The sequence below is a fragment of the Cryobacterium sp. TMT1-3 genome (assembly GCF_004402315.1).
Taxonomy (GTDB): domain Bacteria; phylum Actinomycetota; class Actinomycetes; order Actinomycetales; family Microbacteriaceae; genus Cryobacterium; species Cryobacterium luteum.
On record NZ_SOFW01000006.1, the window covers coordinates 455,526 to 500,115 of the forward strand.

The window sequence follows — 44,590 nt, forward strand, 5'->3', positions numbered from 1 at the left end:
GTACAAGCATCCAGAGACTGGGGACATCGCGATCCCGAGAGTGATGTTCGCGTTGAGTGAGCCCCTGCGTTTGTCGATGGTGCAGCTGCTCTCGGAGCGGGGTGAAGTTGACAGTATCGAGCTTGGGCCGGACCTTCCGAGGTCAACGCTCACACACCATACAAGCCTGCTGCGCGAATCCGGTGTCGTGTTCGTCCGCGCAGAGGGTCGTAAATGCATGATCCAGCTGCGTCGCGACGACCTCGAAACTCGCTTCCCAGGACTTCTCGACACCGTGCTTTACGGTTACCAGGAATCAAATCCAGGGATGGCCGAGGCATGATTCGCAAGGTATGGCCATTGGTGGCCGCCGCCATTGCTCTGGGGATTGATGCCTATGTGCTTGCCGGGGTGCTGCCTTCGATCGCAGACTCGCTGACCACGACGGTGGCCGCTGTCGGGCTCGGGGTGACCGCATTCACCGGCGCATATGCGCTGGCTGGCCCCATGATGTCGGGGAGACTCAGCCGCGGACACACCGCACGTGCACTGCTCATTGCGCTGGGCGTTTTCAACCTCGGTAACCTCATCACTGTGGTCGCGCCTGGAATCGAGGTCTTCCTCGCTTCCAGGCTGATTGCGGGTGCCGGCGCGGGCGTACTCACTGCGGTGGCGATGGTAACCGCGGCCGCGATGGTCACCAAGCCCGAGCGGGGCCGGGCCACGGCGATGGTGACGTTCGGTCTGTCTGCCGGGACTGTTATCGGCGTGCCGGTCGGGATGCTCATCGGCGATCTTTTGAATTGGCGATGGACGATGGGGCTGGTCGTCGTCGTTGGTGTGCTCGGTATGCTCGCACTCGCTGCCCGCGCTCGAACGTTGCCCTCGTTGCCGAAATCGATAGGCCCGGCAATTGGAGTGTTCCGGTCCGCGAGAACTTGCGTTGGGGTGTTGATCGCATTCCTACTCGGCGTTGCCAGCCTGGGCTTGTACACGTATGTGCTGCCGATGGCAGAAACCCAGGGCCTCGAAGGGTGGGGCTTCGCACTCGTGTGGGCCTGGGGCATTGGAGGCGTCACTGGCTCTGCACTGATTGGCAGACCACTGGACACTTATGGGCCACGAGTCCTGTTGATCGTGCTGCCGGGAGTCCTCCTGACCAGTTTCGTTGCGATGTGGGTGTCCGATTCCCCCGCAGTCTGGCTAATCGCAGCAGCATTGTGGGGCGCGGCAGGCTGGGCAAGCGTGCCTACCGTGCAGCAAGCCCTCGTCGGGGATCGACCCGAGCAGGCGATGCCAATCATCGCGTTCCAGATGGCGGCAATGTATCTCGGTTCCGCCGTCGGCGCTGCTGCTGGAAGTAGCCTGTTACTCACAGGGACCAGAGCCACCGAACTCATTGTTTGGGCCTTGATCCCTGCAGGACTGGCGGTCGTCCTCGCAGCCTGGTTCAGTATCAGCGCGCTCCGCCGGCAACCTGAACCTCGTGCCACCGTGGCGGCGTGACACGCCAACCAATCCGTTGCCAACCTCGGCGGTAAAACGTCCTCCGCTAGCATCCATCCTGCCGCCAGGAGTGAAGCTGGGCAAGCGCCCGCCGTTCCTGGATCCCACGGTCTCGAGCTGATAAAAATGTGTCCCGGTCAAGGTTCCCAAGTGACACAGCATCGGCACGCGTGGTCGCCCGGTGAATCGGCCCCGATTCTGTCCTGGCCGTCCCACTTGCGGGCAGCGATGCCACCATTCTGCGGCGAAAGTACACCTCCACTCTCCAGCCACATCTATAGGGGTGGCTTTTGGTGCCGTTTTGGGAGGCGTTCTGTGTTCGCTAAACGGCGCATCAGTGGGACGCGACCTTGGTCAGCACGATCCGAGCGGCCCTGTTAGGCGGAGGCGTCGGCGCCAGCCGCAATCTTCCTCAGCGCCCGGATGTGGTCGTCGAAGACACCCCTGCCAACGTCCGTGAGTCGAAGCCATGTCAGTCGTCGCGCGTCGGCCCGTGCCTCCGAGGCGATCTTTTTCGAAGTCACGAAACCCGCCGTCGCAAGTACCTTGAGGTGCTTCGACAGAGCGGCATCGCTGATGCCAAGGGTGTCTCTGAGTACGGCGAAGTCGAGTTCATCGACGGCGCGCAGCAGACCGCAGATGCGCAGTCGTATCGGTTCATGAACGAGTTCGTTGAAAGAGCCTTCAGGCGACATCGCGTACACGCTCCCGCATAGCCGAGGCACCGAGTAAGGCTAGACCTGTCGCGGCCAGGAACCCGGCGATCGCGGAGGCGACGATCCACAAGGGGAGCCCGCTGGCGGCAAGTCCGAGCGAGACGCTGAAAAAGAACAGTGTGGTCAATATGGCGATTCCGAATAGCACACCTTCGAGTACCCGGAAGCGGAGGAGCTTGATGCCTGTCACCCACTGGTAGCCGAGAACCAGCAGGACGCCAGTCATAACGATAGATGTAAGTACAAACCCACGGTTGAACGTCTCTGGCAGCACCGGTGTCGAGATGAAGACCGCTGCTAACGCGCCGAATGCAGGGGCGAACCACTTCGGCTCCTTGAGGCGCTCGATAAGGCCCGCGCGGTCAGACTCAAGGTCACCCAAGAGAACCGCGGCGTCACTTTGCTGATTAGATCGGCCGTATGACAAGTTGTTTTCCATGAGGGCAAGTCTCTTGGTTGCTTTCTTCACGAGCAAGTCAAATGTTCCCGCTCAGGGTTCCCCACTAGGAGCCTCTGGCGGGGGTGCTCCCAGGTCACCGCGAGCGGAACACGATTCGCGGAAATCAAGCTCTCGACAGCCCCCGTCCTCCGGCGTCGGTTTCACCGGGCTTCGCACCGCCCGCACCGCAGCAATCGGCGCAGGGCTTTATTTGGTTTGGCCGTCGTGCGCTCGGCCACCGCACCACCGCCGTCTAGAAGTCAGTCACTTTCTTGGCAGGCCACGCGCACCTTGCGGGAATACGATCTCTCTATCGGGCTTCCCGTCACGTCGGCAGCCCGCGACGCACCGCCTCACAGCAGCGTCGAAGCATCGCTGCACCACAGATTGACACCGCTGCGATGCGGCGGCTAATCGTTAAATTGTGACCCCGACGACACCGTTTCTCATCCAGCTAAAGCACACAGGGAGCATCAATGGGCACTGACGACCAGACCAACACATGCAGTTTCCACATGAGCGGTGCGCTGCCAGCAGGTGGCGACCACCTCGGTGGCACCTTCGGTCAGTCGCCGACCCTGGACAGTTGGTACCCGCAGCGTCTCCGGGTTGAGCTTCTCCACCGGAACGGCGTAGACGCCGACCCGCTCGGCGCGGACTTCGACTACGCGGCGGCTTTCGCCACGATCGACCTCATGACGCTCAAGTCGGACATCAAGCGACTGCTCACCACATCGGTCGACTGGTGGCCGGCGGATTACGGCAACTACGGTCCACAGATGATCCGAATGGCGTGGCATGCCGCCGGCACGTACCGAATTGCCGACGGCCGTGGCGGAGCGGGCACCGCGATGCAGCGGTTCGCACCAATCGGAAGCTGGTGGGACAACGGCAACACCGACAAATCACGACGACTCCTACAACCGATCAAGCACCAGTACGGCAACGCTCTGTCGTGGGCCGACCTGATGGTCTTGACCGGCAACTGCTCCCTCGAGTTGATGGGCCTTCCGACGTACGGCTTCGGTGGTGGACGACTCGATGCGTGGGAACCGGACGACGGCACCTGGTGGGGCCCGGAGGTCTGGAACCCGCACGCGGTCGCGAGCCCTGACGAGATGGTGAGCCGCGACGAACGCTGGCATGGTCAGAACGGCGACGCCGGCTACGACTTGCAGAGCCCCCTGGCCGCGTCGCACCAGGCGCTCATCTACGTCAACCCTGAGGGGCCCTATTCGAACGGCGACCCGCTGGGCTCAGCACGCGACATTCGCATCACGTTCACGCGGATGGCGATGAACGACGAGGAAACGGTGGCATTGATCGCCGGTGGCCACGCGTTCGGTAAGAGCCACGGCCAGGTACCCGCATCCGACATCGGACCATCACCCGAGAAAGCCCCGATCGAGTCGATGGGGCTCGGTTGGCACAACCCGGTGGGTACCGGCAGTGCTGAGCACACTTCGACCAACGGCATCGAGGGCAGCTGGACTCCGAACCCGACACAGTGGGACAACACCTACCTCGAGAACCTGTTCGCGTACGACTACGAGCAGACGAAAAGCCCGGCCGGTGCGCTGCAGTGGACACCGACTGACTCGGAGGCGCCGAAGACTCCGGACGCCCACGTACCCGGTCAGATGAACCCGCTCATGATGATGACCTCGGACATCGCACTCAAGGTCGACCCGGAGTATCGGGCCATATGCGAGCGTTTCTTGGCCGACTTTGATCTGTTCACCCTCGCGTTCTCGAAGGCCTGGTACAAGCTCACGCACCGCGACATGGGGCCGAAGCACCGGTACCTCGGCCCGGAGGTCACCATCGCCGACGACCTGCTCTGGCAGGACCCGCTCCCGGACGCAGCAGGATACTCACTCGACGAGGCCGACGTGGCAGCGCTCAAGGAAGCCGTCCTCGCGACCGGGCTGTCCGTGTCCGACCTCGTTTACACGGCGTTCTCCGCCGCCTCGACCTACCGCGACAGCGACAAGCGCGGAGGGGCGAACGGTGCCCGCCTGGCCTTGTCGCCGCAGAAAGACTGGGCGGTCAACCGGCGCACCGTCCCAGTCATCGACGCGCTGCGGAACGTGCAGGCGGCTTTCACGGCGACGTCGGGCGGACGGGAGGTGTCTCTCGCCGACCTCATCGTCCTCGCCGGCAGCGCTGCCGTGGAGCAGGCGGCACGGGCGGCAGGATCTGACGCCAGCGTGCCGTTTACGCCAGGCCGTGTCGACACGACGCAGGAGTTGACCGACATCGAGATGTTCGAGTGGCTGCGACCCATTGCGGACGGGTTCCGCAACTTCGTGTCCGAGCGCTTCGAAGAGTTTGCTCCGGGCGTCGCGCCCGAGGCGGCATTCCTCGACAAGGCGAACCTGTTCACTCTCACCGCACCGGAGTGGACCGTCCTGCACGCCGGGCTCCGCGTGCTCGGCAGCAACTGGGACGGGTCCGACGTGGGTGTGCTCACGGATCACGTCGGAGCCCTGACGACCGACTTCCTCGTGAATCTGACCGACACCGACCTCATCTGGACGAAGGACGACGAGACCGCGATGACCTTCACTGGTCGGGTTCAGGCGACCGGCGAGGCTCGCTGGAGGGCCTCCCGGAATGACCTGGTATTCGGCTCGAACGCGCAGCTGCGGTCGATCGCCGATGCCTACGCGGGCAGCGACGGGCAAGAGCGGTTCGTCCGCGCATTCATCCGCGTCTGGTCGAAGGTCATGATGCTCGATCGCTACGACGTCAATGGCCACAAGCGTTACGGGGCGATGGCCGCCTGACCCCGGAGGGCGCGTCCGGGCGAGCTGACGGCGTGGAGGCACGGCGCGGTCACGCGCTGAGCCTCCAAGCCGTCGGGGCCTTGACCGAACGACGCTGGAGGCCGCGAGCCGAACGTTGCACGGATTGATCAGGCTGGGGACGGCCAAGGAACATCCTCGGGCAGCACGTGGTCGACCACACTCGCACCTCGACGGCCTGCGAGGGTGGACGGGCCGCTATGCCCTGGAAGCCGTTGCCCCCACTCGTAGAGACGCCGGCCGGATTTGCTTTGGCCTCGGGTCGCGAGAGGGTGCCGCTGATGTTCTCTGTGGCGGCTCGTAAGGCCTGAGCCTTCCGGGGTCATGTCCCGCTGAGGAATGCGCGTGACCGGTAGAGGTCCGATTTGCGGGACTGCGTGGACGTGTCAGCGACGGTTGAAATCTAGTCCAGAATCGACGGTTTAAAACTGGGTCACCCAAGCACGATAGATGGGTGATCACAGTGGAAGATTGGGCTTTGGTTCGTCGCCTTCACTTGAGCGAGGGCGTATCGCAACGTGAGATAGCGCGGCAGCTCGGCATCGCGCGCGACACGGTCGCCCGAGCGATCGCGTCAGATAGACCTCCGAAATACGAGCGGCCCGGCCGGCCGTCGGGGATGCGAGATCTGGAGCCGCGATTGCGGCAACTGCTCGCCGAGTATCCCAAGATGCCCGCGACAGTGGTAGCCGAACGGGTGAAATGGACGGGGTCTATTACCTGGCTGCGCGAGACGGTTGCCCGACTGCGGCCAGAGTATGCGCCCGCCGATCCCGCCGACCGGCTGCACTACCGCGCCGGGGACCAAACGCAATGTGATCTGTGGTTCCCGCCGGTGAAGATTCCCCTCGGTGCTGACCAGGTCGGTTCCCCGCCGGTGCTGGTGATGGTGGCCGGGTTCTCCCGCACCATCTGTGCCGTGATGTTGCCGTCTCGGACAACACCAGATCTGTTAGCGGGAATGTGGCATCTGCTTCGCACCCAACTCCTCGCGGTCCCGCGACGGCTGATTTGGGACAACGAAGCGGGCATCGGCCGCGGTAACCATTTCGTTGCTGGAGTCAGCGCCTTCGTGGGAATGCTGGCCACCAAGATCGTGCAGCTGAAACCCTTCGATCCCGAATCGAAAGGCATCGTGGAACGAGCCAATCAGTATCTGGAAACATCCTTCCTGCCCGGACGCACCTTTTCCTCCCCGGAGGACTTCAACGGGCAACTGGCTCACTGGTTGTCGTCGAAGGCCAACCACCGGACCGTTCGCAGCCTCGGGTGCAAACCCGTGGATCTGATCGACCAGGATCGCGCCGCGATGCTCCCGCTTCCGCCGGTGGCTCCGGTGGTGGGATTCTCCTCGAGGGTGCGGCTGCCGCGAGATTATTACGTCCGCGTCGCCGGCAACGACTACTCCGTCGATCCGACCGGCATCGGCCGGATGGTCGACGTGTCCGCCGACCTCGCCCAGGTCATCGTGAAGCTCGACGACAAGATCGTGGCCTGTCACCAGCGGGTTTGGTCCACCGCGCAAACCATCACCGACCCCACTCACGTCACCCAAGCAACACGCCTGCGGCACGCATTCCAACACCCCGCAGCTGCCACCACGACCGAGTCGGACCTGCACCGGGATTTAGCGGACTACGACACCGCGTTCGGTGTCGACTTCGACACCACGAACGTGAGCGACGAGGAGGTCGCGTGATGGGGAACCAGACCGGCAGTGAGATCGAATACTTGGCCCGCGCGTTGAAAGCACCGCGCATTCGCGACTCGGCGACCCGGTTGGCCGATCAAGCCAGAGAAGCGTCGTGGTCCCATGAAGAATATCTCGCCGCGGTTCTCTCCCGGGAGGTCTCAGCGCGGGAAGCGTCGGGGGCAGAGATCCGCATCCGCGCAGCCGGGTTCCCGGCCCGCAAGTCGATCGAAGATTTCAGCTTCGATCACCAACCGTCACTGCGCCGTGACACGATTGCGCACTTGGCCACCGGAGCGTTTTTAGCCGAAGCTAAGAACGTGGTGTTGCTCGGGCCGCCCGGCACAGGGAAAACGCATCTCGCGATCGGATTAGGCATCAAGGCCGCCCACGCCGGCCACCGGGTGCTATTCGCGACTGCCGTCGATTGGGTGGCTCGGCTGCAAACAGCTCACCAGCAGGGCCGGCTCGCCCTAGAACTCGTCAAGCTCCGCCGTTACGGGCTCATCGTCGTCGACGAGGTCGGCTACATTCCTTTCGAACAAGACGCCGCGAACTTGTTCTTCCAACTCGTCTCCAGTCGCTACGAACACGCATCACTGATCCTGACCAGCAATCTCGCGTTCGCTCGCTGGGGCGACGTCTTCGGAGACCAAATCGTGGCCGCAGCCATGATCGACCGAATCGTCCACCACGCCGACGTCCTCACCCTGAAAGGCGCCAGCTATCGACTCCAGTACACCGGAATCGAATCCCTACCTTCAGTCCGAGCCCAGAACGCGGCACAATAAACAAGACAACAGTGGCAGGGTTTTCCACCGTCGTATTTGGCCTACTTCTTCACCGTCGCTGACAGGACGTTCTTGGCACCGCAGTGCAACGGCAGTCGGCTGATGGGCGGCAGCGGCCCGGTCGGTGACCCGATACCTTCGGAATATGTATTCATACAATTTTTATGGTGTCGCAGTCATGGGTGGGACGATTGTGGCATTGATCCTGGGTCTGGTGCTCCTGGTTTTGCTCTGCCGACTAATCCTCGTTGCAACACAAGCGCTCCGGACGTACAAGCGCACACAAGAGCTTCACCTCGACCTGCTTCTAGCCGACCGCGACGACGAATCCAAAGAGGAGTAGCCGAGCATCGCGGCGGTCAACTGCTCGGGCTTCTCTCGACGAGGCCTGACCCGGAACGTGCCCGATGAGCGTTCGGCTTGCGGGCACACGTAAGGGGCGACGACGCTAGCGCTTGCCGTCCCGACCTGCGGTTCTGCACAAGTTCGCGGCATCGTCTCATCGAAGTGGTCGTGACTCGTGGTGAGCTCTTATGGACTCGATAGGCTAATCCGTAAGGGGCCTCAAAATGGGAACAGAAACTGTCGGCGATCGTCGCCTCGCAAGTCGGCCCGGCGGCAAGCGACGCCTTCTCGTTGCTCAGCCATGCGGCCGCTCCGCTCGTCGACACCGAATGCTTCACGACTGGGACCCGATCGGTGTGTACGGGGGCGACGATCCGAACCCTTCACCCGACGAGTACGACGATTTGGTGTCGCCAATCTTGACCGCCCTTCGTGCTAATCCCGATCCGACATCGCTTGCAAGGCAACTGCGCGAGGTTCTTTCATCTGATCGGCGCCGACTGATGGGCCTGCGCCTCCTCTGGACAAGTCACTCCGACTGCAGCCCGGATTATTACTTGGAACCACGACGTCGCCTTTGAAGGCTCCATTCCGCGCGACGGGCTGGCCTCAGCCGATCTGTTCGGCCAGCGCGACAATGATGCCCGCGGGGCCACGGAGGTAAAAGACCCGGAAGCTGGTCTCGTACTGCGCCACTTCGCTCGGAGCACCACCCGGGAACGAACGAGCCATACTCGAGGCCGCTATGCGTTGAGCCTCCTCGTGCGATCCACCCTGGGTAACCAAACCGGCGTATTCGATGCAGCTGCGGTCCAACCACGACGGAAACTCGCTAGTGAGGATTCGCCGAAGGGTGACAGTCATCTCTCAATTCTTCCAAACAAGAATCGGCATCAGCGCCAGCCGAAGATTGCCCGAATAGCGTTCCCCCCTACAAGCGCCCCGCGCCACGGCGGCCGAAGGGAGAGAGGTGCCCGATAGCGTGGTGCGGCCTCGCGCTAAAGTGCAGGAATGGGGAATCGTATTTCAATGTGGGTGGGGCCGGTCATCGTGGGTGTGTATGCGTCGGTGATGGTATTGACGATTGCCGTGTGGGATCCAGAAGCCGCTGTCCCGGGGCTCCGGTATCAGCAGATCGTTGCGGGACTTGGTGACGCGGGAGTGGACGTCGTTGGTTCCGTGATTGGCTTGATTGTGTGGGGTTCCGTTGGCCTCGTGCTGGCCCTGGTCCTGAGCATCCTCGGACTTACTGGGCGCGTCGGACGCGTTCCCGTAATTCTGGGGCATCTTTTGCTGATTGCCGGCGGGGCCCCGGCCTACTTCTTGGGCTCGTTTTCGCTTGGTATAGACGTCGCGGACACGTTCGCCGTGTCGGGTGGCGTCCATGTACCCACAGGCGCCACCCTTTACACCGTGAGCGGGGTCGCTTTACTCATCCTCGCCGTTGTCGGTATCCGCAGGGCAGCGAATCGCCAGCCGGCGCTGGTGTGAGTCGGGTCTGCACGGAGCTGGCAGCATCCCGAAGCTGCACTAGTGTTCTGCCGTCTCGTCCGCACTGGCAGAAGGGCAACGGAACACGTTCTCCGCAAATGTCGGGCTCGACGCGGTGAGAACGTGAAGCCCCGCGACCAGAGGATGAAGCCTGTCAACTCGATCGACAGCGTGATCCAAGGGCCTCACGGCCCCATACCCGTTCGGCGCTATTCGCCGCCTCTCGGCATGAGTCCACTCGGATCCGCGCCAATCGTGTGGATTCATGGAGGTGGATTCTTCAAGGGCAACCTCGACCAGCCCGAGTCTCATGACGTCGCTCGATCGCTGGCCGCGGCGGGATTCCAGGTCGTTACCGTTGACTACCGGCTCGCGACTCTCGCAAGGCTTCGACGGTCTTCGAGTGGTTTTGGCAGGAGCCCGGCGGTCCACTATCCGGTCCCGGTCGACGATGTCGTTGCAGTGGTGCGGGCGGTTCAGCGCGAGGCTCCCAACGGGGTGATTCTGGGCGGTGCAAGCGCCGGAGCGTGTCTATCGGCCGGCGCAGTGCTTCGCATGGCGGACGACGGGGCGGCACCTCTCGCAGGCGTCTTCTTCGCCTACGGACTGTTCCACGCCGCCCTCCCGAAACGGGCGCGCACTCTGCGCCGTCGCCTTCGTGGCAAACGACGTTTTGTCCACACGCCGACCCTTCTCAACCTGACGAATCTCCACTACGCGGGCACACGGAGCGCAATGTTGGAAGCGCACGCATTTCCCGGGGGCCACCCCCTGCACGACTACCCTCCGACGCTCATGATCGACGCGGACCGCGACTCGATGCGCGCATCGGGCGGTCAGTTCGCCCGAGAGCTTTCAGCTGCCGGGATCGCATCGAGCTACCACGTACTTCCCGAGACCTTCCACGCTTTCCTCAACCGTCCGAACGAGCCCGTCTTCGCGGACGGGTTACAACTCATAATCGACTGGGCCCGCGACATTCAGTCGAAACAGACGTGAGGCGCAGCAACCGGATTCAAGCGGCCCTCGTCCCGTAGGGGGTTCCCCTTACGAAACGGAGCAACTGTCGGGGATCGACTGTTGGCCTTTTTGGGTGTCCCGGTCGGCGTCCGGCTTACGGGACGCCGACGGCGTATCGCGCGACAAGACAGGGCTAGGACACAACCAGGTTCGACGGTGCGATTATTTCTTGCGCGTGCGACAGTCTGAGGCAGACGACTCCTTCGTTACGACCCGTGGGGCATATCGGATGCTGAGGGCTTTGGGTGTGCGTTTGCTCATAGCCATGATCTTGGGCGTCAAGTCGGCAGCCCTGATCCATCTATGGTGGAGAAGCATCAGGAGATCATTTCTCGCGAGCTCGGAGCAACTAACCCCTCGCCGTGCAACTGCGCGATCATCGTTGGCGGGGCGGCTGTAGGCAACGTTGATCTTGAACGCATCAAATATGGGCATGAGACCTTGGATAGTGTCTCGATTTCCTACGCATCGTTCGCGCTGAAAAGGACCCTTTTGACTGAAGACCGTGTGGTCTCCTTGCTGGCTACCGCTCGAGCGCACTTCGCGGTGCCCGAAGCAACGACAGTCGCGCAAGTGGCTGGAGTGCTTCAGGGCTTCGGTGCGACAGGGCTGTCCGTGGCGCGTTTCATCGACGATGTTGCGGATGAATTCGTCGACCGCTCCTTGGTCGTAGCGGTGTTCACGCTGGCAGATGCGTCGCTGCTGCTATCGAGGGCCACCAGCGAAGAGCTCGAGATATTCGTCGACGATCCAGAAGAGACGTTCGACCCGTTCGAGTACGGCAGCGACCAGGTGGAGTGGACCACCTTCTCCCACGAGATGAGCACGCTTCGACGGGCTATCATCCTGCTGGAGTGTATGCGCGAGGACCCGGACCGAGTCGGCAACTTCCGCGTTTACGGCGGCGCGCAGTGGCTTCGTGAAAGCCCCTGGGCTGCCACGGGTATTGTGCCGCGCGATCCTGGATCTCCCGACGCGCAGTGCACTCTCTTCGGCGAAGCATTCATTCTCAATCCGCCGTTCCTGTTGCGGGATCACTTATCGGGATTCGTATATCTCGCGTCGATGTCCAAGGCGGAGGACGAGCACGATCAACAGGTCATCGTGAATCTCGTAAATGATGCGGTAGTCCCCCGTTCGCACCCGCCATTCGCCAGAGCCTCCGACGAGTTGGATCGCCTTGGGAGGCCGCGGATCGTCTGCCAAGAGGTCGATCGCTGCTTGAACTCTCCGTCGAACCTGCGGATCGAACTTTCGCAGTTGCCGTTCAGCGGCCGGTGCGATCTTCACCGAGTAAGTCATGCGAGGCCGAGGTCCGCTTTCACCTGTTCCCAAGGAGTCGGTTCGTTTTTCGTGCGACGCATCTCTTCACGGGATTCCTCAGCGGCACGAATATCGGCCATGTCATCGGCCAATTCAATGAGACGCTCCAAATCGTCGACGTCGATAACAGCCGCAACTCGCCGCCCGCGGCGAGACAAGAAGACCGGCTCGTGCTCGGTGCGAGCCCGGTCGATGATCGATGCGAGCTGGTCGCGTGCATCAGAGACGCTGACGGGGACCGTGGTTGACATGTTTCAAGCGTACATTCCACTCACCAGATGTACAAGGGATCCTCAAATGTACAAATGGTCGCTCGCGCAGGGTTCCCGTTGCCGGACCAGCCAGTCCGTCACGAGACAACGGTTGAGGGCCCTGCTGCGAAGAACTCGGGCAAGATCCCGGGCATGACCATGATCAACGAGAGACCGGCGAAGGTTGAGAGCAGCGCCGTCCCGGGGCATTGCGAAGGGGATCTGATCTTGGGGTCACACTGCCGGTCGGCGATCGCTACTTTGGTGGAGCACCAGACACGGTTCACGATGCTGGTCCACCTCCCCGGTGACCACGGCGCAATCACGGTTCGCGATGGACTGTTGGCCGCCATCAAGACTCTCCCCGAGCACTTGATTAAGACTCTGACGTGGGATCAGGGAACCGAGCTGGCCCAGCACCGGCAGATCACGATGGCCACGACTATGGCTATCTACTTCTGTGATCCGCATTCGCCGTGGCAGCGGGGCACCAACGAGAACGCCAACGGGCTGCTGCGCCAATATTTCCTCAAAAGCACCGACTTATCCGTACGTTCGCCTGAGCAGCTGCTCGAAGTCGCTACCGAACTCAACAATCGACCCCGCAAAACACTCGGCGGGATCACACCCGCTCAAGCCATGCAACGACTACTGTCAGAGCCAGAAAAGCCCCTCGTTGCGACGACCAGTTGAATCCGCCGTTCCGCTCGCGGACGCTTTTATGCGTGCTCCTGGACGTCAACGAGCCAGCCCTCCAGTGAGCGTCGGCGCTGCTCGGGCGGTGGAACAGCGAACTCTCCGACGGTAGGGAGCGGTTCGGCGTCTTCATCGATGCGCAGCCGAACTCCCTGAGCCGCGGCCAACCTCGCTGTATCCGCAACTGGCTCGATCGCGATCATGTATCGAGAGGGCGAAGTTCCGAGGAACGCACCATTGGCGAAATTACGGTCGGCCATCGGCCACTTGTCGCCGTCCGCCGTCATGATCGATTCGGAGGGCGCGCCATGGCCGGGCCGACGTAGCGACCGACGCTCGATGACGTCCTGCGTGACCGCGTGTACCGCGATGACCCTGCCGCACACACGATCGGTGAACTCCTCCTCATGGTGCGACTCCATCGCGGCCACCGTCGCGATAAGTTCCGGTCCGAGCATGTCAGCGAGAGCCGCATTCGGTGTTCGCGTCTCGATACCGAAGTCGACCTCATCGCCGATGGCAAAAGCATCGCCGCAGCAGGCCCATTCCCATTTCGTCAGCCACACGCGCGTCATAATGCCCACGCTACCAACTCACACGCTGCCTCTCAGCCGCAGCCTTAGGTATCCGCTACCGGAACGCTGTAGCCCGCTCAAGGATCCCCATACGGGCAATTTGCTCAGCGAATCGATTTGAGGAATCCCGCTTCAACGCGCCCGGTGGACGTCCCTCTTATGGAACGTGGGATGGATCTCTTGAGACGGATCGCGGGAGCCACGTTGAACTTTTCACAATTGGCTTGGGTCGCATCCTGCCCTGTGGCTCACCACGCCCGGGGTGATTTAGTTCTCGGGACGCTGGATCACGGTCTCGGATGTCCTGAGACCTGTAAACTACTCGTGTCCTCATCACCCATACTGGCGGTGATTTCTCGCAAGGCTTCTATGTGCGCCCGGTAGGCCTCCCGACCTTTCGTGGTGAGGGCGAGAGATGTCCGCATGTGGGAATCGATAACGGTCTTTGTGATGTTGACATAGCCCGCTTCACCCAGCGGCTTCACGTGTTTGCTGAGTACGGAATCGCTGACACCGAGCAAATCACGGATGATGGAAAAGTCCGCGCTCTCGACGGCCGACAGCGCGGCCGTTATGCGCAGCCTGTTGGGTGCATGGATCACGTCATCGAATACCGCGCGCATCGTTAGGTTCCTACTGCTGTGCGATGAATATCTCGCTCCCACCACCAGGGAACCGCAATCATCACCAGTGGCACTGCGATCGCCAACCCCACGACGGCCCAGAAGAAGTCTGTGTACGTTCCGATAAGGATTCCTGCGATCGGGACCAGCACCATCACGCCGACAAGGATCAGTCGCCCGGCAAGATGCTGACCTGGCTGGGCAAGAAGGCGGCGAACCCCAGCACGCTCGAAGAGCCAGGCCGAAACGACTATGGCAGTGAACGCGACGACTGCAACGACGAACGCCATCTCTTGGGGCAGCAAAACGGCGGCAGTAACCGCGCCACTGGTCAGTCCGACGATCGCGATGGATGGCCTGACCGAGCGGGCGCGCCGCCGCATGGCATCTTCTGCTGCTTGAACGGAGACCAATGCATCGCCTGCGGAGATGGGGACTTGTTCTTGGTTTTGCATCGTGACTCCACTTTCCACTTCGGACTTTCCTTTATGGAATTCTTATCACGTTCCGCAAAGGAAAGCGCATTACGGGAGCAGATTCTCGATAGTCTCACGTACCTTGCAGCCGGCCTCGGTGAGCCGCTTCAGGGCGCCCGAACATGGATTATCAAACGGACGTGCACGCATCGCTCCGCACTGCAACCGAGACTAGACCCCAGCGCTCTGACCCTGACCCCGTTAGCGGGGGCCACGACGACCCGACCGCGCGGCGCAGCGGGGCAGGCCCTAATTCGCGGGTGACGGGTAGACAGTCTGACTAACTAGTGACACTATATAGTCATGCGTGCAGCGTTTGGAGGAAAAAGTCATGGGCGCGAAACAGTGGTCAAGTGATTGGATGCGGGCGGCCCTCGGCTTGTGCGTGCTGCGCACGCTCGCCGCCGGCCCGACCTACGGGTACGCCATCGCGGCGGAGTTGGAGGAGAGGGGATTCGGCACGATCAAGGGCGGCACGCTCTATCCGTTGCTGACCCGCTACGACGCGGCCGGCTGGATCTCTGTCGAGTGGCGGGTCGGCGCCGGCGGTCCCGAGCGCAAATACCTGTCGCTGACAAATACCGGACTCGACGAGTTGGCAACCCAGACCGCCAACTGGCGCGATTTTACGGACACGGTCCTGGCTCACCTCGACAGCACTCTCACAAGCGGCACCGCACTAACCATGGGGACGGACAAATCATGACGGCCAGCAACATTCGCGACGCACACGACCGCGACACCGAGAACGAGAAGTGGTTGGAAGGCCTGACCATCGAGCTGCGCCTGCTCGACGTCAACGGCACGCGGATCGGCGACGCCGTAGCGACCGCACGCGAGTTCCTGGCCGACTCCGGGTCCCTGGCCGAAGAATCTTTCGGCAGCGCCCATTACTACGCCGCGGAGCTGAGCCTTCCGGCAACCGCAGATGCCGCAAAAGAGGTGCGGGGTGCCACCCTGCGCAGCGGTCTCGGCCTGCTCGGGCTCATGGCTCTCATAGAGACGGTCGTTCCGCTCAGGCATCAGACAGACGTGACATTCGGGCTCGGGGTGGTTCTGATTACGATCGCAGTGCTCACGATTATTGCGTTTTTGCCACGACTCCTTCCCACCATCATCGTGCGGATAGTTTCGCACGGGAAGGTCAGAGCGTTCATCGATGGGGCGGCAGTTGGGCTTGTCACTACGCTGGTTTTTGTGCTGATATCCCTGTGGTCAGCGGACCGGATCGTGCTCAGCGTTCCCGCGCTACCGGTCTTCATTGCGGCGGTCGTTCTACTCATCGCCCCGCCTCTGTGGGCCCAGTTCCACCACTCCTATCAGGATGACCCCATCGTGGCACCCGGCTCCGCGGCGGCCGACACGCCACGGATATCTATCGGCATCCGGCTATTTCTGGTCGCCACCAACTGGCTGCTCGTCATCGTGAGTGTCATCCTCTGCGCCCTGGAGCTGTTCATGGATACCCTATCTCGCTGAAACCGGGCGTGGGTGTCCCTGAAAAACACAGAATCGTGTAATCACAACTCGTTACCGCCTGACGCAAGTGGGCAGCTCCAGAGTCCAAGGCCGTGTCAAATCAGAACATTGAGTGAATCAAGTCCTGCCCCTTCGGTGAGGACAAGAAACCCTGGACAGACGACTTTTTTGGTGCCCCCGGTAGGAATCGAACCTACGACAATCGGATTGCGGCGGACCCATTTTGGCCGAGCGAATCTTATTGCGAAATCTAGACTAATCTCGTCCGATATCGATCTGATCAGGAGTTTCCTGTGATATCTGCCGCAATTCTATCGCATTACCTCGGCCCATCTCGGCTGGTCTCGACGCAATAAACGTTGAATAAACGTGCGCGCATCAAGTCCCGATGTTTGGCCCCTGTTAAACATACGCCTGAGTCTCGGGCTGCACACCTGGTGTGCTGACCGGCTGTGACTATCCCTGCGCTTCCGCACAACGGTCGCGACCGCGCTTGACCGATCTGGGCAGGCGACTAGGGAGATGGCGAAATTTGCCCATATCCAGGTGTGGCAAGCCAACAGCCAGTTACCCGGCGGACGGTCGGTGAATCCGTTCGTCTACCGCGTCCGCAGGAGCTTGGAAAGACATCGCAACGTGCTGCTTGGCGACGCGGGCAACGCTCCGAGCATCATCGATTGTCAGCCTGTTCGTGGGCACGCGCCCAAAGACCTCCTGCATCGCAAGCTGCACGACCAGCGACTCGACGGGCACACGAGGCTTTACCCGATGAGTCCTAGCCTGGTTATCCATCTCCGCGTCGACGCGAAACCGTGCACTGTTGCGGTGCGCATGAGTCACGACTGTTCTTATGAGTCGCTCGAACTGCTGCTGCCGCTCTTCGCGCCGAATCATGGCCGTCGTGGCGCGAACGGCCGCCGCGACGTCGCGGCCGGTCAGCAGGTCGACCCGGCGCATCCTCTCTGCAACGATCTCGACGGCCCGGGCGTACACGACGTCATCCACCGACACCGGCGGTAAACCAATGCGCGCCCGGGACGATACATAGGCATCGGCGAACTCGCGCATGCGTGCGTCATTCTTCAGCATGTGCTCGGTCAGCGACTCGGCGAACACGGTGAACTGCCGCAAGTGCTCGGGCCGCGATGGGTCATTGAAATACGCATCGGCTTCACGCTCATCGGCCCGGCGCTCAGCCGCGGTCGCAACGTGAATGCGCTTCGGCGGGAGGCCCGCCCGGCTCAGGCTGCGCTTCAGCCGCCGCGCCGCCGCGTTGGCCTCAAGCTCGGCCTGGTAGATCTCCGGATCGCTGCGCCGGTCGCGCTGCAGCTCGGCACGACGCTCCTTGTTGCGCTCGGCCCACTGCCGGGTGATCTGCTTGGTGCGCTCCGGGTCAGCATCCCGCCTGGCCGCGGCCCGGGCATTCACCTCGTCGCGATGGGCCTCGTAGTAGCGGTTGTAGTACTCGCGCACCTTCTCGCGATTCTCCGCCACCCACCGCTGCTGATACTCACGCTTGCGATCGAGGTGCTCCTCTCGCCAGCGTTTCGCCCACTCCCTCCCCCGCGCCCGCACCTCCGCTTCGCGATGCCGGCGAGCCGCAGCCCGACGCATCGAGTCACGATTGAGCTCCCGGGCCCGGTCGAGATGCTCCGACCGCCAGCGACGATTCATCTCGCGGATCCGGTCACGGTTCGCCGCCACATACTGCCGCCGCTTCTCGGCCTCTTCATCAAGAGACGGATGCTCCGCCAGCCCTTTATGCAGCACGGCGCCTTCCTCAGATGGGTCGTTCATGATCGCGGCTACTCGGCAGGCTGCGGGGCCAGCTCGATGACCAGCGCGAGAAGCTCAGAGCGATGCACCGTCGGATTCGTGATCACACGCCCGACCACGACGCGGAGCCGCTCGGCATCCTCGTCTCCGATCCCGGCGACGGGCTCCACGCAGTACGCGATGTCATTCTGCAGGTTGTGGCCGTCATCGTCGACAGCGACCTCCGGATAGTAGAACAGTGCAGCCAGGGCGGTGCGGCTGAGCAGGTCGTCGAACTGATCCTGCGGGATCGTCATAGTGAAGCCTCCTGTGCGCGGACGTGTGTGAGCCAATCATGCCGCTACCAGGAGGTACGCCGGCCCAGACGTGGCGTCAGCCGAGTCTCGAGACGAGCACTGGCTCGTCGAAGTGCTCAACGCCGTCAGTGAGCAGCGTCCGCGTCATGCGACGGCGCGCCACGTCTTCACGAACGCGTACTGCGATCAGCTTCAGCAGGCTGATGGGCCCGATCAAAACAAACTTGAGTGTGTTCCACAGAAACAGCAACACGAGCAGGTTCAGCCAGCCCGCACCACCGGCTTCAATCGGGGCTCGGCAATAGACAGCAGCGATCGCATACGGAACGGCGAGCAGCATCGGTGGCACCCCCCACTTCAGCCCACGCCGCGTACTGATGGCGTCGATCACGATGGCGGTCGGCATGAACCGGCGCAAGAAGAAGTAGCTGCGGGCCGTGGCGGCCAGAATGAACTCGAACATGGTGCGGCCTTTCAGATGTTCGGCAACAAGAACCTGAAAGGACTGAAAGTCACGCCATCGCAACGGGTCACGCCGCGTAATAGAGGTTGCCTAACAACACTGTAGAACCTGATATCTAAAGCTGAAAGTACCGTGCGGGGCAATTACAAGCGGATGCTACCCGCGCACTTCCCCGCACCGGCGCCCACCTATCCGCACCAAATTCATTCTCGACGGTCTTAGTCGTCGATGACGGCGCGGCCTTCCTTTGTCAGGGCGGCGAGTCCATCCCGCATCGACTTCACCTGAACCGGCGAGTGCCCAATCCAATCCACGAGTTCACCGACCACCTCAACCGGGTCAGGGGTGCGGTAGGAGTGAGTCGGATTGCCGCGGAACTTCTTATCCGTCACATTGGGGTCATCCTCGAGGGCACCTCTCGGTTCGACGATGTAAATGTGTCCCCGACCGTCGCCGACTGCCAATTCGGCACCCCAGGTTGCAGCGTCCAGGGTTGCCGTCATATAGACATAGTTCATTCGCCTGCCGGCTTCGAAATTCGAGTCGCGACCGGGAACTAACAGGTCGCCCACCGCCAAGTCGGCTTTCGTCCCATGCAACAGGACCCCGGGTTCGTAGACATCGAACGGCTTCGGCTCACGGGTCATGAGTGCCTCCACAACGGTTGGTAGGGAATCCTAACTCGGGCCGCGCTCGCGCCAGAATGTGAGTAGCACGGCCCTGCCAGAGGGCTGAACCAGACCAGAACCCGGAGGCCTGAGCACGCCTCTCCATCGTTGCCCCGCACCGAGCTACAGATCGCCCTGCTCAGGTGGCCGTGTCCACGACGCAAAACTGGTTCCCCTCCGGATCTGCCAGGATCACGTAGTGAGCATCTGCTGGTCGTTTGTCCCAGTCGATCTCCGTAGTTTCCAGCGCCAGCAATCGCGCTATCCCTGCCGCATGCTCCAGGACCTTGCGTCACCATCTTTGGTTGTGTCGGATGATGACGATGTTCGTGACCCTAGCACCACCGGCTCAATTTTGGAACTCGTGCTTCTCCTGCTTGTCGGAGTCGCACGAGAGATCAGCTCGGCGACGATCCGCGGCGCACGACGAGTGCGACCGGCTCCGGATGCCCACGACACGACCGCTGCCAGTCTGATTGCGCGCCCGGTGCGAGGCTCGTCGCTGGTCCGCCCATCGGGGTACGGTTGGCGTGCGGTCCGATTCGTGATGAGGACTTCGTGTAGTTCATCGTCGACGAAGTCGCGCGTCGCCGCGATGCCCAGGCATCGCTATACCTTCACGGTTAATCTCGTTGATATCGCCAAGCTTTGGCTCTTGCGAAGGGCGCAAATGCCCTGCTCCCCTGTCGCAGTTGACGTACCTGAGCGCGACTGGTCTAAGGGCGCTGCGAGCGCGGTTGGCGTAGAGCACGAGGATGCCCAAGCAACGTGGCTACTCTCATTGGCGGCCGCGCCTGCACCCCCGAAAGTAGTTAGCCGCGCAACCGATAGAATGCGTCGCAGATATACGGCGGACTCAGAGAGGGCAGATCATGGCACGCAGATCCAGTTCTAACCGTTGGTCGCGCCCCGCAACGGGCAAGCAGATCGCTGCGCTGAAGTCAGGCGGCAGCTATGACGGCAAGTACTACTCAATGGGCAGGGCGAGCCAATCAATCGGGGGTTCGGCATTCAACTCGTCGGCCGGTCCGCCTCGGTCGAGCGGTAACGCGTCGAGCGGCTCGGCGTACTCTCCCCTAGCGGTCTCGGGCTTTGGGCCATCCGGACTTCTGTCGCGACTGATTATCGGGAACGTCGAACTCGGCTCATTGCTGCAACCCGCCCTTGGCGCCAGCCCGCAAAGCCGGCTTGCATCATCCGAAGCCGGGCCGATGAGGATCCTGTCGGAATTGCTCGGCGTGCCCGATGACCTCGATTCATTGGTGCAGGTCGCACTCGGCGGGGACGATTCAGACGGGTCAAGCGTGCCTGCTGAAGATGGCCCTGTCGAGGCTGTTTCGTTTACAGTTTTTTCCGACGATTCCAATCCCGCCGAGCCGCGCATCGTCGTGGAAGCTAACGTGGTTCGAAACTTGGCCTTTAATGGAAAGCCATCCCTCGAGGTTCGGTTCATGGGCGCAGGTGGACCGAGCGAGAACCAAGCTTTGGACCGTGCTCTCCAGCCTAGAGTGCGACCAGTTCTGGGGTATCGGCCGACCTGGACGTCAGTGCTCGTCCGAACGCCGGCCGAACTGGCCGAGCAGATGCGAGCCCATTGGGGTGCCGCTACTAAGGAACTCGAAGAAGGTGTCGACCCTCGACTCGCGACGTTTCTTGCACGGTCCGGCGGGATGGAGACCGCGTTGGAGGTGCTCAACTCGGGTCAGTCAACTGCCTCCATGTACGTGCACCTTCAAGGCATCCTGGACCCGGACGGCCCGATTCAGTTTCACGGCCTTGGCCTCGATGCCGCCACCTTCGCCGAACAGATTCGCATGGCGCACGAGGGGGACGAACAGGCGCTCACTTGGCTTGAAGTGATCCAGAGATTGCAGGTCTTGACTTCGCTGGCGGAGGTCACCGGAATCAGTCTTGCGGCGGAGGCTGACTTCCGGTTGGCGTGTTGGCACAAGCAAGGTACCGACCTCATCGGCGCCGTAACGATGGATGCCGACGATTCCGGGTTTGACTTCACTTCGATCAGAGCGCTCTTGACGATGAGGGCAGAAAACGAAGCAAAATATGCGGAGCTGCGCGCGTCTCTCGCAGAGGGAATTGAGTCGAACCCGGAGACTTCGGCCGACGATCAGACTCAACTTGACCGGTTGGACGCCCTTTTCCCTCCAGCGTCTTCCTCGGAGTACGGGCTACTCGAAGACTGGTTCTTCGAAGAGACGCGAATCTACCTCCAAGCCAGACTGCGTCAATCTCTGCCTGGACAGTTCGCCGTAGCCCTCATGCCCTCTTCGTCGGACAGATCAAGCTACGACTCAGCCGCAGACGAAGTACGCAGATTGGTCACCACCTCCTCAACCGACCTGAATGACTACTCGCCAGTACCGGCTTCGAGTGCGGACTCCTCGTTTGGATCGTTCCACAGACCGTCGCGGTTGTCTCAAAGCCAGCGGATGGTCAACCCTCCGGAGCGGATAGTCCAGGCAGTTCGCCGCGCGGTCGCTGAATCGGAGGCGGCTGGCGACGAAGACCTAGGGACGCTCATCATCTCCCAAGAGTTGCTCGGATACGCGCAGTGGAAGCGCGATGAACTACGCGGCAGCAAACAAATGGAGGAGCTGAAAGAGCGGTATAGTGCTGCTACTCAGCGCTCCAAGGCTGTGCGGCAGCGCGCTCAGGCAGCGAAAGAGTGCGGCGAGGAGGTGCGTAGACACGCCGGATTGATGCCCAACGTCGAGCGGGTCGTCCAGAATTACACCGATGCTTTGGCGCGTACGGCGAACTCAATATCCATCGACGAGCCACTGTGGAACTCCGCACAGGAGGCAGCGAGCGCCCGAATAGAGGAAGCGAAGGCGCGGGAATTCGCCGCTGGTGAATGGCTGGCTGCGGCCGAAGAGCGCGAAAAGCGGGTGGAGTCAGAAATGGCGGTGGTCGCAACGATAGGTGTCATTGAGAAACTGCGTGCAGAGCATGGCGCGGCGGTCACAGAGCAGGCGGACGCCAGGGCAGAACGCCAGGGTGCTCAGCGGGATCAGCAGGACGGGCAGGACCATCGTGCACGGATTTCCGCAGCGCGAGCGAATTTTGATGATCAGATTCGGCCGGTCCGCGAAGAGAACCTGAAGCGTCTCCGGGCGGAGGCTGAGCGTCGTCAAGAGGCGATGGCCAGGCAGCAGGAGGAGCGACGGCAGAAGCAGGCCGTCGAGCAAGAACGTAGAGAAGCCGCAAATAAACTCCAGGAGCAAACCAACCAGCGGCAACAAGAGCGAGCTCGCAATGCCAAGAACGCGCTTGCTCCTGAACTTGAGCGCTTCCTTGCGCTACCGGTCGCTACGTCATTCTGGCGACGTAAGACTCTCAAAGTGACCCGAGAATCGCTAGAGCAAGCCATCCTGAAGTCTCAGACCGAAATCGTAGCTCCTCTGTCTCCGCCGGGCACCATCTCAAAAACGTGGCCGAGCATGCTTTCTCGCACTGAGCGCTACTTGGGGACAGTGGAAAAGCTTGCCGACTACGGTGTCTTCGTTTCGCTCCCCGCTGGGGCAGATGGCCTGCTGCGCGGATCCGAAGTGGGGAACTCCTTATCGCTGGGGCAGCTTGTGGTCGTCGAGATCGTCGACATGCCCTACGGAAAGCCCATTGCACTGAAACGCATTTCTCGGTAGGCAGGGTCGAACGAGGCGACCGTTCGGTCCGATGCTCCCGACGTCAACAAGTGCTGCATTACCAGGCCCGCACCGGACCATCGACTCGATCAGAGGCCTCAAGCTAAAACCCCAGACTCTTTCGCAGTCGGATGGCGTTGGTGACGTTAGTGGCGTTCGAGACTCCGTGCTCATGGCCGAGGTGCTCGGTCATTGCCTCGTTCAGCGCGGTCTCGGGGAAGCATTTAGTGAACTGGCCCAGCAGCCCATTCTGGCCGTCCAGGGTCATCCCCTGTTCAATGCTAGGAGCACCCATTCCATCGCCGCCGCGTCACGGGTGTGCAAAGATTTCGTCTTCTTCCTCACCGCGTCAAATGTCGTCATCACGGCACATTTCCCGCCAGACCACGTCCAGCGCGTCAGGCCGGAAACACCGTTAAAGGGACAATCCTCCCGGAGGATAAATCCTTCGACACTGGCGTTCAGAGGACCAATGGATTCTTTACTGAGGCGGAGCGAGCCGCTGCAGCACCGTCGCCGGCTCGGATTTTACGGCGCGATCAGGCTCTGCGTAGTGCGCCTTTGTCTTCGACGTCGACGTGTGTCCGAGCACGTCGGCCGCAGCCTGCAAACCCAGTTCGTTGGCGAGCAGCGTCGCCCCCGTTCGACGGAAGGCATGGGGCGTGATCCCCATGCCTTCAAGGCCAGCGTTCCGGAGAATGTCGCGGAATGTGCGCCGGACGTTGTGCGGCGCGAGTGGCTTGCCGTTCCGCGTAAAGAACAGCAGGTGTTCACCGTCCTCCCCCTCGATCAGTGTCAGACGTCGTCGAATTACCTCTGCCGCGAATTGCGGCACGGCGACGACCCGGTTCGACTCATGGGTTTTGGGATGCGCCTGGCGAATCACGCCGACGCCACTCTGTATGACGAGCGTTCCGCGGATATGCACCCACGGCGGGTCGGCGGTCATATCTATGTCGCACTTTCGAAGCGCAAGCGTCTCGCCGATGCGCGTCGCCGTGCCGAGCATCACCTCGATCAGGTCCCGTACCTGCCCGTCGGGTTTGGGCCCCATCCTGCCCTCCGCTGTGCGCCAGTCGCGGGCGGCGAGTCGGATTGCGGCTACCTGATCCGGCGTGAGCGCCTTCGGGGTGTGCTGGGGCTTCTTCATGCGCGAGGTTTCCTTCACGGGATTGCGCGCGATGACTCCCCGCCGCACGGCAAACCCCAGCACCATGCTGAGGATCGTGCGGGAGTGCTTGTTTTTGGCGAGCTCGCTTGTCGTGAGTACGGGCTCCAAACCGAGCCCCGAGAGATTTGTAGCATCCATAACCCGTAGGTGCCCAAGGTCACACCAGGTGAATCGAACTGGCTCGCGTACCTTCTCGCCGAGCGCCCACAAAAGGCGGGCGCCGCGGAATAAACGTTGAATAAACGTTGCGTGAATCAAGTCTTGCCCCTTTAGTAAGGACAAGAAACCCTGGTCAGACGACTTTTTTGGTGCCCCCGGTAGGAATCGAACCTACGACAATCGGATTAGAAGGCCGGTGCTCTATCCACTGAGCTACGGGGGCGGGACTGTACAAGGTTACAGGCCGTCGACGCTCATGCGGTCAACACGCGCATCAGCGCAGCGCGGCGAGGTCGTCCATGACCGAGTAGCCGGGGACGGCGGGCACCGGTGCTCCGCTCGTCACCAGGCCGGCGATCTCCCTGCCCAAGTGCGCGGTCGAGAAACCCATGCGCGGCCCGGCGGTCGCCGGCAACTGGGCCAGAAGGTGCACGGCGGCGGCCTCGATGGCACGAGCGGCGTCGATCTCGCCGAGGTGGGCGAGGCACATGGCGGTCGAGAGCACCGCCCCGATCGGATTGGCCCAGCCCCGGCCGGCAATGTCGGGAGCCGAGCCGTGAATGGCCTCGAACATGCTCGGGCCACAGCCGTCGAGGTTGAGGTTGGCGCTCGCGGCGACGCCGAGACCGCCCTGGATGGCCGCGCCCAGGTCGGTGATGATGTCGCCGAAGAGGTTGTCGGTCACCACCACATTGAAGCGTTCCGGAGTTGTCGGCAGGTAGAAGCACAGGGCGTCGACGTGCACGTAGTCCACTGGAACGGTCGGAAAGCGCGCACTCAGGTCGTCGACCGTCGACTGCCAGAGCGTGCCGGCCTCGACCAGGATGTTCTTCTTGTGGCACAGGGTCAGCGTGCCACCGCGCCGTTCGGCGAGTCGAAACGCGAATTCGACCACGCGCTCCACGCCCATGCGGGTGTTGACCGATTCCTGCACGGCGACGGCGTGCGGGGTGCCGACGTGCACCGTCGATCCGCGGCCGACATAGGAGCCCTCGGTGTTTTCCCGCACAATCACGAGGTCGCAGCGCTCCGGCGTGAGGCCCGCGATGGGCGTGGTCACTCCCGGATACAGCTTTACCGGTCGCAGGTTCACCGCCTGCGCAAAGCTGCGACGCATCTCGAGAATGAATCCGCGCTCCAAAACGCCCGGCGCGACGGCCGGGTCCCCCATGGCACCGAACAGAATGGCGTCGTGGTCACGCAGCTGCGCCTGCAGGGCGGGCGTGAAGAGTTCGCCGGTGGCCAGGTAGTGCCGGGCACCGGCCGAAATCTCGGTCAGCTCTGCCCGAAACCCGAACAACGACTCCGCCGCCGCGAGCACCTCGAGTGACGCGTCGATCACCTCTGGTCCGATTCCGTCGCCGCGGATCACGGCCAGCCGGTGGACTCTCGTTGTGCTGGTCATTGGGCTCTCCCTCATGAACGGATGCGCGCCGCGACAGATGATTGACCTGACGATCGCCACTCGATACCCTAGTTAGGTTACTGGTCAGACCAGTAGAAATGCCAGCACCCCTTAACAGAAGGCAGTCCCGTGGCTCCGTTCCCGATCCCCTACCCGACCGGGCTCCCCATCGGCGAACGCTGGCTGGACTGCGCCGAGCAGGAGGAGATCGTATTCCCCTTCGACGGCTCCCCCGTCGCGTTCGCCCCGGTCGGCACAGCGGCGCAGGCCGCGCTCGCGGTGGACGCGGCCGCCGCGGTACGCGCGGAACTGGCCGGGCTGAGCACGGGCATCCGTCGTACCCTACTCATCGCTATTCACGATGCCCTCGCCGAGCGAAGCGCTGACTTCGAGCAACTGCTCGTGCTGGAGACTGGCAAGCCGCTCACGGACTGCCGCACCGAGGTCGCTCGCGCCCTCACCACGTGGTCGGCCAGCGCCGAGGAGGTCGCCCACCTGCACGGTGAGACCGTTCCGCTCGACCTGCAGCCCAGCGGGGTGGGAATGATCGGCTACTGGACGCGGCGACCGGCCGGAATCGTCGTGGGCATCACCGGCTTCAACTACCCCTTTCTGCTGGCCAGCCACAAACTCGCTCCCGCTCTTGCTGCCGGCTGCCCGATCATCATCAAACCGGCCCCGAACACACCGCTGACCACGCTGTGGGTGGTGGACCTCATTCGCGGGGTATTGTGCGACCACGGGGTATCGACCGCTGCCGTTCAGCTCGTCACGGGCGGAATCGCCGTCGGCGAGGCCCTCGTCCGCGACCCGCGGGTGGCCGTGGTCTCCTTCACCGGCTCTGCCGCCGTCGGGCACCAGATTGCCCGCGACGCTGCGCCGCGCAAGGTCGTACTCGAACTCGGCGCCAACACCGCGCTGATCGTGGCGAGCGACGCCGACCTCGGGAAGGCCGTCGACGCGGTGATTCGCGGCGGCTTCTACGCCAATGGTCAGGCCTGTATCTCGGTGCAGCGCATTCTGGTACACGACACGATCGCCGACGAATTCGAGCGGATGCTGCTCGCCCGCCTGCCCGAGGTGCGCGTCGGTGACCCCCGCGACGAAAGCACCCGCGTGGCACCGGTCATCAATGAGGCTTCAACCGAGCGCATCCTGGCTTGGATCGATGCCGCCAGGGCGAGCGGGGCGCGGGTGCTGGCCGGCGGCCACCGGATCGACCGAAGTATCGCCCCGACCGTGCTGACGGATGTTCCCTACGACGCCCTGGTCTGGTGCGAGGAGATCTTCGGACCGGTTGTGGTGCTGCAGCGCATCTCCGACCTCGGTTCGGCCATCGCGCTGGTCAACCGCTCGCGTTACGGCCTGCAGGCCGCCATCTTCACCGGATCGCTGCAACGAGCCTTTCAGGCCATCAACGAGCTAAACGTCGGCGGCGTGGTAGTCAACGAGATTCCCGGTTTTCGCTCCGACATCATGCCCTATGGCGGCGTCAAGGATTCCGGCACCGGCAGGGAAGGGCCGCGCTTCGCCATCGAGGAGTTCACCGTGACCCGCATGGCCATGATCCGCCCGTGAACCAGAACAAAGGAACCTCGATGGACTACACCCAGCTGTTCCAGTTCTCCGGTCGCCGGGTTCTCGTGATCGGGGCCGGAAGCGGCATCGGCCGAGAGAGCGCCCTCGCCCTGCACGCCCACGGCGCCACGGTGATCTGCGCCGACCGGGACGCCCCGAGCGCGGCGGCCACCGCGGCGCAGCTCGGCGCCGGAGCCAGCGCGCTGCAGCTCGACGTTCTCAACCAGGAAGCCGTTCGGGCCGTCGCCCGCGACCTGACCGACCTCGCCGCTCTCGTCTTCACAGCGGCCACCAACGTGCGAAAGCGCATCGCGGACTACACGCTCGACGAGTTCGATCGCGTCGTGAATCTCAACCTGCGCGCTGCCTTCGTCCTCATCCAGGCCTTTGCGCCGACGATGGCGGCCAACGGCGGCGGCAGCATCATCGGCTTCGCCTCCATTCGGGCGGTCACGGTCGAGCCCGGCCAGGGGGTTTACGCGGCGACCAAGGCCGGGCTGGTGCAGCTGCTGCGCACCGCCGCGGCAGAATACGGGCCCGCCGGGGTGCGGGTAAACGCGATCTCCCCCGGCGTCGTGGAGACGCCCCTGACGGCACAAATCAAGAACGATCCCGAGTGGTACAACGCCTACGCCGCCAAGAGCGCCCTCGGCCGCTGGTCGACTCCGAGCGAACTGGCCGGCGCCGTGGTCTATCTTGCCTCGGACGCCTCGCGTTTCGTCACCGGGTCGGTGCTCACCGTCGATGGCGGCTGGACCGCCGTCGACGGCCGCTTCGACCCGCCGAACGCCTAGGGCGTGTACGTGGCGCGGTGGAGCCGGCAGTTGCCTGCCGACCCTTTCACCAGCTAGCGGACGACGCGCTCGAATCCGGATGCGCCTTTTCCGGTCCAGCGGTGCAGCTCAAGTGTGGCTGCTTGCTGCGCATGGCCGCTGGAGCTGTCGCGAAAGTCTCGGGCGACGTAGAAATAGCCGTCACCGACGGGCTCGATGCCGACGTCCGACTTGAACTCCCAGCCGTAGATGCCGGTGGCTTCGTGTTTCAGCCCCTGCTGCAGGAGCGGCACGACGAGGCCGGTTTCATCGTTGGGCTGGCCTTCAATGATCTGCTCGTGCGGAGCGGTGGTCCCATCCAGCACGTAGAGCGTCCGGTTCGGGTACCCGGGCTTGCCGCCGCGGTAGACGCCCATGTACCAGAGGTTGCTCTGTTCGTCGTAGGCGAGGTTCTGCACGCCGAAGGCGGTGTTTCCGGTGTGGACGAAGTACTTGGCGTCCTCGTCGACCGGGCCGGAAGTGTGCGGATCGGCCTGGGTCAGTTGGCGTTCGTACTTTCCCCATCGGGAAACGTCATACTGCAGAAGCACCTGGTGATCGTTGTCGGCCCGAGCATCGTTGCGGTAGACACCGTAGGCGACCATCAGCTGCTGCTTGCCGCTTTTCTTTCCGAACTCGGGACCGAAGGAGACGCCGTCAATGCCGCTGGAACCATACCGGTGGTCTGCGGTGCTGGCGGTGTTGCCGTCGAATACGCCGTTGCCGTCCATATCCGCCGTGAAGTCCTCGACGACCTCCTCGAGGTACACGGCCGTGACTAAGCCTGAATCCTCGGCGTCCATGCCGACAGCGTTGATCTTGTCGACGTCAAAGATTGCGATGTAGAAGGCCTCTTCGGCCTTGTACTCGAGGGAACCGTAGACGCGGCCGTCCTGAGTGTTGAAGTCCAGGTCGCCGAGGTGGCCGGTGAACCCCTCGACCGTCCCGATGACATTACCCGTCAAATCAGTCTTGACCAGCGTGTCTGTAAACGAGTGGTACACATACCCGTTCTTCTCATCGATCGCGATGCCTTGAATGTGTCCGGCGTCCCACGACCCGGAATCAATGGTCGTGGGGTAGTTTTCGATAGCCGCCGGCGCCTCTGCATGGGCGGGAGGTCCCTGCGGGTCGGCGGGTGCCGCGCTGACCGGCGCTGCCACGCTCAGCGCGGCGGCCAGCGCAACGGTGGCGGGTAGTAGTGCGAATGTGCTCTTCACGATTTACGCTCCTCGGATCCGGTGGGAGTGAATGATGCCGGGCCCCACTTCCCGGCGACACCAACCCTGCCCCTCCGGTACGAACGTCCGAACACGAGGACATGAACGGCACGAGAACCCTGAAGAGCACTGCCAGCCCGTCGCGCGAGTCAGCGCGCCAGCTGGCCCACCGTGTGAAAGGGCCAGACCGGCTCGGCCGCTGCCGGCCGTGCCTGCTCGTACCAGTGCGTGGCCCGCAGCACGGCGAGGTCCTCGAAACGACGTCCGGCAATATGCAGCCCGATCGGGCGTCCGTCGGCGGTGAACCCGCAGTTCACCGAGCTGGCCGGCTGCTCCGAGAAGTTGTACGGCGCGGTGAACGCGATGTGGTCGAGCGAGGTGGCCGCGTCGTTGGTCGGCATCGGCCATTCCGCAGGAAAGGCCGCGACAGGCGACACCGGCGACAGCACTACGTCATAGGGCGCGGTGGCCGCGACGGTCGCCGCGCGCAGGTCTTGGATGCTCTGGTAGCAGCGCACCACCTCGGTCCCCGATACCCCTGCTCCGCCCAGCACCCAGTCCCGAATGAAGTCGAGCACCAGCGCCTGCCGCGCCGGTTTGAGCACCTCATAGTCGGCGAGGGAGCGCACCCTCAGAAACAGGTCGAGGTCGGCGAGGTATTTCGCGGTCATCGGCGGGGCGATCTGCTCCACGATCGCTCCGGCCGCCGCAAAGAGTTCCACCGCCTGTAGAACGGATGCCGCCACCTCCGGGTCGGTCGAAAGACCCGCCCCACCCGCGAGGTGAAAGCCTACTTTCAATCCAGTCACACCCGATTCGCCGCAGTGCACGTCGGTCCAGTCGAGGTGTTGGTCGCCGAGAGCGGTGTAGTCGCGCGGGTCTGGCCGGGTGAGCACCCCCAGGAACAGCGCGGCATCATCCACTGTTCGGGTGAGCGGTCCGGCGACCCGGCCCATGTAGGGCGGGTCGACGGCCACTCGGCCGAAACTCGGTTTCAACGTCACAAGCCCGAGCCAGGTGGCCGGCAGCCGCAGCGAGCCGCCGATGTCGGAGCCGAGGTGCAGCGGGCCGATCCCGGCTGCGGCCGCAGCGCCCGCGCCGGCGCTCGACCCGCCGACGGTCCAGGCAGGGTTCCACGGGCTGCGAGTCACGCCGTGCAGGCTTGAGACCCCGGAGGACAGCATGCCGTAGTCGGGCATCACCGTGACGCCGAAGATGACGCCGCCGGCCTCCCGAACGCGCGCGGCGCTCGGCCCGTCGACGGTCGCAACCGGTGCGTCGAACTTGGCTGCGGTGCCGGACGGCTGGCTGAAGCCGCGCACCGCGACGTTCTCCTTGATGCTCGTCGGCACGCCGTCGATCGGTCCGCGCGGCATCCCGGCCGCCCACCGGCGTTCACTCGCGGCGGCCGCGGCGAGCGCTCCGACCCGGTCGAGACCCCAGAAGCAGTTCAGCTCGGGCTGCAGACGCTCGGCCTTGTCGAGCACCGCGGCCGTCACCTCGACCGGGGAGAGGTCACCGCTTCGGTAGCGCCGAACGAGTTCGGTCGCCGGCAGGCATTCGATGGGCGCGGTCTCGGCCATGGTCCCTCTTCCAATTGTTCGGTGCTGCATCAGTTCGCCGCGCGTCGGGCGAGGTCGCGCATCGACGGCGTCGCGCTGACCAGCTGCCTTGTGTAGGGATGCAGGGGGCGATCGTAAACGCTCGCGGTGGGCCCGCATTCGACGATGCGCCCGTCGGAGATGACGGCGACGGTGTCGCAGAGGTGGCGAATGACGCCGAGGTCGTGGGAGACGAACACGAGGGTGAGCTGGTATTCATCAACCAGATCGGCCAGCAGATTGAGCACCTGAGCCCGCACCGACACGTCGAGGGCGCTGACCGCTTCGTCAGCCACGAGCACACGCGGCCGAGTGATGAGCGCCCGCGCAATGGAGATGCGTTGCCGTTGGCCGCCGGAGAACTGGTGCGGATGCCGGTGCATCACGTCGGCATCGAGCCCGACCGCATTGAGCTGGGCTTCGACCCGGGCCAGGGCGTCGGCGCGGCTGACGTTGCGCAACGGTTCGGCGACGATGTCGCGCACGCGCATGCGCGGATCCAGCGATCCCATCGGGTCCTGGAAGACGATCTGCACCTGGCTGCGAAAGTCCCGCAGTTGCCGTTCCGAGGCGCCGGCGATGGACTGCCCGAGCACGTCGACCGTCCCGGCGGAAGGCTGGTCGAGGGCGCAGAGGATGCGCATGAGCGTGGATTTGCCCGACCCGGACTCGCCGACGATGCCGAACCGTTGGCCCTCGCCCACGTCGAACGACACCTCGCGCAGGCCGTGCACGATCGGTGCCGGAGCGAACAGTCCCCCGCCGCGTCGGCGATACTGCCGACTGACGTCGCGCACCGAGATGGCCGGCACCCCGGCGACCTCATTGAAGACCACCGGTGGGCCGCCCTGTTCGAGGCGCTGGTGGGCGGCGCGGTGCGGCGGCAGAATCGGCGCGGCGGCGGCATCCGCTGCAACCGGACGAGGCGAGGATGCGGCCGCACGCGGGGTGCTGATTACGGGCATCGACATGGTGTGCAGCCGGCCCCGGTCGTCGACCGAAGAGAGATCGGAGGCCGCAATGAGTTTCTGCGTATACGGATGCTGCGGCGCGGTCAGCACCCGCCCGACCGGTCCGTCTTCGACGATGTCGCCCTCGTACATCACGAGCACCCGCTGGCACACCTCCGCGACCACCGCGATGTCGTGCGTGATCAGCAGCAGCGCGGTGCCGCGGTCGGTGACGAGGTTGCCGATGAGTTTCAGAACCTCGGCCTGCACGGTGACGTCGAGCGCCGTGGTCGGTTCGTCGCAGAGCAGCAGCTGCGGGTCGTTGGCCATGGCCATGGCCAACATCACGCGCTGGCGCTGCCCGCCGGAGAGCTGGTGCGGAAATGCCAGGGCCGCTTCGGCCGGGTTCGGCAGCTTCACCTGCGCCAGCAGCTCAACGGCGCGGTCCCGAGCCTGCCGCCGACCCTTTTCGGTGCGGTGCACCGTCATGATCTCGGCCACCTGGGCGCCGACCCGCATAAGCGGGTTCAGGGCGGTCATCGGCTCCTGGAACACCATCGCCATGGTGTTGCCGCGCAGCGAATTCAGGCGACGCTCGCCGGCGGTGAGCAGGTCGGCTTCGACGCCGTTCAGGCGGATCGTGCCGCTGGCCGCAAGGGTTTCCGGCAGCAACCCCATAACGGATGTCGCGGTGAGCGACTTGCCGGAGCCGGACTCCCCGATCAGGCCCACTCGTTCGCCGGCCGCAATGTCGAAACTGATGCCGTGCAGCAGTTCGTTGAACGGTGAGCCGACCCGCAGGTCGCTCACGCTGAGGGTAGGTGTGCTCATCGGTTCACCTGCATCTTGGGGTCGAAGCGATCGCGGAGGCCGTCACCGAGCAGGTTGAAACCGAGCACCACCACGGCGATGGCAATTCCCGGCCAGACGATGAGCAGCGGCTCGATGAACAGGTAGCCCTGGGCGTCCTGCAGCATACGCCCCCACGACGGCGTGGGCGGCGGTGTGCCGAGCCCCAGGTAGGAGAGCGCGGCCTCGGCGAGAACCGCGATGCCGAACGAGACGGAGGCCTGCACGATGAGCATGCCGCTGATGTTGGGCAGAACATGCCGCACCCCGATGAAGAAGCCGCTCTTGCCCGAGGCGCGGGCTGCCTGCACATATTCGCGGCTCATGACCTGCAGGGTACCGCTGCGGGCGATCAGGGCGAAGGCGGGTGCCGTGCCGATGCCGAGCGCGACCATGGCCGTGACCGTGCCCGCTCCGAAGATGGCACCGAAGATGATCGCGAGCAACAGGGCGGGGAAGGCCAGGGAGATGTCGTTGCCGCGCATCATGAACTGGTCGAGACGGCCGGGATTCATGCCCGCCACGATGCCGAACGGCACGCCGAGCAGCGCGGCGATCCCAACCGCGACGGTGCCGACCAGCAGGGAGATCTGGGCGCCGCGCAGGATGGAACTGAACACATCACGCCCGAAACTGTCGGTGCCGAGCAGATGTTCCGCGCCGGGCGGCAGCAGGATGGAGTCTGAGAAGACCCCCTCTGGGTCGAACGGCGTCCAGAACGCTGACACGAGGGCCGCCAGCAGCACGAGGCCGATGAGCACGACGCCGGCCCAGAGTGTGGCACCGCCCCCGTTTTTGCTGCGGCGTGCGGGGGTGGGCCCGGTCGGTGTGGGGATCTGGGCATTGACGGCGGTCATGCGGCGCTCCGAAGGCGGGGGTCGACCAGCGTGAAGGCGAGGTCCACCAGAAAGTTCAGCGCCAGTACGAACACCACGAGCACGAGCACGATGCCCTGCACGGCCGGCAGGTCGCGCAGCGCGACCTTGTCGAGCAGCAGGCTGCCGAGGCCGGGAATGCTGAAGACCCGCTCGATCACGACGGCGCCGACCAGCAGGGTGGCGATCTGCAGGCCGAGCACGGTCATCACCGGTACGGCGGCGTTGCGCAGCCCGTGCCGGAACAGGGCCGGTCCGGCACCTAGGCCTTTGGCGCGGGCGGTGCGAATGAAGTCTTCCCGCATGACTTCCAGAACGGATGAGCGCACGTAGCGGCTGAGCACGGCGCCCTGCACACTGCCGAGCGCGATCGCGGGCAAAATGAGATGCTCGAGGAATCCACCGAAGTCCTCGCCCGGGTCGACCCAGCCGCCGGCCGGAAGCCAGCGGAGCGTCACAGCGAAAACGGTGACGAGCAGCATCCCGGCCAGAAATCCGGGTACGGCCACGCCGATCTGGCTGATGCCCGACAAGATGGCACCATCGGGCTTCCGCTGCCTCACCGCGGTGAGGATTCCGAACGGAATCGCGAACAAAAGCGCCAGCACGACGCTCGTGAGCACGAGGATCACCGTGATGCCGAGGGCATCCGTTATTTCGGGGCCGATCGCCTGGCGGCTCACGGTGGAGGTGCCGAAATCGCCGATCAGCACGTGCCCGAACCAGTCCAGGTAGCGCACGATCGCTGGGCGGTCGAGCCCCATGGCTGTGGCCTGCGCCGCGACATCCGCTTCACTCGCCTGCACGCCGAGGGCGATGCGGGCGGCGTTGCCGGGCAGGATCGACAGCATCAGGAACGTCACGACCGAGGCCACGACCACCGTGGTGGCGAAGACGCCGAGGCGACGCAGAACCACAAAGACCATAACGGGACTTTCCTCTGACTGATTCAACCGCTCGAACAACAACCGTACGCGTCTAAGGCCAGGTCGCGGCCCCTGCGGGCCCTATCGCGCGATCGTCGACAGGTCCAGTGCGAGGCTCGGCGTGTTCTTCGGCACCCCGAGCAGGTCGGCGTCGGCGAGGGAGATCGCCGGCTGCAGGTAGAGCCAGTCGGCGGCGGCGTCCTCGGCCATGGTCGTGGTGGCCTCCTTCATCAGTTCGATGTAGGCGGTCGCGTCGGCGGCGTCCGCTTCGGCGAATTTGGCCATCACCGCTGGTGAGTCGTAGCCCGCGTAGTAGGTGGGGGCGGCGAAGGCGGTCACGTCGCGCGGCTCGCTGTGCATGATGAGCGACATGTCGTAGTCGTGGCCCGAGAAGACTTCGTCGAGCCAGACCGCGGGAAATTCGAGCGCCGTCACGTTGGCGGTGATACCCACCTTGGCGAGCTGGTCCTTGACCACCTGGGCGCCGGCCACGGCGTAGGGCAGGTTGGGAATCTTGAAGGCGACGGTCAGGTCGCTGACTCCGGCCTCGGCCAGGAGCTCGGTGGCCTGGTCGGGATCGTACGGGTACAGGTCGGCCAGGGTCGCGTCGTACCAGGGGTCGGTCGGCGGCACCATGGAACCGATCAGCAGACCGTAGCCGCTGTTCGCCGTGTCCATGACCGCCTGGCGGTCGATGGCATACATGACGGCTTGCCGCACCCGAACGTCGCTGAAGGCGTCGCTGGCATTGTTCATCGACAGCGTCACCTCACCCGTGCTCGCGCCTTCGAGCACCTGGAAGTCGGTGTTGGATTTGAACTGGTCGACCAGCTGAAACTGGGAGATGCCCGAGATGAGGTTGATGTCGCCGCTGAGCAGCGCGTTGGTCTGCGCGGTTGCGTCGGTGAAATAGCGCAGCGTCACGTCGGTCATGTACGGGGCCTCGCCCCAGTAGTCGGCGTTGGTGGCGAGCACGAGGCTGTCCCCGGTCTTGAACGAGCTGACCGTGTACGGGCCGGTACCGATTGGAGCGGTGGCGAGGTCGGCCAGGCCGGATTCGGTGAACATGGTGCCGACCGGGCCGCTCATGTTGAACAGCCAGCTGTTGCTCGGCTTCGACAGGGTGATGCGCGCCTCGGTGTCGCTGACCGCCTCAATGCTGGCGATCGGGTCGAGGTAGGCGGGTCCGTTGGCGGTCCAGTTGTCTTTGACGCGTTCGAGGCTGAACTTCACGCTCTCCGCGGTGAATGGCGAACCGTCGGAGAAGGCTACGCCCTCGTGCAGAAGAAAGTCGTAGACCAGCCCGTCGTCGCTGACCGTCCACGACTCGGCGAGCAGCGGAATGATCGTGCCGTCGTTGTCGAGTTTCACCAGCCCCTCATAGACGTTGTAGAGGAGGGCCTGCGGGATCGCGGCACCGGCGGTCGTGGTGTAGTCGAGGTTGCCGGGAGTGGCCAGCAGGCCAACGGTCAACGCCGTGTCCGGCTCCCCTTCGGCGGTCGTCGATCCGCTGGAACAACCGATTAGGGCCATGGACGCGACTATGACCGTGGCAATGCTGGCGAACATGCGTCGCCGGGTGTGTGCCCTCATTCGAACGTGCCCCTCTGGTTCGGCTGGCCCCACGAAGATCGGCCAGACATACTGCGAGAAATGGTGCGAGAAATACCGTGGAAATGTGCTGTGCAGACCGGCGAAACACATGGTCAGACCAGTACACTCTGTACCAAAGTCAGCTTTACATGAAGATCTGAGATCGTCAAGATCGACCCCGATATTGACGCCGGGTCGAAACCTCGAGGGAGTGCAGATGACCCACAAAGCCGCATTTACCGCCGTCAAAACCGTCAAGGCCTACGAGCGCGTCGTCGAACAGATCGAGACCGCCATCGGCCGGCGGGAACTCCGCCCCGGCGATCGTCTGCCGAGCGAGCGCGAGCTGATGCTGACGTTCGAGGTGAGCCGGTCGACCATTCGTGAAGCCCTGCGTGTGCTCGAGAGTACCGGACTCGTGCGCTCGCGCCCCGGCGACCCGCGCGGTCCCGAAGTATTGCAGGCCTCGCCGGCTATTCTCGCGAAAACCGTCAGCCGACTGGTGCGTCTGGAAACCGTCGCCCTGTCGGAGCTCGTGGAGTTTCGCATCATGCTCGAGGGCACCGCCTGCACCCTGGCCGCCCAGCACCGCACCGAGGCGCAGCTGAACGAGATGCGCGCGGCCGTCGACGCGATGCAGCAGGAAGTGGCCCGCGGACCGGTCGCGTTCAGCCGAGCGGATGTCGCCTTCCACGTGAGCGTGTGGGCGGCCAGCCAGAATCAGCTCCTGCAGATTTGCGGGGAAGCGACCCGGGGCGCCCTCATCGACATGGTCACCGACGAACTCGATCGCGCGCCTGACTCCCAGGCCAGGATGGAACTGTCCCTGGCCCACGATCGTGAGATTTTGGCCGCGATCTCGGCCGGAGACGGAGCGAGTGCCGGACGACTTGCTCGATCCTTCATCATCGAGTATTACGGCGACATCATTTCGTCCCAGAGCCGGTCAGCACTCGGTGGAGCTCCCGACGACGCTGTGGCGTGAGCCCGCTCAGAGCGCTTTGGCGGCGGCGACGAGCACCTGCGCGAGGGTGGGAACTCCGGCCGCGCGAAAGACCTCGGTGCCGGCGCCGTTGGTGATGATGACCGTGGGAGTGTTGCGAATAAGCAAAGCCTCAGCCTGCTCCGGAGCACCGGCAACATCGATCTCGCGCACGGTCGCACCGGGGACGAGTCGTTTCGCTTCGGCGAGCACCGCCCGCGTCTGCATGCACGGTTCGCAGAATGACGACGAATACAGTGTGAATTCCATCAGGGCCTCGCAGGTCGCGCGTTGAGTTCGGTAGCATCCAAGTTTACAGGCCGTGTCGCAGGCCACCGGTAGACTCGGGTCATGACGAACAGCACGACTGGTGAAGCACCGACGACCGCCCCCGCAAACTCCCCGACGTCGAAGAGTCCCGACCGATTGGTCTGGATCGACTGTGAAATGACCGGGCTCGACCTCGACCGTGACGAACTCGTCGAGATCGCCGTCGTCATCACCGACTACGACCTCAACGTGCTTGATCCCGGCCTGGACATCATCATCAAGCCCAACGATTCGGCCCTGGAGAACATGGGCGACTTCGTGCGCAACATGCACACCTCGTCTGGCCTCATCACCGAGATCCCCAACGGAGTCAGCGCCGCCGAAGCCGAGTTCCAGGTTCTTGAATACGTGCTGAAGTTCATCCCGGCCGAGCAGAAGGCTCCGCTCGCCGGCAACTCCATCGGCACCGACCGAGCTTTCCTCACCCGGTACATGCCGCGCCTCGACACTCAGCTTCACTATCGCAACGTCGACGTGTCGTCGATCAAAGAGCTGGCCCGCCGCTGGTACCCGCGGGTATATTTCAACGCCCCCACCAAGGACGGCGGACACCGCGCCCTGGCCGACATTCTCGAATCCATCCGTGAGCTGGCGTACTACCGCCAGACCGTGTTCGTGGCCGATCCGGGGCCGACGAGTGAGGAAGCCAAGTCGCACGCGGCCGATGTTGTGCACTTATTCGCCTCCGAGGTGTAATAGGATTGCTGAGTTGCCCCGCGTTGTAGACGTGGGGACGCATGGTGGGTATAGCTCAGTTGGCAGAGCGCCTGGTTGTGGTCCAGGAGGTCGCGGGTTCAATCCCCGTTACTCACCCCAATGAAACCCAGCGCGTTCGGCCCCGGCCGCCCGTCTGGTGGTCGGGAGCAGTCCGCGATGTTGAATGCAGCATGCTAGAACTCGACGCAACGCAGTTCGAACGTCTCGTCGTCGATGAGCTCGACCTGCTGCCCGACGACATGGTCGACGGCCTCGACAATGTGATCTTCGTGGTGGAGGACCGTCCCGAGGACGGCACGCTCGACACCCTGGGCTTGTACGACGGGGTCGCCCTCACCGAACGCGGGCAGTACGGCTTCGGTGAGATGCCCGATCGAATCGTGCTCTACCGGGAGCCGTTACTGGCGATCTGTGACACTTTCGACGATCTGCACGATGAGATCCACATCACCCTGGTTCATGAAATCGCCCATTTCTACGGTATTGATGACGACAGGCTGCACGAACTCGGCTGGGGCTAGCCTCCTGCGGTCTAGCCTTGGGGCATGAGCTCCTTTCGTCTCGGCCGCCTCGTCGGCATCCTGGTCGGAACAGTGGTGATTCTCGGCGTCGGCATCTACGGCCCGGCGACGCTGCTGGGACCTCTGCCCGCCGTCACGGCCACCACGGTCACCCCGGGTGACAGCGCTGCCGCGCCCACTCCCCCGACGCTCTCCAGTGATGGTGCGAGCGCCATTGCCGTGCTGGCTGCCACGACGAGCGGCGCCTCCGGCACGACGTCGACCGCCGCGGATACCTCAGCGCCGATCGCCGTGGCCGGCACCACTGAAGCCCTCCCGATGGCCTCCATCGCCAAGGTCGTGACCGCTCTCGTCGTTCTCGACGCCAAACCCATTGTCGCCGGTGAGTCTGGCCCCATCGTGACCCTCACGACGGCCGACTTTCAGAGTTACCTGGACTACGACAAGTCGGGTGCCCGCTCGGTGACCGTCTTCGCCAACGAACAGTGGACCGAGCTCGAGTTGTTGCAGGCGCTGCTGCTCGGCTCGAGCAACAACCACGCCGACAGCGTGGCACGCTGGGCGTTCGGCTCGGTCGACGCCTACGTCGTCGCCGCCAACGCCTGGCTCACCGACCAGGGCCTCACCGACACGGCCGTGGTCGACGCTACCGGGCTGCACGATGCGAGCGCCGGCACCGCCACCGACCTCGCCCAGCTGGCCGGCCTCGCCGCGACCGACCCCGTGGTGTCTGCGATGCTGGCCAGTCCCGCATCCGCTCTGGCGAACCGTCGTGGGGTTCTGAACACCACCTCGTATCTGCCCGAGGAAGGCATCACGGGAATTTCACGCAGTTATACGGATGCCGCCGGGGTCTGTTTTCTGTTCACCGCCGAGGTGAGTGACGGAGCATCGAGCTTCACGTTCTCGGGCGCCTACCTGGGCGAACCGACCTACGACGCGCTCACGGCAGATCTGATCGCCCTTATGGGCAGTGCGCGGGCCGGAGTGGGCGCACTGCCGGTTCTGGCCGCGGGTGACGCCTATGCGACGTTTGAATCCGCGTGGGGCGACGAAGCTTCGGCCGTGGTGGGGGTCTCGCGCACCCGTTACGCCTGGCAGGCCGCCACCCCGGAGGCCGCAATCGTCACGCTCAAGGACTTCGCGACGGCCCGCAGCGGTGCGAACGTGGGCCAGGTACGACTCACCGTAGCCGGGGAGGACCTCTCGGCTGCCCTAAAACTGAGCGAGGGTATCGCCGACCCGGGGCCGGGCTGGCGCCTGCTGCATCCAATCGTGATGATCACGGCCCTGCTCGAGCAGTAGCGTCAGTCGAGAACGGCTACAGCGGCACGAACGGCTAGAGCGGCTCGACCTCGGTGTCGATGGGGTCGCTCTCGCCCGAGTCGAAGGTGTACCGCACGCGGCGTTGCCCGTTCAGGTCTCGTTCGTCGACCTCGTCATACCAGAACACCGATTCGAGGCCGCCGACGGCGGCGACCATGCTGATGCGTGGTGCGTGTTTGCCGCGCACGAGGGCCCGGGAATCAATCTGCCCCTCGAGCGGGCCGTCGATGAACTCGGCGATATACAGGGTCGGGGTTTCGCGGTCAGGACTACTCATGACAGCCAATGTAGTCCTGTGCGGTGCGCTATGCCCGGGGAACTGGCGCGCGCCGCACGTGTTTGAGAAGGCGGCACGTGTTCAAACCAGTGCGAACCTCGCAAACACGTGCCACGAGCCAGCGTCAGCTCCGCAAACGAACGGTCGCCCGACTTTGCGGGGCCTCCCGCCCGAGGTAGGTCGCCCATTCCTGCTGCCACTGGTCCCAATGGGCGCGAAACGCTTCGCCGTCACGGTCAAGCGCACGTCGTTTGCGCAGCGCATCGTCGGCGGCCAGCCACACGCGCACCTGGCTGAGCGGTTCGTGGGCGGCGGCGAGGGTTCCGCAGCCCTCCACGATGAGTGCTCGGGTCGGGTCGAGCGGATGCCACTCCGCCGCTTCGTTCTCGCCCCAGTCGTAGCGCTGCCAGGCTGCCGGCAACGCGTCGTGTCGCGGTTGCAGAACGTGATGCTGCAGGTGATGCACGGCCGCGTCAAGGCCGTCCCAGCCGGGATAGATGTCATCCATCCGCACCAACTGGGGACGAACCGTGCCCGGCCAGTGCTGCACGAGGGCATCGGCGAGGGTGCTCTTACCCGCACCGCTGGGCCCGTCGATGAGAATCACCGGGTTCGCACCGGCTGCGGCGACCGCCAGCAGCAGGGGGGCCAGCAACGGGGTGACGCCCAGGGCGGCCGGCTCGAACAGGGCGTCAGGCAAGAATGAAACTCCAGGTTTCGGCCCACACCGCAACCCCGATGGCGATGCCGGCGATCCCGAATCCGATGCCGACGAGAACCGCATCGGCCCCGCGAACTCTGGACGGCCGAGCCCAGGTGCGCGGTGTGTCGCTGCCGAAACCGCGCGCTTCCATGGCCGTGGCCAGTTTGCTGCCCCGGCGCACCGAGATCACCAGCAGTGAGAAGGCCGGGCCGAAGAATCGGCGGGCGGCCCCGCGGAGGCCGCCGCCGTCCCCGACGCCCCTGGCCCGCCTGGCGAGGGTGAGCGAGTGCCAGTCTTCGATAAACATGCCCACGAGCCGCAGCCCGGCCAGCCCGCCGAGAACGAACCGAGCCGGCAAGCGCAACACCTGCGCGAGGCCGTCGGCCAGGTCGGTCGGATCGGTCGTGGCGAGCAGCACGATGCCGGGCAGGCCGATGGCGAGCACTCGCAGCCCGATGGCCAGCCCGAGCTGGGCCGAGCCGTCGGTCACCGAGATGAAGCCGAACTGCCAGAGCAGCGCGCCGGAGTCTTCGCCGTAGAGGATCGTTGTGATCGCGGCCATCGGCGCCGCAATCCACACCGGGGCGGTGCGCAGCCAAAATTGCCGGGCGCTGAGTCCGCACCAGAGCAGGAGCAGGGCCTCGAGCAGCAGGGCTACACCCGCCGACACCCAGTCGATGGACAGCAGCAGGGCGCAGCTCACCGTGAGGGCGACGGCGAGCTTGGCCACCGGGTTGAGGCGAGCGACCACGCTCGGGCGGATCATGGGGGTCAGAAGGCTCACCGGGCACCCGACTCGAGCCGGATCGGATCGGGGGTACCCAGGCGGTATTCCTCGTCGGCGAGGGCGCTGACGAACGCGGCGTCGTGCGTGACGGCCACCAGGGCGGTTCCCTCGTCGAGCAGCTCGGCCAACAGGGTCACCAGTTCCTGCCAGGTGCGGGAATCCTGTCCGAAAGTCGGTTCATCGAGTATGAGCAGGCGCGGGCGGGTGGCGAGAACGGTGGCGACGGACATGCGTCGTTTTTCGCCGCCCGAGAGGGTGAACGGGTTGGCGTCGGCGAGGTGATCGAGACGCAGCCGGCGCATCAGCTCGTCGACGCGGTTGGTCTGCTCGGCAACGCTGAGCCGGAGGGCGCGAGGCCCAATCAGCAGGTCGTCACGCACCGTCGCGGCCAGAAACTGCAGTTCCGGGTCTTGAAAGACCGTTCCGATGCGGGTCAGCAACTGCGTCGAACGCCAGCGGTGCGGTTCGGGGGCGGCACCGGCCGCGAAGTTCTCGCACGCACGCAGCGATCCCCCGGCCGGTTTCAACAGACCGGCCAGGGTCAGTGCGAGCGTGGATTTGCCGGCACCGTTCGGTCCGGTCACAACGGTGGCCGTACCGGCGGCGACGGAGAGGGTGATGCCAGCGGCGACAACGGATGGTGCGCGCCGGCCGAACGGAACACGACCGACCGCGAGTCCCTCGGCTCGCAGCAGGGTCTGCCCGGAACCGATCGGGTGACGGGCCGGAAATCGGGGCGGCAGGGCGGGCACCCAGACACCGGCCTGCGCCAAGCGTTCTCCGTGGCTGGCCAGGATTTCATCGGTCGCCCCGTCAGCGAGCACACCGCCGGCCGGATCCAGCACGATGACGCGATCAACGACGTCCTGCCAGACTTCGACGCGGTGTTCGATGACCACGAGGGTGGCCCCGGAGCGGTCGAGGGAACGCACGACGGCGTCGCGTACCTCGAGGACGCCTCTCGGGTCGAGGTTTGCGGTGGGTTCATCGAGCAGCAGCAGTCCCGGCTGCATGGCGAGCACGCCGGCGAGGGCCAGACGCTGCTTCTGCCCGCCGCTCAGGCTCGACGTGGGATGGTCGAGGGGCAGGGCCAGTCCCACCTGTGCCAGCGCGCGCCGCACGCGCGGCCAGATCTCGGAGCGCGGGACGGCGAGGTTTTCGCAACCGAACGCGACGTCGTCGCCCACCCGGGCGAGTACGACCTGGGAATCGGGGTCCTGCAGCACGAGGCCGACCCGGCCCCTCGCCTCGGCCGCGCGTCGTCCGTCGATGAGCAGGCTGCCCGTCTCGTCGCCGTCTTCGGCATCGCCGAGCACCCCGGCCAACGCGTGCACCAGCGTGCTCTTGCCGGCGCCGCTGGCCCCGAGCAGCAGCACCCGCTCGCCGGGCTCGATCTCGAGATCGAGCCCGGACACGGCCTGATTCTGGCGTCCGGCGTGCCGCCAGCCCCAACTGCGGGCCTGGATCTGCACCGGTCGAATCTGCGGGCCGCGAGCGGGTATGAACGACGAGGGGTCAGGCATCCGCTAGCTGAGCGCGCCGGAACGCGCGCGCGCCCCTCCCCGACCCGCAGCAAATCGGCTCAATGCACCGGTTCGAGCCAGGCCGCGCACGGCGAGCCAGGACAGCAAACCGGCCAGCACGGTGCCCGATACGACGGCGGAGGTGAAGTAGACGGCCTTGAAACCGAAATCTAAGGCGGCATAGCTCACGGTCGTGTCGAGCAGGCCCACAGCCACTCCGGCGCCGGCACCGGCGAGGAGGGCTACGCCGAGGCGCCAGTTGGAGTACAGGAACAGGGCCAGGACGATCTCCGCGCCGAGCCCTTCGACGATGCCCCAGATGAGCGTCGAGAATCCCCACTGGGTGCCGATCAGCATGGACACGACCGCGGCAATGACCTCGGTGTAGAGGGCGGCGCCGGGTTTGCGAATGATGAGGCCGCCGAGCACGCCGGCAAACAACCAGCCGCCGGCCAGAAGGCCTTCGAGGCCGGGCGTGAACGTGAGGATCGCGCTGAGCGGTGACCAGGCGAGGCCCCAGGCCCAGAAGATGACGCCGCTCGCGACGCCGATGACGCTCGCCACGACGATGTCGACGACGCGCCAACGAAAGTTGCGCGGCTTGTTCGCCGTGACCGGTCGCGTGGAGGTGAGTGTAGCGTGCACTGTTCGTGCCCTTTCCGTAGGTGAATACAGGGCACGGGATTGAGAAGCCTCCCTGCGCTGGCATGATCCAGATCAGGTTCGACGGTCGAAGCTTAAGTGAGCTTCCTCTCAGCCCGGTATACCGGACTCCCGTGATCGACTTCAACTCTAGTGCCCCGCCTAGACTTGCGGCATGGGGATCACAACGTGAGCATCGGTATTCTGCTCGTGCTGGCGGCGCTGTATCTCGTGCTGATGCGGCGATTCATTCTGCGGCGACGCCGAATCAAGCAGGGTCTGCCGGTGAGCGGCCCGTGGCATTTTCCGGCCTGGCTGCGCCCGCGAGTGCCCCGCTGGGCGAGCCGGCGGTTCGCGCGGGGGCCGTTCGCGCGCAGGCCGCGCTGGCCGAGGCGCATCCGCTCTGCGCGTCCCGGGCGCGGCCCGCGCCGCACGCGGCCGGGCCCACCTTAGGGAACGGGGCCCATGATCTGGCGGTTTCTGGGGGTCGTTGCAACACCGGGTGGTCTATTCAGTAGTCAGCAGTTTAGCGAAGCGCTCGGCGGGGGTGTCCCAGTCGAGCGTCTTCCGT

Annotated in this window: 45 protein-coding genes, 2 tRNA genes, 1 pseudogene and 1 riboswitch (1 of these 49 running past the window's edge); of the genes and pseudogenes, 19 read left to right on the top strand and 29 right to left on the bottom strand. The window is 64.2% G+C overall.

The features are described from left to right. A protein-coding gene (locus tag E3O25_RS02700; RefSeq protein WP_166805949.1) for a helix-turn-helix transcriptional regulator crosses the window boundary here: on the top strand, positions 1–322 show its 3' portion. The gene continues 17 nt to the left of window position 1, outside the view; 322 of the gene's 339 nt are visible here — the last part of the coding sequence; its start codon lies off the left edge, out of view; its stop codon occupies positions 320–322. Then, positions 319–1,485: an MFS transporter gene (locus E3O25_RS02705; RefSeq protein ID WP_092108683.1), complete on the top strand. Its 1,167-nt coding sequence runs from the start codon at positions 319–321 to the stop codon at positions 1,483–1,485. The genes E3O25_RS02700 and E3O25_RS02705 overlap by 4 nt, the downstream gene beginning before the upstream one ends. Before the next feature lie 377 nt (positions 1,486–1,862). Here the strand turns inward: E3O25_RS02705 and E3O25_RS02710 are convergent, their stop codons facing one another. Next, positions 1,863–2,180, bottom strand: coding sequence for a transcriptional regulator (locus E3O25_RS02710; RefSeq protein ID WP_092108685.1), 318 nt, complete (start codon positions 2,178–2,180; stop codon positions 1,863–1,865). Then, positions 2,170–2,640, bottom strand: coding sequence for a hypothetical protein (locus E3O25_RS02715; protein WP_134360376.1), 471 nt, complete (start codon positions 2,638–2,640; stop codon positions 2,170–2,172). Before E3O25_RS02715 ends, E3O25_RS02710 begins: the two co-directional genes overlap by 11 nt. A 476-nt stretch (positions 2,641–3,116) precedes the next feature. Between E3O25_RS02715 and katG the strand changes: the two genes are divergently transcribed. The 3 genes from katG (at position 3,117) to istB (ending at position 7,928) form a co-directional block, all read left to right on the top strand. Beyond that, positions 3,117–5,429, top strand: coding sequence for a catalase/peroxidase HPI (gene katG / locus E3O25_RS02720; protein ID WP_134360377.1), 2,313 nt, complete (start codon positions 3,117–3,119; stop codon positions 5,427–5,429). Between the two features lie 472 nt (positions 5,430–5,901). After that, a complete protein-coding gene (istA, locus tag E3O25_RS02725) occupies positions 5,902–7,146 on the top strand; it encodes an IS21 family transposase (protein WP_134360378.1) in 1,245 nt (414 codons plus the stop codon). Further along, the gene (istB, locus tag E3O25_RS02730) at positions 7,146–7,928 is read left to right on the top strand and encodes an IS21-like element helper ATPase IstB (protein WP_092108693.1); all 783 of its coding nucleotides are present in this window, start codon (positions 7,146–7,148) and stop codon (positions 7,926–7,928) included. The genes istA and istB overlap by 1 nt, the downstream gene beginning before the upstream one ends. A gap of 954 nt (positions 7,929–8,882) precedes the next feature. On the opposite strand, the gene E3O25_RS17160 is transcribed toward istB, so the two are convergent. Next, entirely contained in the window at positions 8,883–9,137 is a 255-nt protein-coding gene (locus E3O25_RS17160; RefSeq protein WP_092108695.1) for a hypothetical protein, read from the bottom strand. A 147-nt stretch (positions 9,138–9,284) separates the two neighbouring features. Between E3O25_RS17160 and E3O25_RS02740 the strand changes: the two genes are divergently transcribed. After that, positions 9,285–9,764 carry a hypothetical protein gene (locus E3O25_RS02740; protein WP_134360379.1) on the top strand — a complete coding sequence of 160 codons (480 nt, stop codon included), beginning with the start codon at positions 9,285–9,287 and terminating at the stop codon, positions 9,762–9,764. A gap of 228 nt (positions 9,765–9,992) precedes the next feature. Further along, complete coding sequence (locus E3O25_RS02745; RefSeq protein WP_241988470.1) at positions 9,993–10,763, top strand: alpha/beta hydrolase; 771 nt, start codon at positions 9,993–9,995, stop codon at positions 10,761–10,763. A 1,059-nt stretch (positions 10,764–11,822) separates the two neighbouring features. Here E3O25_RS02745 and E3O25_RS02750 read toward each other — a convergent pair. Continuing rightward, positions 11,823–12,086: a type II toxin-antitoxin system RelE/ParE family toxin gene (locus tag E3O25_RS02750; protein ID WP_092108705.1), complete on the bottom strand. Its 264-nt coding sequence runs from the start codon at positions 12,084–12,086 to the stop codon at positions 11,823–11,825. After that, positions 12,083–12,358 (bottom strand): type II toxin-antitoxin system Phd/YefM family antitoxin, encoded by a 276-nt coding sequence (locus E3O25_RS02755; RefSeq protein ID WP_092108707.1) that lies wholly within the window; start codon positions 12,356–12,358, stop codon positions 12,083–12,085. Before E3O25_RS02755 ends, E3O25_RS02750 begins: the two co-directional genes overlap by 4 nt. A gap of 153 nt (positions 12,359–12,511) precedes the next feature. Between E3O25_RS02755 and E3O25_RS02760 the strand changes: the two are divergent. Next, positions 12,512–13,051 (top strand): annotated as a pseudogene (locus tag E3O25_RS02760) (IS30 family transposase); the annotation flags it as partial. A 26-nt stretch (positions 13,052–13,077) separates the two neighbouring features. Here E3O25_RS02760 and E3O25_RS02765 read toward each other — a convergent pair. From E3O25_RS02765 to E3O25_RS02775, 3 genes are all read right to left on the bottom strand, one after another. Then, positions 13,078–13,629, bottom strand: a complete 552-nt coding sequence (locus E3O25_RS02765; RefSeq protein WP_092108709.1) for a DUF6578 domain-containing protein — start codon at positions 13,627–13,629, stop codon at positions 13,078–13,080. A 287-nt stretch (positions 13,630–13,916) separates the two neighbouring features. Then, positions 13,917–14,252: a transcriptional regulator gene (locus tag E3O25_RS02770; RefSeq protein WP_092108711.1), complete on the bottom strand. Its 336-nt coding sequence runs from the start codon at positions 14,250–14,252 to the stop codon at positions 13,917–13,919. Between the two features lie 2 nt (positions 14,253–14,254). Then, the gene (locus tag E3O25_RS02775) at positions 14,255–14,707 is read right to left on the bottom strand and encodes a hypothetical protein (protein ID WP_134360381.1); all 453 of its coding nucleotides are present in this window, start codon (positions 14,705–14,707) and stop codon (positions 14,255–14,257) included. Between the two features lie 352 nt (positions 14,708–15,059). Between E3O25_RS02775 and E3O25_RS02780 the strand changes: the two genes are divergently transcribed. Next, entirely contained in the window at positions 15,060–15,434 is a 375-nt protein-coding gene (locus tag E3O25_RS02780; RefSeq protein WP_092108717.1) for a PadR family transcriptional regulator, read from the top strand. Beyond that, a complete protein-coding gene (locus E3O25_RS02785; RefSeq protein ID WP_092108720.1) occupies positions 15,431–16,207 on the top strand; it encodes a hypothetical protein in 777 nt (258 codons plus the stop codon). The genes E3O25_RS02780 and E3O25_RS02785 overlap by 4 nt, the downstream gene beginning before the upstream one ends. Before the next feature lie 567 nt (positions 16,208–16,774). Here the strand turns inward: E3O25_RS02785 and E3O25_RS02790 are convergent. The 5 genes from E3O25_RS02790 to E3O25_RS02810 all read right to left on the bottom strand — a co-directional run bounded on the left by E3O25_RS02790 (position 16,775) and on the right by E3O25_RS02810 (position 19,693). Beyond that, on the bottom strand, positions 16,775–18,004 hold the full coding sequence (locus E3O25_RS02790; protein ID WP_134360382.1) for a hypothetical protein: 1,230 nt from the start codon (positions 18,002–18,004) through the stop codon (positions 16,775–16,777). An 8-nt stretch (positions 18,005–18,012) separates the two neighbouring features. Beyond that, on the bottom strand, positions 18,013–18,279 hold the full coding sequence (locus E3O25_RS02795) for a hypothetical protein (RefSeq protein ID WP_092108724.1): 267 nt from the start codon (positions 18,277–18,279) through the stop codon (positions 18,013–18,015). A 76-nt stretch (positions 18,280–18,355) separates the two neighbouring features. Further along, on the bottom strand, positions 18,356–18,742 hold the full coding sequence (locus E3O25_RS02800; protein ID WP_174721696.1) for a sulfate permease: 387 nt from the start codon (positions 18,740–18,742) through the stop codon (positions 18,356–18,358). A 218-nt stretch (positions 18,743–18,960) separates the two neighbouring features. Beyond that, entirely contained in the window at positions 18,961–19,389 is a 429-nt protein-coding gene (arr, locus tag E3O25_RS02805; protein ID WP_092108726.1) for an NAD(+)--rifampin ADP-ribosyltransferase, read from the bottom strand. Positions 19,390–19,549: 160 nt separating this feature from the next. Next, positions 19,550–19,693, bottom strand: a complete 144-nt coding sequence (locus E3O25_RS02810) for a VOC family protein (RefSeq protein WP_166787795.1) — start codon at positions 19,691–19,693, stop codon at positions 19,550–19,552. Between the two features lie 589 nt (positions 19,694–20,282). Between E3O25_RS02810 and E3O25_RS02815 the strand changes: the two genes are divergently transcribed. Then, entirely contained in the window at positions 20,283–23,072 is a 2,790-nt protein-coding gene (locus E3O25_RS02815; RefSeq protein WP_134360383.1) for a hypothetical protein, read from the top strand. A 103-nt stretch (positions 23,073–23,175) separates the two neighbouring features. Here the strand turns inward: E3O25_RS02815 and E3O25_RS17840 are convergent, their stop codons facing one another. From E3O25_RS17840 to E3O25_RS02830, 4 genes are all read right to left on the bottom strand, one after another. Next, positions 23,176–23,340, bottom strand: coding sequence for a hypothetical protein (locus E3O25_RS17840; protein WP_166805950.1), 165 nt, complete (start codon positions 23,338–23,340; stop codon positions 23,176–23,178). A 213-nt stretch (positions 23,341–23,553) separates the two neighbouring features. Then, positions 23,554–24,501 carry a site-specific integrase gene (locus tag E3O25_RS02820; RefSeq protein ID WP_134360384.1) on the bottom strand — a complete coding sequence of 316 codons (948 nt, stop codon included), beginning with the start codon at positions 24,499–24,501 and terminating at the stop codon, positions 23,554–23,556. A gap of 48 nt (positions 24,502–24,549) precedes the next feature. Further along, positions 24,550–24,625: transfer RNA gene (locus tag E3O25_RS02825), tRNA-Arg, on the bottom strand. A 51-nt stretch (positions 24,626–24,676) separates the two neighbouring features. Next, positions 24,677–25,807: a 3-isopropylmalate dehydrogenase gene (locus E3O25_RS02830; protein WP_092108734.1), complete on the bottom strand. Its 1,131-nt coding sequence runs from the start codon at positions 25,805–25,807 to the stop codon at positions 24,677–24,679. Positions 25,808–25,936: 129 nt separating this feature from the next. On the opposite strand from E3O25_RS02830, the gene E3O25_RS02835 reads away from it, so the two are divergent. Next, positions 25,937–27,385 carry an aldehyde dehydrogenase family protein gene (locus E3O25_RS02835; RefSeq protein WP_241984022.1) on the top strand — a complete coding sequence of 483 codons (1,449 nt, stop codon included), beginning with the start codon at positions 25,937–25,939 and terminating at the stop codon, positions 27,383–27,385. A 20-nt stretch (positions 27,386–27,405) separates the two neighbouring features. Further along, positions 27,406–28,179 carry an SDR family NAD(P)-dependent oxidoreductase gene (locus E3O25_RS02840; protein WP_092109118.1) on the top strand — a complete coding sequence of 258 codons (774 nt, stop codon included), beginning with the start codon at positions 27,406–27,408 and terminating at the stop codon, positions 28,177–28,179. 53 nt (positions 28,180–28,232) lie between these two features. Here the strand turns inward: E3O25_RS02840 and E3O25_RS02845 are convergent, their stop codons facing one another. The 6 genes from E3O25_RS02845 to E3O25_RS02870 all read right to left on the bottom strand — a co-directional run bounded on the left by E3O25_RS02845 (position 28,233) and on the right by E3O25_RS02870 (position 36,211). Then, positions 28,233–29,417: a hypothetical protein gene (locus tag E3O25_RS02845; protein WP_092108736.1), complete on the bottom strand. Its 1,185-nt coding sequence runs from the start codon at positions 29,415–29,417 to the stop codon at positions 28,233–28,235. Between the two features lie 149 nt (positions 29,418–29,566). After that, entirely contained in the window at positions 29,567–31,000 is a 1,434-nt protein-coding gene (locus E3O25_RS02850) for an amidase (protein WP_092108738.1), read from the bottom strand. Positions 31,001–31,029: 29 nt separating this feature from the next. Beyond that, on the bottom strand, positions 31,030–32,799 hold the full coding sequence (locus E3O25_RS02855) for an ABC transporter ATP-binding protein (protein WP_092108740.1): 1,770 nt from the start codon (positions 32,797–32,799) through the stop codon (positions 31,030–31,032). Then, positions 32,796–33,674, bottom strand: a complete 879-nt coding sequence (locus tag E3O25_RS02860; RefSeq protein ID WP_092108742.1) for an ABC transporter permease — start codon at positions 33,672–33,674, stop codon at positions 32,796–32,798. Before E3O25_RS02860 ends, E3O25_RS02855 begins: the two co-directional genes overlap by 4 nt. Beyond that, positions 33,671–34,618 (bottom strand): ABC transporter permease, encoded by a 948-nt coding sequence (locus tag E3O25_RS02865; RefSeq protein ID WP_092108744.1) that lies wholly within the window; start codon positions 34,616–34,618, stop codon positions 33,671–33,673. Before E3O25_RS02865 ends, E3O25_RS02860 begins: the two co-directional genes overlap by 4 nt. An 81-nt stretch (positions 34,619–34,699) precedes the next feature. Continuing rightward, complete coding sequence (locus tag E3O25_RS02870) at positions 34,700–36,211, bottom strand: ABC transporter substrate-binding protein (RefSeq protein WP_092109124.1); 1,512 nt, start codon at positions 36,209–36,211, stop codon at positions 34,700–34,702. A 217-nt stretch (positions 36,212–36,428) separates the two neighbouring features. Here E3O25_RS02870 and E3O25_RS02875 point away from each other — a divergent pair, with 217 nt between their 5' ends. Beyond that, the gene (locus E3O25_RS02875) at positions 36,429–37,196 is read left to right on the top strand and encodes a FadR/GntR family transcriptional regulator (protein ID WP_092108746.1); all 768 of its coding nucleotides are present in this window, start codon (positions 36,429–36,431) and stop codon (positions 37,194–37,196) included. A gap of 6 nt (positions 37,197–37,202) precedes the next feature. Here the strand turns inward: E3O25_RS02875 and E3O25_RS02880 are convergent, their stop codons facing one another. Beyond that, positions 37,203–37,463, bottom strand: coding sequence for a thioredoxin family protein (locus E3O25_RS02880; protein WP_092108748.1), 261 nt, complete (start codon positions 37,461–37,463; stop codon positions 37,203–37,205). Between the two features lie 81 nt (positions 37,464–37,544). Here E3O25_RS02880 and orn point away from each other — a divergent pair, with 81 nt between their 5' ends. The 4 genes from orn to E3O25_RS02900 all read left to right on the top strand — a co-directional run bounded on the left by orn (position 37,545) and on the right by E3O25_RS02900 (position 40,066). After that, complete coding sequence (gene orn, locus E3O25_RS02885; protein ID WP_092108750.1) at positions 37,545–38,219, top strand: oligoribonuclease; 675 nt, start codon at positions 37,545–37,547, stop codon at positions 38,217–38,219. 44 nt (positions 38,220–38,263) lie between these two features. Continuing rightward, positions 38,264–38,339 (top strand) — tRNA-His (locus tag E3O25_RS02890). A 71-nt stretch (positions 38,340–38,410) separates the two neighbouring features. Continuing rightward, positions 38,411–38,761, top strand: coding sequence for a metallopeptidase family protein (locus E3O25_RS02895; RefSeq protein ID WP_092108752.1), 351 nt, complete (start codon positions 38,411–38,413; stop codon positions 38,759–38,761). Positions 38,762–38,785: 24 nt separating this feature from the next. Beyond that, positions 38,786–40,066 (top strand): hypothetical protein, encoded by a 1,281-nt coding sequence (locus E3O25_RS02900; protein WP_134360385.1) that lies wholly within the window; start codon positions 38,786–38,788, stop codon positions 40,064–40,066. A 34-nt stretch (positions 40,067–40,100) separates the two neighbouring features. Here the strand turns inward: E3O25_RS02900 and E3O25_RS02905 are convergent, their stop codons facing one another. The 5 genes from E3O25_RS02905 to E3O25_RS02925 all read right to left on the bottom strand — a co-directional run bounded on the left by E3O25_RS02905 (position 40,101) and on the right by E3O25_RS02925 (position 44,022). After that, entirely contained in the window at positions 40,101–40,364 is a 264-nt protein-coding gene (locus E3O25_RS02905) for a hypothetical protein (RefSeq protein ID WP_134360386.1), read from the bottom strand. A gap of 124 nt (positions 40,365–40,488) precedes the next feature. Continuing rightward, positions 40,489–41,064 (bottom strand): AAA family ATPase, encoded by a 576-nt coding sequence (locus E3O25_RS02910; RefSeq protein WP_241988471.1) that lies wholly within the window; start codon positions 41,062–41,064, stop codon positions 40,489–40,491. Then, entirely contained in the window at positions 41,057–41,851 is a 795-nt protein-coding gene (locus E3O25_RS02915) for an energy-coupling factor transporter transmembrane protein EcfT (protein WP_241988472.1), read from the bottom strand. The genes E3O25_RS02910 and E3O25_RS02915 overlap by 8 nt, the downstream gene beginning before the upstream one ends. Next, the gene (locus E3O25_RS02920) at positions 41,848–43,377 is read right to left on the bottom strand and encodes an ABC transporter ATP-binding protein (RefSeq protein WP_134360388.1); all 1,530 of its coding nucleotides are present in this window, start codon (positions 43,375–43,377) and stop codon (positions 41,848–41,850) included. The genes E3O25_RS02915 and E3O25_RS02920 overlap by 4 nt, the downstream gene beginning before the upstream one ends. A gap of 3 nt (positions 43,378–43,380) precedes the next feature. Further along, positions 43,381–44,022 (bottom strand): ECF transporter S component, encoded by a 642-nt coding sequence (locus E3O25_RS02925; protein WP_134360389.1) that lies wholly within the window; start codon positions 44,020–44,022, stop codon positions 43,381–43,383. Positions 44,023–44,054: 32 nt separating this feature from the next. Beyond that, a riboswitch (TPP riboswitch) is annotated at positions 44,055–44,165 on the bottom strand. Positions 44,166–44,208: 43 nt separating this feature from the next. On the opposite strand from E3O25_RS02925, the gene E3O25_RS02930 reads away from it, so the two are divergent. Next, positions 44,209–44,472 (top strand): hypothetical protein, encoded by a 264-nt coding sequence (locus E3O25_RS02930; RefSeq protein ID WP_134360390.1) that lies wholly within the window; start codon positions 44,209–44,211, stop codon positions 44,470–44,472. The last annotated feature ends 118 nt before the right edge of the window (positions 44,473–44,590 follow it).

Coding starts and splice junctions, on each gene's coding strand:
- E3O25_RS02705 (WP_092108683.1), top strand. CDS start 319: ATGATTCGCAAGGTATGGCCATTGGTGGCCGCCGCCATTGCTCTGGGG.
- E3O25_RS02710 (WP_092108685.1), bottom strand. CDS start 2,180: ATGTCGCCTGAAGGCTCTTTCAACGAACTCGTTCATGAACCGATACGA.
- E3O25_RS02715 (WP_134360376.1), bottom strand. CDS start 2,640: ATGGAAAACAACTTGTCATACGGCCGATCTAATCAGCAAAGTGACGCC.
- katG (WP_134360377.1), top strand. CDS start 3,117: ATGGGCACTGACGACCAGACCAACACATGCAGTTTCCACATGAGCGGT.
- istB (WP_092108693.1), top strand. CDS start 7,146: ATGGGGAACCAGACCGGCAGTGAGATCGAATACTTGGCCCGCGCGTTG.
- E3O25_RS17160 (WP_092108695.1), bottom strand. CDS start 9,137: ATGACTGTCACCCTTCGGCGAATCCTCACTAGCGAGTTTCCGTCGTGG.
- E3O25_RS02740 (WP_134360379.1), top strand. CDS start 9,285: ATGGGGAATCGTATTTCAATGTGGGTGGGGCCGGTCATCGTGGGTGTG.
- E3O25_RS02745 (WP_241988470.1), top strand. CDS start 9,993: ATGAGTCCACTCGGATCCGCGCCAATCGTGTGGATTCATGGAGGTGGA.
- E3O25_RS02750 (WP_092108705.1), bottom strand. CDS start 12,086: ATGACTTACTCGGTGAAGATCGCACCGGCCGCTGAACGGCAACTGCGA.
- E3O25_RS02755 (WP_092108707.1), bottom strand. CDS start 12,358: ATGTCAACCACGGTCCCCGTCAGCGTCTCTGATGCACGCGACCAGCTC.
- E3O25_RS02765 (WP_092108709.1), bottom strand. CDS start 13,629: ATGACGCGCGTGTGGCTGACGAAATGGGAATGGGCCTGCTGCGGCGAT.
- E3O25_RS02770 (WP_092108711.1), bottom strand. CDS start 14,252: ATGCGCGCGGTATTCGATGACGTGATCCATGCACCCAACAGGCTGCGC.
- E3O25_RS02775 (WP_134360381.1), bottom strand. CDS start 14,707: ATGCAAAACCAAGAACAAGTCCCCATCTCCGCAGGCGATGCATTGGTC.
- E3O25_RS02780 (WP_092108717.1), top strand. CDS start 15,060: ATGGGCGCGAAACAGTGGTCAAGTGATTGGATGCGGGCGGCCCTCGGC.
- E3O25_RS02785 (WP_092108720.1), top strand. CDS start 15,431: ATGACGGCCAGCAACATTCGCGACGCACACGACCGCGACACCGAGAAC.
- E3O25_RS02790 (WP_134360382.1), bottom strand. CDS start 18,004: ATGAACGACCCATCTGAGGAAGGCGCCGTGCTGCATAAAGGGCTGGCG.
- E3O25_RS02795 (WP_092108724.1), bottom strand. CDS start 18,279: ATGACGATCCCGCAGGATCAGTTCGACGACCTGCTCAGCCGCACCGCC.
- E3O25_RS02800 (WP_174721696.1), bottom strand. CDS start 18,742: ATGTTCGAGTTCATTCTGGCCGCCACGGCCCGCAGCTACTTCTTCTTG.
- arr (WP_092108726.1), bottom strand. CDS start 19,389: ATGACCCGTGAGCCGAAGCCGTTCGATGTCTACGAACCCGGGGTCCTG.
- E3O25_RS02815 (WP_134360383.1), top strand. CDS start 20,283: ATGGCACGCAGATCCAGTTCTAACCGTTGGTCGCGCCCCGCAACGGGC.
- E3O25_RS17840 (WP_166805950.1), bottom strand. CDS start 23,340: ATGACCCTGGACGGCCAGAATGGGCTGCTGGGCCAGTTCACTAAATGC.
- E3O25_RS02830 (WP_092108734.1), bottom strand. CDS start 25,807: ATGACCAGCACAACGAGAGTCCACCGGCTGGCCGTGATCCGCGGCGAC.
- E3O25_RS02840 (WP_092109118.1), top strand. CDS start 27,406: ATGGACTACACCCAGCTGTTCCAGTTCTCCGGTCGCCGGGTTCTCGTG.
- E3O25_RS02850 (WP_092108738.1), bottom strand. CDS start 31,000: ATGGCCGAGACCGCGCCCATCGAATGCCTGCCGGCGACCGAACTCGTT.
- E3O25_RS02855 (WP_092108740.1), bottom strand. CDS start 32,799: ATGAGCACACCTACCCTCAGCGTGAGCGACCTGCGGGTCGGCTCACCG.
- E3O25_RS02860 (WP_092108742.1), bottom strand. CDS start 33,674: ATGACCGCCGTCAATGCCCAGATCCCCACACCGACCGGGCCCACCCCC.
- E3O25_RS02865 (WP_092108744.1), bottom strand. CDS start 34,618: ATGGTCTTTGTGGTTCTGCGTCGCCTCGGCGTCTTCGCCACCACGGTG.
- E3O25_RS02870 (WP_092109124.1), bottom strand. CDS start 36,211: ATGAGGGCACACACCCGGCGACGCATGTTCGCCAGCATTGCCACGGTC.
- E3O25_RS02875 (WP_092108746.1), top strand. CDS start 36,429: ATGACCCACAAAGCCGCATTTACCGCCGTCAAAACCGTCAAGGCCTAC.
- E3O25_RS02880 (WP_092108748.1), bottom strand. CDS start 37,463: ATGGAATTCACACTGTATTCGTCGTCATTCTGCGAACCGTGCATGCAG.
- orn (WP_092108750.1), top strand. CDS start 37,545: ATGACGAACAGCACGACTGGTGAAGCACCGACGACCGCCCCCGCAAAC.
- E3O25_RS02895 (WP_092108752.1), top strand. CDS start 38,411: ATGCTAGAACTCGACGCAACGCAGTTCGAACGTCTCGTCGTCGATGAG.
- E3O25_RS02900 (WP_134360385.1), top strand. CDS start 38,786: ATGAGCTCCTTTCGTCTCGGCCGCCTCGTCGGCATCCTGGTCGGAACA.
- E3O25_RS02905 (WP_134360386.1), bottom strand. CDS start 40,364: ATGAGTAGTCCTGACCGCGAAACCCCGACCCTGTATATCGCCGAGTTC.
- E3O25_RS02920 (WP_134360388.1), bottom strand. CDS start 43,377: ATGCCTGACCCCTCGTCGTTCATACCCGCTCGCGGCCCGCAGATTCGA.